This is a genomic window from Enterobacter sp. K16B, assembly GCF_020216105.1.
GTDB classification, from domain to species: domain Bacteria; phylum Pseudomonadota; class Gammaproteobacteria; order Enterobacterales; family Enterobacteriaceae; genus Enterobacter; species Enterobacter sichuanensis.
On the sequence record NZ_JAIWJZ010000006.1, the window covers coordinates 1 to 57,671 of the forward strand.

At 56.1% G+C, this 57,671-nt stretch carries 52 protein-coding genes (1 of these 52 running past the window's edge); 20 read left to right on the top strand and 32 right to left on the bottom strand.

Going from position 1 to position 57,671, the window contains the following annotated elements; genetic code table 11:
- Positions 1-99 precede the first annotated feature (99 nt).
- Both LDK53_RS01440 and manA read right to left on the bottom strand, forming a co-directional pair.
- Positions 100-1,632 carry a YdgA family protein gene (locus LDK53_RS01440; RefSeq protein ID WP_094917635.1) on the bottom strand — a complete coding sequence of 511 codons (1,533 nt, stop codon included), beginning with the start codon at positions 1,630-1,632 and terminating at the stop codon, positions 100-102.
- Positions 1,633-1,731: 99 nt separating this feature from the next.
- On the bottom strand, positions 1,732-2,907 hold the full coding sequence (gene manA, locus LDK53_RS01445; RefSeq protein ID WP_104557708.1) for a mannose-6-phosphate isomerase: 1,176 nt from the start codon (positions 2,905-2,907) through the stop codon (positions 1,732-1,734).
- A gap of 197 nt (positions 2,908-3,104) precedes the next feature.
- Between manA and fumA the strand changes: the two genes are divergently transcribed.
- Both fumA and fumC read left to right on the top strand, forming a co-directional pair.
- Positions 3,105-4,751, top strand: coding sequence for a class I fumarate hydratase FumA (gene fumA, locus LDK53_RS01450; RefSeq protein ID WP_025758374.1), 1,647 nt, complete (start codon positions 3,105-3,107; stop codon positions 4,749-4,751).
- Positions 4,752-4,933: 182 nt separating this feature from the next.
- Positions 4,934-6,328 (top strand): class II fumarate hydratase, encoded by a 1,395-nt coding sequence (gene fumC / locus LDK53_RS01455; RefSeq protein ID WP_225283605.1) that lies wholly within the window; start codon positions 4,934-4,936, stop codon positions 6,326-6,328.
- On the opposite strand, the gene tus is transcribed toward fumC, so the two are convergent.
- From tus to ydgH, 7 genes are all read right to left on the bottom strand, one after another.
- On the bottom strand, positions 6,329-7,258 hold the full coding sequence (gene tus / locus LDK53_RS01460; RefSeq protein WP_225283607.1) for a DNA replication terminus site-binding protein: 930 nt from the start codon (positions 7,256-7,258) through the stop codon (positions 6,329-6,331).
- A gap of 72 nt (positions 7,259-7,330) precedes the next feature.
- Positions 7,331-8,629 carry a two-component system sensor histidine kinase RstB gene (rstB, locus tag LDK53_RS01465; RefSeq protein ID WP_225283609.1) on the bottom strand — a complete coding sequence of 433 codons (1,299 nt, stop codon included), beginning with the start codon at positions 8,627-8,629 and terminating at the stop codon, positions 7,331-7,333.
- 75 nt (positions 8,630-8,704) lie between these two features.
- A complete protein-coding gene (locus LDK53_RS01470; RefSeq protein WP_045284909.1) occupies positions 8,705-8,965 on the bottom strand; it encodes a hypothetical protein in 261 nt (86 codons plus the stop codon).
- Positions 8,966-9,217: 252 nt separating this feature from the next.
- A complete protein-coding gene (gene rstA, locus LDK53_RS01475; protein WP_025758561.1) occupies positions 9,218-9,934 on the bottom strand; it encodes a two-component system response regulator RstA in 717 nt (238 codons plus the stop codon).
- A 94-nt stretch (positions 9,935-10,028) separates the two neighbouring features.
- Complete coding sequence (gene folM, locus LDK53_RS01480) at positions 10,029-10,751, bottom strand: dihydromonapterin reductase (RefSeq protein WP_225283620.1); 723 nt, start codon at positions 10,749-10,751, stop codon at positions 10,029-10,031.
- 39 nt (positions 10,752-10,790) lie between these two features.
- The gene (locus LDK53_RS01485) at positions 10,791-12,173 is read right to left on the bottom strand and encodes an amino acid permease (RefSeq protein ID WP_025758565.1); all 1,383 of its coding nucleotides are present in this window, start codon (positions 12,171-12,173) and stop codon (positions 10,791-10,793) included.
- A gap of 184 nt (positions 12,174-12,357) precedes the next feature.
- A complete protein-coding gene (gene ydgH, locus LDK53_RS01490; protein ID WP_025758566.1) occupies positions 12,358-13,302 on the bottom strand; it encodes a DUF1471 family protein YdgH in 945 nt (314 codons plus the stop codon).
- A 535-nt stretch (positions 13,303-13,837) separates the two neighbouring features.
- On the opposite strand from ydgH, the gene pntA reads away from it, so the two are divergent.
- Both pntA and pntB read left to right on the top strand, forming a co-directional pair.
- Positions 13,838-15,367, top strand: coding sequence for a Re/Si-specific NAD(P)(+) transhydrogenase subunit alpha (gene pntA / locus LDK53_RS01495; RefSeq protein WP_225283630.1), 1,530 nt, complete (start codon positions 13,838-13,840; stop codon positions 15,365-15,367).
- 10 nt (positions 15,368-15,377) lie between these two features.
- Positions 15,378-16,766, top strand: coding sequence for a Re/Si-specific NAD(P)(+) transhydrogenase subunit beta (gene pntB / locus LDK53_RS01500; RefSeq protein ID WP_025758569.1), 1,389 nt, complete (start codon positions 15,378-15,380; stop codon positions 16,764-16,766).
- 82 nt (positions 16,767-16,848) lie between these two features.
- Here pntB and uspE read toward each other — a convergent pair whose 3' ends face one another.
- From uspE to LDK53_RS01535, 7 genes are all read right to left on the bottom strand, one after another.
- Positions 16,849-17,799 carry a universal stress protein UspE gene (gene uspE, locus LDK53_RS01505; RefSeq protein WP_025758570.1) on the bottom strand — a complete coding sequence of 317 codons (951 nt, stop codon included), beginning with the start codon at positions 17,797-17,799 and terminating at the stop codon, positions 16,849-16,851.
- A gap of 109 nt (positions 17,800-17,908) precedes the next feature.
- A complete protein-coding gene (locus LDK53_RS01510; protein ID WP_224752873.1) occupies positions 17,909-18,091 on the bottom strand; it encodes a hypothetical protein in 183 nt (60 codons plus the stop codon).
- Positions 18,092-18,242: 151 nt separating this feature from the next.
- Complete coding sequence (fnr, locus tag LDK53_RS01515; RefSeq protein ID WP_006174991.1) at positions 18,243-18,995, bottom strand: fumarate/nitrate reduction transcriptional regulator Fnr; 753 nt, start codon at positions 18,993-18,995, stop codon at positions 18,243-18,245.
- A 183-nt stretch (positions 18,996-19,178) separates the two neighbouring features.
- Positions 19,179-19,694 carry a methylated-DNA--[protein]-cysteine S-methyltransferase gene (ogt, locus tag LDK53_RS01520; protein ID WP_025758573.1) on the bottom strand — a complete coding sequence of 172 codons (516 nt, stop codon included), beginning with the start codon at positions 19,692-19,694 and terminating at the stop codon, positions 19,179-19,181.
- Positions 19,695-19,704: 10 nt separating this feature from the next.
- Positions 19,705-21,231 (bottom strand): p-aminobenzoyl-glutamate transporter, encoded by a 1,527-nt coding sequence (gene abgT, locus LDK53_RS01525; RefSeq protein ID WP_045284904.1) that lies wholly within the window; start codon positions 21,229-21,231, stop codon positions 19,705-19,707.
- A gap of 46 nt (positions 21,232-21,277) precedes the next feature.
- Positions 21,278-22,723, bottom strand: coding sequence for a M20 family metallopeptidase (locus tag LDK53_RS01530; protein WP_225283631.1), 1,446 nt, complete (start codon positions 22,721-22,723; stop codon positions 21,278-21,280).
- Positions 22,723-24,033 (bottom strand): M20 family metallo-hydrolase, encoded by a 1,311-nt coding sequence (locus tag LDK53_RS01535; RefSeq protein ID WP_225283633.1) that lies wholly within the window; start codon positions 24,031-24,033, stop codon positions 22,723-22,725. Before LDK53_RS01535 ends, LDK53_RS01530 begins: the two co-directional genes overlap by 1 nt.
- A gap of 175 nt (positions 24,034-24,208) precedes the next feature.
- Between LDK53_RS01535 and LDK53_RS01540 the strand changes: the two genes are divergently transcribed.
- Together LDK53_RS01540 and smrA are read left to right on the top strand one after the other, a co-directional pair.
- Complete coding sequence (locus LDK53_RS01540) at positions 24,209-25,120, top strand: LysR family transcriptional regulator (RefSeq protein WP_025758577.1); 912 nt, start codon at positions 24,209-24,211, stop codon at positions 25,118-25,120.
- Positions 25,121-25,476: 356 nt separating this feature from the next.
- Positions 25,477-26,040 carry a DNA endonuclease SmrA gene (smrA, locus tag LDK53_RS01545; RefSeq protein ID WP_225283635.1) on the top strand — a complete coding sequence of 188 codons (564 nt, stop codon included), beginning with the start codon at positions 25,477-25,479 and terminating at the stop codon, positions 26,038-26,040.
- A 33-nt stretch (positions 26,041-26,073) separates the two neighbouring features.
- On the opposite strand, the gene tcp is transcribed toward smrA, so the two are convergent.
- Positions 26,074-27,735: a methyl-accepting chemotaxis citrate transducer gene (gene tcp / locus LDK53_RS01550; RefSeq protein WP_225283637.1), complete on the bottom strand. Its 1,662-nt coding sequence runs from the start codon at positions 27,733-27,735 to the stop codon at positions 26,074-26,076.
- Between the two features lie 145 nt (positions 27,736-27,880).
- On the opposite strand from tcp, the gene LDK53_RS01555 reads away from it, so the two are divergent.
- From LDK53_RS01555 to umuC, 3 genes are all read left to right on the top strand, one after another.
- On the top strand, positions 27,881-28,747 hold the full coding sequence (locus LDK53_RS01555; RefSeq protein WP_225283639.1) for an aldo/keto reductase family oxidoreductase: 867 nt from the start codon (positions 27,881-27,883) through the stop codon (positions 28,745-28,747).
- 159 nt (positions 28,748-28,906) lie between these two features.
- Complete coding sequence (gene umuD, locus LDK53_RS01560) at positions 28,907-29,341, top strand: translesion error-prone DNA polymerase V autoproteolytic subunit (protein WP_225283640.1); 435 nt, start codon at positions 28,907-28,909, stop codon at positions 29,339-29,341.
- On the top strand, positions 29,325-30,587 hold the full coding sequence (umuC, locus tag LDK53_RS01565) for a translesion error-prone DNA polymerase V subunit UmuC (protein ID WP_225283652.1): 1,263 nt from the start codon (positions 29,325-29,327) through the stop codon (positions 30,585-30,587). The genes umuD and umuC overlap by 17 nt, the downstream gene beginning before the upstream one ends.
- Positions 30,588-30,595: 8 nt before the next feature.
- Here umuC and LDK53_RS01570 read toward each other — a convergent pair whose 3' ends face one another.
- Positions 30,596-30,865 (bottom strand): hypothetical protein, encoded by a 270-nt coding sequence (locus tag LDK53_RS01570; protein WP_225283654.1) that lies wholly within the window; start codon positions 30,863-30,865, stop codon positions 30,596-30,598.
- Positions 30,866-30,948: 83 nt separating this feature from the next.
- Positions 30,949-31,836: a LysR family transcriptional regulator gene (locus LDK53_RS01575; RefSeq protein ID WP_225283656.1), complete on the bottom strand. Its 888-nt coding sequence runs from the start codon at positions 31,834-31,836 to the stop codon at positions 30,949-30,951.
- A 97-nt stretch (positions 31,837-31,933) separates the two neighbouring features.
- Here LDK53_RS01575 and LDK53_RS01580 point away from each other — a divergent pair, with 97 nt between their 5' ends.
- Positions 31,934-32,989, top strand: coding sequence for an SDR family oxidoreductase (locus LDK53_RS01580; protein ID WP_225283658.1), 1,056 nt, complete (start codon positions 31,934-31,936; stop codon positions 32,987-32,989).
- 75 nt (positions 32,990-33,064) lie between these two features.
- Positions 33,065-33,511, top strand: a complete 447-nt coding sequence (locus tag LDK53_RS01585; RefSeq protein ID WP_225283659.1) for a hypothetical protein — start codon at positions 33,065-33,067, stop codon at positions 33,509-33,511.
- Positions 33,512-33,577: 66 nt separating this feature from the next.
- Here LDK53_RS01585 and LDK53_RS01590 read toward each other — a convergent pair whose 3' ends face one another.
- Complete coding sequence (locus LDK53_RS01590; protein ID WP_025758593.1) at positions 33,578-34,558, bottom strand: NAD(P)H-dependent flavin oxidoreductase; 981 nt, start codon at positions 34,556-34,558, stop codon at positions 33,578-33,580.
- Between the two features lie 135 nt (positions 34,559-34,693).
- Here LDK53_RS01590 and LDK53_RS01595 point away from each other — a divergent pair, with 135 nt between their 5' ends.
- On the top strand, positions 34,694-35,578 hold the full coding sequence (locus tag LDK53_RS01595) for a LysR family transcriptional regulator (RefSeq protein WP_225283670.1): 885 nt from the start codon (positions 34,694-34,696) through the stop codon (positions 35,576-35,578).
- Here LDK53_RS01595 and LDK53_RS01600 read toward each other — a convergent pair.
- Entirely contained in the window at positions 35,550-36,995 is a 1,446-nt protein-coding gene (locus tag LDK53_RS01600; protein ID WP_225283673.1) for a PLP-dependent aminotransferase family protein, read from the bottom strand. The genes LDK53_RS01595 and LDK53_RS01600 overlap by 29 nt on opposite strands.
- Before the next feature lie 96 nt (positions 36,996-37,091).
- Here LDK53_RS01600 and LDK53_RS01605 point away from each other — a divergent pair, with 96 nt between their 5' ends.
- The gene (locus LDK53_RS01605; protein WP_225283675.1) at positions 37,092-37,859 is read left to right on the top strand and encodes an arylamine N-acetyltransferase family protein; all 768 of its coding nucleotides are present in this window, start codon (positions 37,092-37,094) and stop codon (positions 37,857-37,859) included.
- Positions 37,860-38,242: 383 nt separating this feature from the next.
- On the opposite strand, the gene yajD is transcribed toward LDK53_RS01605, so the two are convergent.
- Positions 38,243-38,590 carry an HNH nuclease YajD gene (yajD, locus tag LDK53_RS01610; protein WP_003857471.1) on the bottom strand — a complete coding sequence of 116 codons (348 nt, stop codon included), beginning with the start codon at positions 38,588-38,590 and terminating at the stop codon, positions 38,243-38,245.
- Between the two features lie 178 nt (positions 38,591-38,768).
- Here yajD and LDK53_RS01615 point away from each other — a divergent pair, with 178 nt between their 5' ends.
- The gene (locus LDK53_RS01615) at positions 38,769-39,794 is read left to right on the top strand and encodes an LLM class flavin-dependent oxidoreductase (protein WP_225283684.1); all 1,026 of its coding nucleotides are present in this window, start codon (positions 38,769-38,771) and stop codon (positions 39,792-39,794) included.
- A gap of 28 nt (positions 39,795-39,822) precedes the next feature.
- Entirely contained in the window at positions 39,823-40,770 is a 948-nt protein-coding gene (locus LDK53_RS01620; protein ID WP_225283686.1) for a zinc-dependent alcohol dehydrogenase family protein, read from the top strand.
- Between the two features lie 3 nt (positions 40,771-40,773).
- On the opposite strand, the gene LDK53_RS01625 is transcribed toward LDK53_RS01620, so the two are convergent.
- Positions 40,774-41,808, bottom strand: a complete 1,035-nt coding sequence (locus LDK53_RS01625) for an AI-2E family transporter (RefSeq protein ID WP_047958429.1) — start codon at positions 41,806-41,808, stop codon at positions 40,774-40,776.
- A 421-nt stretch (positions 41,809-42,229) separates the two neighbouring features.
- Here LDK53_RS01625 and mdtJ point away from each other — a divergent pair, with 421 nt between their 5' ends.
- The 3 genes from mdtJ (at position 42,230) to LDK53_RS01640 (ending at position 45,155) form a co-directional block, all read left to right on the top strand.
- Positions 42,230-42,592: a multidrug/spermidine efflux SMR transporter subunit MdtJ gene (mdtJ, locus tag LDK53_RS01630; RefSeq protein ID WP_025758605.1), complete on the top strand. Its 363-nt coding sequence runs from the start codon at positions 42,230-42,232 to the stop codon at positions 42,590-42,592.
- A complete protein-coding gene (gene mdtI / locus LDK53_RS01635; RefSeq protein WP_025758607.1) occupies positions 42,579-42,908 on the top strand; it encodes a multidrug/spermidine efflux SMR transporter subunit MdtI in 330 nt (109 codons plus the stop codon). The genes mdtJ and mdtI overlap by 14 nt, the downstream gene beginning before the upstream one ends.
- Before the next feature lie 84 nt (positions 42,909-42,992).
- Positions 42,993-45,155, top strand: a complete 2,163-nt coding sequence (locus LDK53_RS01640) for a bifunctional diguanylate cyclase/phosphodiesterase (RefSeq protein ID WP_225283689.1) — start codon at positions 42,993-42,995, stop codon at positions 45,153-45,155.
- Between the two features lies 1 nt (position 45,156).
- Here LDK53_RS01640 and LDK53_RS01645 read toward each other — a convergent pair whose 3' ends face one another.
- From LDK53_RS01645 to puuD, 9 genes are all read right to left on the bottom strand, one after another.
- Complete coding sequence (locus LDK53_RS01645; RefSeq protein ID WP_045284891.1) at positions 45,157-45,978, bottom strand: trypsin-like serine peptidase; 822 nt, start codon at positions 45,976-45,978, stop codon at positions 45,157-45,159.
- A 278-nt stretch (positions 45,979-46,256) separates the two neighbouring features.
- Complete coding sequence (gene asr, locus LDK53_RS01650; protein WP_045284890.1) at positions 46,257-46,649, bottom strand: acid resistance repetitive basic protein Asr; 393 nt, start codon at positions 46,647-46,649, stop codon at positions 46,257-46,259.
- Positions 46,650-46,815: 166 nt separating this feature from the next.
- The gene (locus tag LDK53_RS01655) at positions 46,816-47,355 is read right to left on the bottom strand and encodes a thioredoxin fold domain-containing protein (RefSeq protein ID WP_412174819.1); all 540 of its coding nucleotides are present in this window, start codon (positions 47,353-47,355) and stop codon (positions 46,816-46,818) included.
- A gap of 163 nt (positions 47,356-47,518) precedes the next feature.
- Positions 47,519-49,006, bottom strand: coding sequence for a carboxypeptidase M32 (locus LDK53_RS01660; RefSeq protein ID WP_225283699.1), 1,488 nt, complete (start codon positions 49,004-49,006; stop codon positions 47,519-47,521).
- A gap of 149 nt (positions 49,007-49,155) precedes the next feature.
- Positions 49,156-50,427 (bottom strand): 4-aminobutyrate transaminase, encoded by a 1,272-nt coding sequence (gene puuE / locus LDK53_RS01665; RefSeq protein WP_045284887.1) that lies wholly within the window; start codon positions 50,425-50,427, stop codon positions 49,156-49,158.
- Positions 50,428-50,451: 24 nt separating this feature from the next.
- On the bottom strand, positions 50,452-51,732 hold the full coding sequence (locus LDK53_RS01670) for an NAD(P)/FAD-dependent oxidoreductase (RefSeq protein ID WP_094917587.1): 1,281 nt from the start codon (positions 51,730-51,732) through the stop codon (positions 50,452-50,454).
- Positions 51,729-53,222, bottom strand: coding sequence for an aldehyde dehydrogenase PuuC (gene puuC / locus LDK53_RS01675; RefSeq protein WP_225283710.1), 1,494 nt, complete (start codon positions 53,220-53,222; stop codon positions 51,729-51,731). Before puuC ends, LDK53_RS01670 begins: the two co-directional genes overlap by 4 nt.
- Before the next feature lie 157 nt (positions 53,223-53,379).
- Complete coding sequence (gene puuR / locus LDK53_RS01680; protein ID WP_008502454.1) at positions 53,380-53,937, bottom strand: HTH-type transcriptional regulator PuuR; 558 nt, start codon at positions 53,935-53,937, stop codon at positions 53,380-53,382.
- A gap of 25 nt (positions 53,938-53,962) precedes the next feature.
- Positions 53,963-54,727, bottom strand: a complete 765-nt coding sequence (gene puuD / locus LDK53_RS01685) for a gamma-glutamyl-gamma-aminobutyrate hydrolase (RefSeq protein WP_225283712.1) — start codon at positions 54,725-54,727, stop codon at positions 53,963-53,965.
- Between the two features lie 214 nt (positions 54,728-54,941).
- Here puuD and LDK53_RS01690 point away from each other — a divergent pair, with 214 nt between their 5' ends.
- The gene (locus tag LDK53_RS01690; RefSeq protein WP_225283720.1) at positions 54,942-56,360 is read left to right on the top strand and encodes a glutamine synthetase family protein; all 1,419 of its coding nucleotides are present in this window, start codon (positions 54,942-54,944) and stop codon (positions 56,358-56,360) included.
- A gap of 356 nt (positions 56,361-56,716) precedes the next feature.
- On the top strand, positions 56,717-57,671 hold the 5' portion of the coding sequence (locus LDK53_RS01695) for an APC family permease (RefSeq protein WP_225283722.1). It continues 437 nt past the right edge of the window; only the first 955 of its 1,392 coding nucleotides appear in the window; it begins with the start codon at positions 56,717-56,719; its stop codon lies beyond the right edge, outside the window.

Here is a 57,671-nt window from a genome sequence, read left to right on the forward strand (position 1 = left end):
CTGCGCTTGCACGGGCCTACAACGGCCCGGAATCGTAGGCCGGGTAAGCGTCAGCGCCACCCGGCAATAAAAAACCCCTCGCATGAGGGGTTTTGACGTTTACTGTTGTGGCGCTGCTGGTTCGGCTGGCGCTGCGGGTTCAGCCGGTTCCGGCGCGCCCAGAGCAGGCATACCAAACATGCCGACAAAGTCATCCAGCGGCATTTTGTCGCCGTTGAGCGTCACCTGACCGTTGGCATACTGCAGGCTGGTGGAGATGGTGTTGTTGTCCACCTTGGTGATGCGGAACATCTGGCCCATTGCCGCCAGACCTTTCACCTGCTGATTCGCCAGCTTGCCAGCATCTTCATCGCCGTAGCCTTCCAGCTTCGCAATCTGGGTCATAAACTCGGTGGCCATATCCATCGGGATAGTCAGCTTGCTGTCGAGGGACTTCACGCTGCGATCCACTTCCTGTGCCAGCGTCTGAGGTTCGCCCGTGGCGGTTGCCGGATCTTTCAGGAACAGAGAGAGGTTGAAGCTGGTTTCGCCTTTGCTGTTTTTCCAGCTCAGCGGCGCAACGGTGACCACCGGCTCGCCTTTCAGCAGGATTGGCAGGTTGTTGAACAGTACCGCCATAGCCTGCTGCTGGTACACCTCCGGGTTCTGCTGCAGCGCGGCATCGGTCAGCAGCGCCTGGCTCTCTTTGCTGTATTTCTGGCTAAATTCGTGCCACGCCTGGCCGTCGATATTGCCGATTTTCAGCGAAAACTTGCCGGTGCCCAGATCCTGATTCTGGACTTTCAGGCTCTTCAGCGTGTAATCCAGCTGGGTGTTGATGTTTTTGCCGTCTTTAGACACGTCAGATTTGCCGTCGATGTTCATGCCTTCCAGCACAGCCATCTCTTTACCTTCAATGGCAATCGCAATCTTGTCGACAGACAGTTTCTGATCGCCGATGCGCTCTTTAAAGTCGGTCATTCGGCTGTTGCCGTCGGCTTTCAGATTGTTAAAGGTGAGCTGAACTTTTTGGTTATATTCATTTACGGCATCGACCAGGCCACTTTCCGCTTCACCCGTCAGAGATAACACGTTCCCGTCGCGGTCAGTATCAACCTGGAAATTGCCGCCGCTAAAGGCGACTTTCTCATTCTCTTTCTCGTAGTTCAGCGCTTTCAGCGCGATATCAGAACGGGTATCACCGGAGTAGCTAATGCGGGTGTTAATATCGAAAGGTGATTCATTCTTCGCCAGATCAAACAGCGGTTTGGTCAGGTCGTTGTTCACCAGAACAGTATGAACGGACGCCATCGACGGGATCAGGTTAAACGACTTTAACTGCGCCAGCGGGAATGGACCGTGGCTCACCACTTCATTCAGCACCACGCTCTGACCCGGCTTCAGCCAGCCGTTTTCATTACCGGCAACAGGCTTCACCACCAGCTGCATATGGCTGGTGAACACACCGCGCTGATAATTCTGGTAGCTCAGCTCTACGCCCGCTTCCGGTGCGCTGCCCTTAATTTCGCTGTTAGCCTGCGCCACCATCTCAGCCAGACGGCTTTCCAGCTGTTTCCCGGTATACCAGGAGGCACCCGTCCAGACCACGCCTAACGCTACAATCACTCCAACCGCTACGACCGATTTTTTCATTGCGACTATCCCTAAAATGAAACCAGGCGGTTGAAACCGCCCGGAGATATAAAACCTGCCACTAGCTTAGCAAGAGTTGTTAAAAAATTCAGTAAGTGCCTATAGCTTATTAAAAACGCGCGCCAGACGACCGGTGCCACTTACGCTTACCGGAGACTCATTCGCCGCAACAAACGCCGATTCACCCGGTTTCAGCACCAGACGCTCGCTATTTTTATGCAGAGTAGCTTCGCCCTCCACGCAGAACAGGATCGCCGCGCTCTCCTGCGCGATGGTCGTTTCTGTCTGGCTCAGGTCATGCAGCGAGAAAGCAAAATCCTCAACCGGGATCGGGAAGTCCAGCTCTGCGCCCTTTTTCACTGGCTGAGTCAGCAGCTCTGCGGCAGGTTTCGCCACGAACTTCACGTTAGCAACCAGTTCAGGGATGTCGATGTATTTCGGCGTCAGGCCCGCGCGTAGCACGTTGTCGGAGTTGGCCATCACTTCCAGCGCCACGCCCTGCAGGTAGGCGTGCGGGGTTTCCGCGAACAGGAACATCGCTTCGCCCGGGTTCAGCTTCACCACGTTCAGCAGCAGAGGAGAGAACAGGCCGCTGTCGTCCGGGTAGAACTCAGAGATCAGGCGAATGGTGTCCCACGGTTCACCTTGCTGCGTGGTCAGGGCTGCTTTCAGCACCGCCAGCGCGTGGGATTTCTCGTCACCCTGCATGTTAAGCAGGCTGGCAAACAGCTGGCTCAGGCCTTCTGCATTGGGGTTTTCGAGGAAGTGGGCGATAGCGTTATTGGCACCAGCGACCGGTTGCAGCAGGGAAATAATCTCTGAAAACTCGCGGAAGGCGTTCATCGCCAGGAACGGGGTCAGCGCGAACACCAGCTCCGGCTTATGGTTTGGATCTTTGTAGTTACGCTCGGCAGCGTCTAACGGAATACCGGCCGCATTCTCTTTCGCAAAGCCCATTTCAGAGGCTTTCTTATTCGGGTGGACCTGGATGGAGAGCGGCTGGTCGGCGCACAGCACTTTAAACAGGAACGGCAGTTCGCCAAAGCGCTGAGCCACCTTGTCGCCCAGCAGCGCGGCTTTATCGGCATCAATGACGTCGCGCAGGCTGTGCACCTGACCGCTGGCGTCTTCAATTTTTGAGCTGCTCTTCGGGTGCGCACCCATCCACAGTTCTGCCATGGGCAGGTTGTTTGGGTTCGCGATACCGTAGAGATCCGTTAACGCAGTTTTACTTCCCCAGGCGTAGTTTTGCACTGAGTTGATGAGTTTTTGCATTATCAAGCCCTGATTCAAATGTGGAATAAACTTCGGGTATTAAAGCAATAAACTACCGGGAAGTAACCTGTGGATGTAAAAAGTCGTACTAGTCTCAGTTTTTGTTAAAAAATTGTGTAGGATAAGCTGACTCGCTTTTAAGCGGGCAGCGGAACATCTGCCCAAATAATCAGACTGAAGCAGTAAGTGAGAGAACAATGTCGAACAAACCCTTCCATTATCAGGATCCTTTCCCGCTGAGTAAGGATCAGACCGAATACTATCTGTTAACCCGCGATCACGTCTCTGTCTCTGAGTTTGAAGGACAAGAGATCCTGAAGGTCGATCCGCAGGCGCTGACGCTGCTGGCGCAGCAGGCTTTTCACGACGCCTCGTTCATGCTCCGTCCTGCACACCAGCAGCAGGTGGCCGATATCCTGAGCGATCCCGAGGCCAGCGAAAACGATAAATACGTTGCCCTGCAGTTCCTGCGTAACTCCGATATCGCGGCAAAAGGCATTCTGCCAACCTGCCAGGACACCGGCACGGCAATCATCGTCGGGAAAAAAGGCCAGCGCGTCTGGACCGGCGGCGGCGATGAAGCGGCGCTGGCGCACGGCGTTTACAACACCTACACCGAAGACAACCTGCGCTATTCGCAGAACGCGCCGCTGGACATGTACAAAGAGGTCAACACCGGCACCAACCTGCCTGCACAGATTGACCTCTACAGCGTGGACGGCGACGAGTACAAATTCCTCTGTATCGCCAAAGGCGGCGGTTCAGCTAACAAGACCTATCTCTACCAGGAAACCAAAGCGCTGCTCACCCCGGGCAAGCTGAAGAACTATCTGGTGGAAAAAATGCGCACCCTCGGTACCGCGGCGTGCCCGCCGTACCATATCGCGTTTGTGATTGGCGGTACGTCGGCGGAAAGCACGCTGAAAACCGTGAAGCTGGCCTCGACCAAATACTATGACGGCCTGCCGACAGAAGGTAACGAGCACGGCCAGGCGTTCCGCGACGTTCAGCTTGAACAGGAGCTATTGGAAGAAGCGCGCAATCTGGGCCTCGGTGCGCAGTTTGGCGGTAAATACTTCGCCCACGACGTGCGCGTGATCCGTCTGCCGCGTCACGGTGCATCCTGTCCGGTCGGGATGGGCGTCTCCTGCTCCGCGGATCGTAACATCAAGGCGAAGATCAACCGTGAAGGTGTGTGGATCGAAAAACTGGAAAACAACCCGGGTAAATACATCCCGGAAGAACTGCGTAAAGCGGGTGAGGGCGAAGCGGTTCGCGTTGATCTGAACCGTCCGATGAAAGAGATCCTGGCGCAGCTTTCACAATATCCGGTTTCGACTCGTCTCTCCCTCAACGGCACCATTATCGTGGGCCGCGACATCGCGCACGCGAAGCTGAAAGAGCGTCTGGACAACGGCGAAGGGCTGCCGCAGTACATTAAAGATCATCCGATCTACTACGCGGGCCCGGCGAAAACGCCTGAGGGCTATGCTTCTGGCTCGTTAGGCCCCACCACGGCCGGGCGTATGGACTCGTACGTTGACCAGCTACAGGCTAACGGCGGCAGCATGATTATGCTGGCAAAAGGCAACCGTAGTCAGCAGGTGACGGACGCGTGCCACAAGCACGGCGGCTTCTACCTCGGCAGCATCGGCGGCCCGGCTGCGGTGCTGGCGCAGGGCAGCATCAAGAGTCTGGAGTGTGTGGAATACCCGGAACTGGGTATGGAAGCTATCTGGAAAATCGAAGTGGAAGACTTCCCGGCGTTTATCCTCGTGGATGACAAAGGCAACGACTTCTTCAAACAGATCCAGTCCTCTCAGTGTTCGGCCTGTGTGAAGTAATTCTGTAAATTTCCGGGTGGCGGCTGTGCCTTACCCGGCCTACATTCTCGTAGGTCGGGTAAGCATCAGCGCCACCCGACACCAAAAAGAGCGCACAAAGCGCCATAACGTTTCTCAGAAGTCATCAATACTTATCCCTTAAGCATGTGAGCAATCCCTCTTTTGTTATCAAGGAGAAAGTAATGACAACGGTACGCCATGAGAAAGATTCTATGGGCGCCATCGAGGTTCCGGCCGATAAGCTCTGGGGCGCGCAAACCCAGCGTTCGCTCGAGCATTTCCGTATTTCGACCGAGAAAATGCCCGTCTCGCTGATTCAGGCGCTGGCCCTCACCAAACGGGCCGCCGCGAAAGTTAACCAGGATTTAGGCCTGCTGGCGGCCGATAAAGCCACCGCCATCATGAATGCCGCCGACGAAGTGCTGGCGGGCAAGCACCCCGACGAATTCCCCCTTGCCATCTGGCAGACCGGTTCCGGCACGCAAAGCAATATGAACATGAACGAAGTGCTGGCAAACCGGGCCAGTGAGCTGCTGGGCGGCGTGCGTGGTATGGAGCGTAAGGTCCATCCAAACGATGACGTCAACAAAAGCCAAAGTTCTAATGACGTCTTCCCCACGGCGATGCACGTGGCGGCGGTGATTGCTCTTCGCGAACAGCTTATCCCGCAGCTCAATGTCCTCAAGGCCACGCTTAACGACAAGGCGCAGGCCTTCCGCGATATCGTTAAAATTGGCCGTACGCACCTGCAGGATGCCACGCCGCTGACGCTCGGCCAGGAGATTTCCGGCTGGGTGGCGATGCTGGAACACAATCTGAAGCATATTGAGAACAGCCTGCCGCATCTGTCGGAGCTGGCGCTCGGCGGCACGGCGGTGGGGACCGGGTTAAATACCCATCCGGAGTATGCGGTGCGCGTGGCGAGGGAGCTTGCTGCCATTACCGGTCAGCCGTTTGTCACGGCGCCCAATAAGTTCGAAGCGCTGGCGACCTGCGATGCGCTGGTTCACACCCACGGTGCGCTGAAAGGGCTGGCGGCCTCGCTGATGAAAATTGCCAACGACGTGCGCTGGCTGGCCTCAGGCCCGCGCTGCGGCATTGGTGAAATCAGCATTCCGGAAAACGAGCCGGGTAGTTCTATCATGCCGGGTAAAGTGAACCCGACCCAGTGCGAAGCCATGACCATGCTCTGCTGTCAGGTGATGGGCAACGACGTGGCCGTCAACATGGGCGGTGCATCCGGCAACTTCGAGCTGAACGTCTATCGCCCGATGGTGATCCACAACGTTCTGCAATCGATTCGTCTGCTGGCGGATGGGATGGAGAGCTTTAACGAGCACTGCGCGGTGGGCATTGAGCCAAACCGCGAGCGCATCAGCCAGCTGTTGAATGAGTCTCTGATGCTGGTGACTGCACTCAATACCCATATCGGCTACGACAAGGCCGCCGAGATCGCCAAAAAAGCGCATAAGGAGGGGCTGACGCTGAAAGCCTCCGCCCTGGCGCTGGGCTATCTGACGGAGGCGGAATTTGACGCCTGGGTACGCCCGGAAGCGATGGTCGGCAGTCTGAAATAATCATTCCGCCACATACAGGTGCAACCGCGGAATAATCAGCTGAAGCGGTTGCGCCTGGGGTCTGTAACGGTGCTGGACATTTTCAGCATCGTAATTCAACAGCTCACCAATGTCCGGCACGATGGCACCCTGATCGGCATCATAAAGCGCAATCAAAGGCGTCGGGCAGGCATACTGCACCTGTTTTTGCTGACCGGAATACCAGACGCGGGCGATAGGCTGAACTTTCACCGGGCGCTTGATCTTGAGGCGCGTCTTTGCCGGTAGCGACGCGATGCTGTGATATTCCTGCTCCAGGCGCTCAATCCACTGCTCGCGCGACCACGGTGCGACGGTGCGTGGCGTCTTCAGACTTTTTTCCAGCTGGGCCAGAATTTCATCCCGGGTGAAATTCTTAATGATGTGCTTATTCGCCCAGCCGAAACGCAGCGTGGCGGGGTGACGCAGTACCGTCAGGGTGCGGTAGGCATTAAGGGTTATCAGGCCCGGAAGCTGGCGGTGCACCCACTCAAACCGGGCGGCAGGGGCCAGGCCCGACTCTTCGGTGATGATTTTTTCAAAGGTCGCTTTCAGGGTGTTGATGTGGGCAATCTGGGTTTCCAGCGCTTCACGCGCTGGGGCATCGGTTTGCAGGCAGATCACACCCGGCAGACGCACGGCCGCCTTACTGCTGCGCTGTTCTGACTGCTGCTGGATAAAGAGATGGCGGTAGTGCTTCATCGCCAGCTCACAGGCGGCGCTACCGAGGTGCTGTTTCACCTCGATGGTATCCAGCGGATCGTGCTCGGCCCCTTTGGCCACATCGGGCAGGGTAAAGACGCGCGCGGCCAGCAGACGGCAGGCCTGCAAACGTTCTGTCAGGGTCAGTAGCTCGTGTTCTATTTCGCGAAAGGTGCTGTTCAGCCTTTCGATGAGATCGTAGGATGCCATAAACACTCTCATTAGTTACAACATACTTATCATATAGCACAACACGCCGGGTCAGGCCAGCGTGCGGTTTGGTCAGGCAGGAACGGGAAGGGCGACGTTATGGTACACGGGCCAGCTAAAGCAGAAGCGCGCGCCGCCGAGTTCGCTCTCCTCACAATGCACGGTGCCGCCCATGGCCTGGGCGATAGAGTAAACAATCGCCAGCCCCAGACCACATCCACCGGTGGCGCGATCGCGGCTGGGGTCTAAACGTACAAACGGTTCAAACACGGTTTCGCGTGCTTCCGGGGCAATTCCCGGGCCGTCATCCTCAACCGTCAGGCTGGCCTGATTGCCCTGCACATCCAGGCCAATCTGGAGCGTACTTTCGCTGTAGCGCAGGGCGTTGTTGATCAGATTGTCCAGCACGCGCTCCATCAGGCGCATATCGAGCGCACCGTAATCACCTTGCGTGACGCGCGTGCGCAGCGTGCGCTGCGGGTTCACGCTCTGGACATCATCAATGTGGGTTTGCAGCCAGTCAGGCAGGTCCGGCGTGCTGAGGTTGAGTTCGTTCTGCGGGCGGTCGAGGCGCGCGTAAGTAAGCAGCTCCTCAATCAGCGCTTCAAGCTGACCAATATCGCGGTTAAGCGCCTGAGACTCTGATTCCGTCAGATTCTCGCTCATCTCCAGACGGTAGCGCAGGCGAACCAGTGGCGTACGCAGCTCGTGCGCAATCCCGTCAATCAGTTGCTTCTTGCTGGCGATAAGGGCATTGATATTATCGGCCATCTGGTTAAAGGCCACGCCCAGTCGTTCAAAGCTGGAACCGCTGTCGAAGTGGATACGCTCGGTAAAATGCCCCTCGCCAAAACGCTGCGCGGCGGATTCGAGTTTCAGCATGTCCTGCCAGTGTGGGCGCATCCAGATAAAGACCGGAAACGCCAGTGAAATGGCAATAAAGGCCATCAGCGCCATGTCCAGCAGACGCATCTGGTGCAGATAATAGAGATAGGGCACCGGCCCGACGGCCAGCACGTAATGGCTGCGAGGGATACGCTGGATAAAGGTATATTTCTCATCCAGCGCGACGATGTCGCCCTCGCGCAGACGCTGCATGGCGGGCGGATCGAGTTCGAAATCTTTCAACGGCTCGATGCGTAAATCGAACGACAGATTCAGATCCAGCTCTTTCAGGGTTTTCGCCCAGTCGTGTGGCGGGATCTCTCTCAGCTCGCTGCGCATCAGATAGAGCGAGCTTTTCATCAGGTCATCCAGCGACTGTCTGCCCGCACGTTCGGCGGTAAACTTATAAACCAGCCCGACCAGCATAGTCATCACGAGGAAGCAGACAAACAGTAAAAGATAAAACTGCACAAACAGCTTTTTCATTGGATCTCACCGCAAAAACGCTATGTGCAGAATATACATGAAAACCCTTCAGGTTTTTCATGTCTGTCTAGCGTGTTAAATGGCTTTCGCGCTGTTTTTTACCTTGGCGATGAGTTTTTCTGTCATGGCCAGGCCTTCCGCAATGTGCATATCAATCACATCCGTCCCGAATTCGTGAATAAGATCCAGGAGTATTTCATATGACTGGATCAGTTCCAGCAGGTCAAAGAGCGCTTTTTGATCGGTGCGTGAGGGGGAGGCGTGGTTAAGAGTAGCCTGATTCACAATCCACTCGAGATTGGTTTTGATGGCTTCTACCTGATTGTAGCTATACATAATTCATGGTCTTAAATCCTCATTTCAAGATTTTATGGGAGAGATGTCGTGAAAGCTTCACGGCGAAAATGAGTAAAACGGTCGCCGGTGCGGGGCGAGCTGAAGAGAAGAGAGATGAGATGTTAATTATGGAATAGTTCGCGGGCTTAGCAAGTTAATTGTTGCGCAAAAGGGGGAATAAACGCGCGAAAGAAAGGCGAACGTCGTGTAATGCCTTCATTTCGCGCAGAAAATCTTGTACGGATAAGACGATCAGGTTTCCCAGGCGTGGGGGGCAAATAGGTAGCCCTTGTTACGCACGGTTTTGATGCGGTAGGGCTCGGTGGCATTATCCTGCAGTTTCTTGCGCAGTCGCGAAATCGCAACGTCCACGCTGCGGTCCATTCCGTCATAGCTTACTCCCCGCAGGTTTTTCAGCAGCGCGTCACGGTCCATGATCTGCCCGGCATGGGTTGCCAGCTCCCACAGCAGGTCAAAGTCTGCGGTAGAGAGGGCTATAAGTTCCCCGGACAGCAACACCTGACGGTTAATCGGATCAATCGACAGCGTACCAAACCGCATGGCTTTATGCGGTGTCAGAGACGGCGCCGGTGCTTCGCGTTCGATGCTGGCGTGCTGGCGTAAATGGAGGCGCAGGCGGGCAAGCAGGACGGCAGGCGGTGTGGTTTTCAGAATGTAGTCATTGGCCCCCATCTCCAGCGACAGAATATGGTTCATATCGCTGTCCAGAGAGGTGAGAAGTACGATAGGGCCGTCCCAGCGGGCGCGCAGGTCACGGCAGAGCGTCATGCCGTCCTTTCCTGGCAACATGATATCCAGCAACACCAGATCGGGGTTTTCACGGACCACCACCTCTTCGGCACAATCGCCGCGAGGCTCAACAATGACGTCCATATCATGTTTACCCAGATAGGCGGCAATCAGTTGCCCGACTTCGGGTTCGTCTTCAACATAAACAATCTTATTCATACAACGTCTGTTTTCGTGAAAAAAGCCAACATACACCGCGGAACCTTAACCTTCCATTAATCTTTCAACATTAACGCCGGTTCCGATATTTTCACTAGCGCAGCGGCCGGCCGCCGTCCACGGCAAAGGTTCTGCCGGTGACATAGCAACTGGTGAGCAGGTAATCCACCAGGTCGATCACCTCTTTTTCGCCCGGCGCAATTTTCATGAGCGACTTATTCAGCGCCTGCTGACGGTACTCCGCATCATCGTTTTCGTTGAACAAAATCATCGCCGGGGCGATGGCGTTGACCTTCACCTCCGGGGCGAGTTTACGGGCAAACGAGCGCGTCATGTTATCCAGTGCGGCTTTACTGGCCGCATAGGCGATGTGCTTGTCGCTTCCACGCTCTACCACATAATCGGTGAAGTGAATGATATCGCCCGCAGCATGTCCATGCCCGCGCAGCAGATCCTGTAGCGCATGGTTAAGCAGATAAGGCGCGTTGACGTGGATCTGCAGCATGGCGGAGAGCGTTTCGCTGAGTGATGTGCCGGACTTTTCGGCCTGCCATGCGCTGGCGTTATGGATCACCGCCCGCAGAGCCGTGGTGGTGGATTTCACCTTTTCCGCAAAGGCCAGAATGCCGTCATCGGTTGAAAAATCAGCCTGCATGCAGACCGCTCCGGCTTTGCGCAGCCCTTCAATTGACGGATATTCGGTACGGTAGCTGACAATGACCGGCTGGCGAAGGTTAAGAAAATGATGGGCGAGGGCGAGGCCGATTCGACGGCCTCCACCGGTGATCAGTATTGGACGAAGCTGTGCATTTCCCATCGTATTCTCCTTTGCAGTTCAACAATGGGAAAGGCGATGCTATCCCATCAACATCCAGGTTGCCGGTACGGCAGCAACCAGTAACAGTCCAATTAATGCCATTTCACGGCGTTTCAGCGCATTCTCCAGCTGATGCGTGTGGCGGGCGTAGATAAACACCAGCAGCCCCGGCGCGTACAACACCACCGACAGCAGCAGATGCATAGGCCCGGAAGCATACAACAACCACAGGCCGTAAATACAGGCTCCGACACCCACGACATAATGCACCGGGCGTGTGGCAATTTTTAACAAATAGGCGCCCACTAAGAAATAGGGTACCAGAATCATTTCCGAGGCGATGGTCAACAGGGTGTTATAGTCTGAACCTGTGAGCCAGATCAGCACAAGGCAGACCTGAACGCTGATGTTGGTCAGCCACAGTGACGCGGCAGGCGCATTGTTTTTGTTCTGACGCGCAAACAGGCGAGGAAATGCTTTGTGCGTAGAGGCCAGGAACGGCACTTCCGCCGCCATGATGGTCCAGCTCAGGTAAGCCCCGCAGACGGAGATAATCAGGCCCGCAGCAATCACCACATCGCCCCAGGGACCGAGCATTTTCACCATCAGTCCGGCCATTGACGGGTTACGCATTTCGGCCAGCTCAGGACGCGCCACCACGCCCAGCGACAGCAGCGTGACCAGCAGATACACTCCCAGCGCCGCCAGCACGGCCAGCAGCGTGGCACGGCCAACGTCACGTTTATTGCGCGCACGGGCTGACACCACGACCGCGCCTTCAACCCCGATAAACACCCACAGGGTGATCAGCATCGTATTTTTCACCTGCTCCCAGACCGGGACGCCAAGCGCCATGCCGCTGAAATCGAGCGTAAACACGTCGAGACGAAACGCGATAAAGGCCAGAACGATAAACAGGCCAAGCGGAACCAGCTTCGCGAGGGTCGCGACCAGGTTAATGCTGGCGGCGGTTTGTACGCCACGCAGCACCAGCCAGTGGACGAACCACAGCAACACCGAGGCGCCGACAATAGACTGCCAGGTATTGCCGTCGCCAAAGAGGCGTAGCGCTGGGGTATCGGTAAAGAAACTGAGCGCCGAAAAGACAATAACCAGATAAGAGACATTGGCGATAACCGCACACAGCCAGTATCCCCACGCGGAACAGAAGCCAATCAGCTCGCCGAAACCTTCACGGGCATAGGTGAAAATCCCGCCGTCCAGATCGGGGCGAATGCGGGTGAGCAGCAGCATGGCGAAGGCCAGCAGCATTATTCCAACGCCCGTAATGCCCCAGCCAATGAGCAGTGCGGCAGGGCTTGCGACGGCCGCCATGTTTTGCGGCAAACTGAATACGCCCGCACCCAGCATCGAGCTTAAAACGAGTGCAGTCAGAGCACTCAGGCCAAGTTTCTTTTCCATTGGCTTCCTGTTATGAAAGGTCCAAATCCAGAATAATTATTTCGCACAGGCGCATAAAAATGGTGGATCACACTAAGGCGCGGGATTTTACGGAGTGTAACGAAAGCATGCAATGACGTGTGGCAGAAATTCAAAAAAAGTAACAAAAAAGGCGGCATTGCGCCGCCTTTCGTAAACGGTTTTGTTACTTGTACAGATCGGCGCTGATGGTCACGTTGTTACCACGTTCCTGCCACTGGCGGGTGATATGGTAGTACTTCGCCCCTTTCTTCGCCGCACGCTTCGCGACCTGATAAGAGACTTCCGTCATGTTGCCGTAGTTGCCGGTAAACTTGATGCTGTCGAACGGCACCATCTGCGCAGCAGTGGCTTTGTTCAGCTCTTCAATTTTGGTGCCGTCTGGCAGCGTCACGGAATAACGGCCACCTTTTGTGGATTGCGTTTCAAAGAAACGGCCCACTTCAGCACTGGGTGCAGCAGAGGTTGCTACGCCAGGGATTTCAACTTTCTTCGCTTCTTCGCCGCCTTTCGCCAGCGCTGCGCGACCCGCTTCTGAATCAGCCGGGATCGCATCCGGGCTTTGCAGAACACGTTTTTTCGCATCTTCTTTATAGATGAATGCGGTAATACGCTGGTTGCCGCCCTGGTTAGCATCGACCTGACGCACGATGTAGAAAGAGTATGCACCTTTCGCTTTCGCGGCTTTGGTGATGGCATCGTTCACTTCAGGCTGGCTGCGATAGAAGCCTTGAACGGTAACCGTGTCGTAAGGTTCCAGCTCAATCGCCTGATCTTTCGGCAACTCAACGACACCGTTGATCACGCGGTTTTTCGGTGCGTCAGCTTTTGGCGCATTGTCTTTGTACAGCGCAATGGTCACACGCTGGTTACCGCTGTTGCCATAGTCAGACTGGTCAACAACGTAAAACGAGGCCGCCCCGTTTTTATCAGCGGCTTTTGATGCAGCGGCGACGGCATCGCCAATAGAATTATAACGACCCACAATGACCGTATGGTCAAAAGGTTTTAACGCTGCCGCTTGCTCCGGCGTTAACTCTGTTGCGGCATTCGCAGACAGGGCGGTCCCACAAAGAAGTGCGGACGCCAGGAGTGTGTTCTTAAGCTTCATAAAAATAATCCTTCGCCTTGCGCAAACCATGTACTGGTATTGTTGTTAATTTGAGACGGTCCCGATTATTGCATTTAAAACCTGTCGCTGTCTGCGCCATTTTTCACAGCCTGTGCTCACTGAATCACCGAATTCGATAACATTTAGTGATATGTTGAAAAAACAGGCGTTTGACAAGTAAAACTGATAAAGCTTATGACTTTTACAAGTTAATTTAATGTTAATAAGTTGTTCTCTTATGGCGCTATATCATGTTTTTACCGCTTCGCTTGCGCGATTTATCGGTTCCGGCGAAGAATTTAAGGTAAATATCACTGTCAGTGACGCCGATCGCTTATTTTTCACAGATAAAGTAAGAAATAGTGTTTTCTGGCGGTAGATCACTGGCGCTATTTTCAGTAGGTTATAGACAGTTTGTTACTGTTTTATTTTCCGGGGTTAATCATCTCGCGCCGCGCGTGCGTTGGCGAAAATTGATACAAACCGCGGGCATTTATCGATAAACCATCATCAAAAACCGATGGAAGGGAAAACTATGCGTATTGGGGTACCAAAAGAACGGTTAGCCAATGAAACCCGCGTAGCGGCAACACCGAAAACGGTGGAGCAACTGCTGAAACTGGGTTTTACCGTCGCGGTTGAAAGCGGCGCAGGCAAACTGGCGAGTTTCGATGACGACGCTTTTATCCAGGCTGGTGCGGAGGTGGTCGACGGTGCTGACGTCTGGCAGTCGCCGGTTATTCTGAAGGTCAACGCACCGGAAGAGAGTGAGATTGCGCTGTTGAATCCAGGGACGACGCTGGTGAGCTTTATCTGGCCTGCGCAAAATCCTGAACTGATGGAGAAGCTGGCGGCCCGTGGCGTGACGGTGATGGCCATGGACTCCGTGCCGCGTATTTCGCGTGCGCAGTCGCTGGATGCCTTAAGTTCCATGGCAAACATTGCCGGTTACCGCGCTATTGTGGAAGCCGCCCACGAATTTGGTCGCTTCTTTACCGGTCAAATCACCGCTGCGGGTAAAGTCCCGCCGGCAAAAGTCATGGTGATTGGCGCGGGCGTGGCGGGTCTTGCCGCCATCGGTGCGGCAAACAGCCTGGGCGCTATCGTACGCGCATTTGACACCCGTCCTGAAGTGAAGGAACAGGTCCAGAGTATGGGCGCCGAATTCCTTGAGCTGGACTTTAAGGAAGAAGCGGGTAGCGGTGATGGTTACGCGAAGGTGATGTCCGAAGCCTTTATCAAAGCCGAAATGGCACTCTTCGCCGCGCAGGCGAAAGATGTCGATATTATTGTCACCACCGCGCTGATTCCGGGTAAACCGGCGCCGAAGCTGATCACCCGTGAAATGGTGGATTCCATGAAGCCGGGCAGCGTCATTGTCGACCTGGCCGCGCAAAACGGCGGTAACTGTGAATATACCGTACCGAATCAGGTGACCACGACCGCTAACGGCGTGAAGGTGATCGGTTATACCGACCTGCCGGGCCGCCTGCCAACCCAGTCTTCTCAGCTCTACGGTACTAACCTCGTCAACCTGCTGAAGCTGCTCTGTAAAGAGAAAGACGGCATCATCGCCATTGATTTTGACGATGTGGTGGTACGCGGCGTCACTGTAGTCCGTGAAGGTGAAATCACCTGGCCTGCGCCACCGATTCAGGTCTCGGCCCAGCCTCAGGCAGCGCCAAAAGCGGCGCCTGAGCCGAAAGAGCCTGCCAAACCGGCGTCACCGTGGCGTAAATACGCGCTCATGGCGCTGGCGATTATTCTGTTCGGCTGGCTGGCTGACGTTGCCCCGAAAGAGTTCCTCGGCCACTTTACCGTCTTCGCGCTCTCCTGTGTCGTAGGGTACTACGTGGTGTGGAACGTCTCCCATGCGCTGCATACGCCGCTGATGTCGGTGACCAACGCCATTTCCGGGATCATCGTGGTGGGGGCACTACTGCAGATTGGTCACGGCGGCTGGATCAGCTTCCTGAGCTTTATCGCAGTGCTGATCGCCAGTATCAATATTTTCGGTGGTTTCACCGTGACTCAGCGCATGCTGAAAATGTTTCGTAAAGGCTAAGGGGTAGCATATGTCTGGAGGATTAGTGACAGCCGCATACATTGTTGCTGCAATCCTGTTTATTTTCAGTCTGGCGGGGCTTTCCAAACACGAAACGTCTCAGCAGGGAAATAACTTTGGTATCGCCGGGATGGCGATTGCGCTGATTGCCACCATCTTCGGGCCGGATACCGGCAACGTGGCGTGGATCCTGGTGGCGATGATCATCGGTGGGGCGATTGGTATTCGTCTGGCGAAACGCGTTGAAATGACCGAGATGCCGGAGCTGGTTGCGATTCTTCACAGCTTCGTGGGCCTGGCTGCGGTGCTGGTAGGCTTCAACAGCTACCTGTACCACACGCCGGGTCTGGAACCGATTCTGGTGAATATCCACCTGACGGAAGTGTTCCTCGGTATCTTCATCGGTGCGGTCACCTTCACCGGCTCCATTGTCGCCTTCGGCAAGCTGCGCGGGAAGATCTCCTCAAAACCGCTGATGCTGCCAAACCGTCATAAGCTGAATCTGGCGGCGCTGGTGGTCTCGTTTGTGCTGCTGGTGGTCTTCGTGCGTACCGAAAGCGTGGGCCTGCAGGTACTGGCGTTACTGGTGATGACGATCATTGCGCTGGCGTTTGGCTGGCACCTGGTGGCCTCCATTGGTGGTGCGGATATGCCAGTGGTGGTCTCCATGCTGAACTCCTACTCCGGTTGGGCAGCGGCGGCAGCGGGCTTCATGCTGAGCAACGATCTGCTGATTGTTACCGGTGCGCTGGTAGGTTCTTCGGGTGCGATTCTGTCTTACATCATGTGTAAGGCGATGAACCGTTCGTTCATCAGCGTTATCGCCGGGGGTTTTGGTTCTGACGGCTCTTCAACCGGCGCTGATGAAGAAGTGGGTGAGCACCGTGAGATCAGCGCGGAAGATACCGCCGAGATGCTGAAAAACTCGCACTCGGTCATCATTACCCCGGGCTACGGCATGGCAGTGGCCCAGGCGCAGTATCCGGTTGCCGAGATCACTGAGAAGCTGCGCGCGCGGGGCATCAAGGTTCGCTTTGGTATTCACCCGGTGGCAGGGCGTCTGCCAGGCCACATGAACGTGCTGCTGGCGGAAGCGAAAGTGCCTTACGATATCGTGCTGGAGATGGACGAGATCAACGATGATTTCTCGGACACCGATACCGTGCTGGTCATTGGCGCTAACGACACCGTTAACCCGGCAGCGCAGGACGATCCGCGTAGCCCAATCGCCGGGATGCCGGTTCTGGAAGTGTGGAAGGCGCAGAACGTTATTGTGTTTAAACGCTCCATGAATACCGGTTATGCCGGGGTGCAGAACCCGCTGTTCTTCAAAGAGAACACCCACATGCTGTTTGGCGATGCCAAAGCCAGCGTGGATGCGATTTTGAAAGCGTTGTAAGTTGCGTTGAAACGAAAAAACCGCCGAATTCGGCGGTTTTTTTATTGCCGGGTAGCGCTGACGCTTACCCGGGCGTTAGGGGTTAATCGTCTTCCGGATCGTCCAGCTCAACCGGCGTCTGGTACTCATCCGGCTTGATCACCAGCAGGTCACAGCGCAGATGATCGATTACCTGTTCAGCGGTATTGCCGAGGAACGCGGCAGAGATCCCGGTTCGTCCAATGGTGCCCAGCACCACAATCCCGGCCTGCAGATGTTCGGCTAAATCCGGGATCACCTCTTCAGGCAAGCCTTTTTCCACGTGGGTCATTTTTTCATCAATGCTGAATTTCTGGCGCAGCGCTTTCATTGCGAGCAGGTGCTGGCCACGGATCGCGTCGTTGTACACGCTCGGGTCAAATTCAGGCAGCTCAATGGCGATATTGATCGGGGTAACCGGGTAGGCTCCCACCAGATGCACTTCGGTGTGGTTAACCTGGTCAGCCAGCTGGATGGTCTCCTTGACCAGCTTTTCGTTCAGCGAATTGTGATAATCCTCTTCGCTGGCGAGATTCACTGCCACAACGGCTTTCCCGCCTTCAGGCCACGGCTGGTCTTTCACCATCCAGACCGGACAAGGGCATTTACGCAGCAGATGCCAGTCGGTTGGTGTGAAGATCACGGATTCCAGCTTGTCATGCTGATGCGTCATCTTCAGCAGCAGGTCGTGTCCACCGGCAACGACTTCCTGGATGATGGCTTCGAAAGGCCGGTTATGCCACACCACTTTAATATCAATGGGCACACCCGCTTCCAGGTAATATTTAGCCTGTTCGCGGATCCACGCGGTACGCTGGCTGATCACGCCCTGACGCATCGCGGTGCGCTCGTCAGGCGACAGAAGGGTGGTCATCTCATACGAGAAGTCATAGATCGGCAAAAACGCTTTGATTTTGCCACCAATCCGTTGATGTAAATACACAGCACGTCGTAATGCCGGCTGATCGTCCTGATTCGGATCGATAGCTACCAGCATGTTTTGATACTTTGCCATACAGGTCTCCTTACTACTGTCACCACAGTCTGTAATTAAAAGAGTAACCTATATATCCTGAATGAAACAGAGGGGAAGTTTTGCCAGATCAATAATTCATGAAAATTTATCAGAGGAAAAGCACCGTCGCGGTGACTGCGATAAACGCAATAAACAGCAGTACCATCACCACTATCGCAAACGTCGTGGAATCCTGAACATAGGTTTTTTCTTCCCCCTTCATTGGGCCGACAAGCATGATCCAGATGAAGATAAAGGTCACTGAGGCGATCACGACTGAAACGAAAAACAAACTTTCTCTCAATTCATAACCTCAACGAGAACCTTCCAGGTTACTGTGTGGCGACGTACTGCGGTGAAACTGTCAGTGAACGGACGTGTTATAGGCCAGAAGACCCATAAATCATAGAAATTTATGGGTCTGGCAGGTTATCTGCGGGGCGTTATGCCACGTTGCGGGCATGCCCGGCAAGAACGGCCAGCGCTTCACCGTTTTCGATGGTGATGTATTTACCTTTAACGGCCAGCATTCCGCTTTTCTGGAAACGGCCCAGCAGACGGCTGATGGTTTCCACGGTCAGGCCCAGGTAGTTACCGATATCGCCACGGGTCATGGTCAGACGGAATTCACGCGGGGAGAAACCACGCTCGGCAAAGCGGCGGGAGAGGTTGTAGATAAACGCCGCCAGGCGCTCTTCTGCATTCTTTTTGGAAAGCAGCAGGATCATGTCCTGATCGCCTTTGATCTCACCGCTCATCAGACGCATCATCTGCTGACGCAGGTTAGGCATCTTGCCGGACAGATCGTCCAGGGTTTCAAACGGGATCTCGCAAACCATTGAGGTTTCAAGGGCCTGAGCAAAGCTCGGATGGTGACCCGTGCCAATGGCATCAAAGCCCACCAGGTCGCCTGCCAGATGGAAGCCGGTGATCTGCTCGTCACCCTGTTCGGTGATGGTGTAGCTCTTGATGGTGCCAGAACGGATAGCATAGAGCGATTTCAGTTCGTCTCCGGCTTTAAACAGCGTCTGCCCTTTCTGAATCGGCTTTTTACGCTCGATGATATTATCAAGCTGATCAAGTTCGTGTTCATTCAGGGTAAACGGGATACAGAGCTGGCTGATGCTGCAATCCTGGCAATGGATAGCACAACCGCCAGACTGAATGCGTCGTATAATTCGCTTTTCCGGGATCATAGGTTTGCTCAAGCCTTAATTGATATTGGTCAATTTTAACATCTTTTTGGTAAGTACGTAAGCCTGACAAACCCTCAATAAGGACAAGAGACGGCATCATGTCGCCATCTTCTTGAAATTCCACAGCTTGATTATGGATTTTTAGTCTAACCGGAAGAAAATTAAGCACAAAAAGCCTGGGAATTACAGCAAGAGATACCCTTCGTGACGCAGTAACCACTCTTTTCGCTGCACCCCGCCGGCATAGCCGGTGAGGGTACCGTTGCGGCCAATCACGCGATGGCAGGGCACCACAATGCTGACCGGGTTAGCGCCATTCGCGGCCCCCACTGCGCGTGCGGCCCCGGCGCGACCGAGTTGCTCCGCGAGTTGCCCATAATGCATGACCTGTCCGCAGGGAATGGCCCGCAGCGCCTGCCACACTTCGCGCTGGAAAGGCGTGCCGGCCGTGGCGGTTGGCAGGCTGTCAATGATGCTGAGATCGCCTTCGAAGTACGCTGTAAGCTTGTCGCTCAGTCCGCCCGGGTTGGTGGCGCGGATACGTTCATACCCCTGTACGCGGTAGTGGATATCGAGCAGTTCTTCCATGCGGTCGCTGTGCTCTTCCCACTCAACCGCGCGCAGACAACCCTGCTCGTCGGCGATCACCCACAGCGGCCCAAGCGGCGTCGCAATCTTATCTTCGAGTAATCTCAGCATCTTCATTCCTTTAGTTCAGCCTCGGGTAGATCCCCGGTCCAATCGGCAGGCCGACAAGATACCACGCCACTAACATCACCAGCCATACCCCTAAAAAGATAAGCGGATAGGGTAAAACCAGCGAATAGTAGGTACCCAGTTTCGCCTCGGGTTTATAGCGCTGCAGGAAGCCTAAAAACAGCGGAACAAACGGCGAAACCGGCGCAAGGGGAATGACTGAGGAATCTGCGATGCGGAACAGGATCTGCGCGAAGGCCGGGTGGAACCCAAGCATCATAAACATCGGTACGAAGATCGGCGCCAGAATCGACCAGATAGCGGAGCCGCTGGCGATAAACATGCACAGCAGCGACGAGAGCAGCGCCAGGCCGACAAACGCCGGTACGCCGCTTAGCCCGGCAGCTTCCAGCGCGTCGGTCAGGCCAACGGCCATAAACTTGCCCATGTTGCTCCAGTTAAACATGGCCACAAACTGCGCCAGCGGGAACACCATCACGATAAAGCCAGCCATCTCTTTCATCGGCTCGATCATCAGCTGCGGCAGATCGCCCTGGCGGCGGATTTTGCCAGTGGCGATACCGTAGGCGAGCGATACGACAAAGAAAAACAGGATAATCAGCGGCACAATGCCCTGGATGAACGGCGAGGGCAGGACGGTATGTTTAACGGGATCGCGCAATATCCCGTTTTCCGGCACCACCATCAACGCCACCAGCGCGATAAAGGCCAGCGAGACAACGCCCGCCACGCGCAGGCCGAAGCGCTGTTCTTTACTCAGCGTCTCCAGTTTTTCATCGCTACGGCCTTCCCATTTCCCCAGACGCGGCTCAATGATTTTATCGGTAATCAGCCCGCCGACAATCGTCAGGACAATGACCGAGCTTGCCATAAAGTACCAGTTGTCGATCACGCTGACGTGCATGGCCGCATCGAGGGTTTTCGCCGCCTCGGTACTGATGCCGGACAGCAGAACATCGGTAGTCACAATCAGCAAATTGGCGGTAAAACCGCATCCGACGCCGGCAATCGCCGACAGCAGTCCCGCCACCGGGTGACGCCCGACGGCGAGGAAGATCAGCGCCCCCATCGGCGGCATGATCACCAGCGCGGCGTCGGAAGAAATATGGCTGAAGAAGGCGATAAACAGCACCATGTAGCTGGCGTAACGCGCGCTGACGTGAGAGGCCATTTTCACCATCAGAGCCGGTAACAGGCCCACGCGCTCCGCGAGCCCGGCCCCCAGCACCAGTGCCAGAATGGCACCCAGCGGAGCGAAGCCGCTGAAGTTTTTAATCACATTGGGTAAAAACCAGTGCAACCCCTCAATGCTCAGCAGATTTTTCACCGCCACCAGGCTGCCGTCGGCCGGGCTGCGCACGCTAACGTCAAAGGCGGAGAGCACGGCGGTGGCAACCATCAATATCACAATCAGATAGATAAAAAGCAGGAAAGGGTGTGGCACTTTATTGCCGATCCTTTCAACCCAGCCATAGAGCTTACCGGATGGGGAATGCGAAGGTATGGATGACATACTCATGGGCGTTCCTCGGGAGTGTTGTGTTGTTGTGTTGTGTTGTGTTTTTTTATTTTAAAGGTGACGGTGTCACGCCCGGTAGGATCGGACACACGTACGGTTTTTCTTGTATGTGTTGTTCAAACTCTTCACGGCATTTTTTCAGCAGCGCCGCATCCTGCAGCAGATTCAGCGCGGTTGCGCCCATCACTTTCCCGGCCAGCAGCATTCCTTTATGAGCAATCGAGGTTCGTCCCTGCGCCACCAGCTGCCAGGTGTGCAGCGGCGTGCCGACGGTAAAGCAGGGGCTGAAGCACTGGGCAACCGGCATTTTCCAGCTGACGTCACCCACGTCGGTTGAACCCGCCAGCACGTTATCGGTGACGGCATAAGGCGCGACTTCATCCACCAGCAGCGTCTCCTGATGACGACGGGCAAAGGCTTTACCCGCTTCGCCACCCGTGGCGGCAATATTTTTCAGGCTGTTTTGCAGATCGTTGGGCGTCAGCGTGGCGCGGATCTGGCGGGCAAACTCTCGCTCTTCGTCGGTCCACTCCGGCGTGCCGTAGTGCTGCAGGGCGCGATACATCGCCGCCTCAAGCGTGCGGTTGGGCAGGTAACTGGAGCAGGCTTTATCAAAGCGGCACTCGACGGTGGTTTCGGTCATCAGCGCCGCGCCCTGGGCGATTTTTTCGATACGTTCGTAGATTTGCTGCGCATCGGCCATCTCCGGGGCGCGGATCAGGTACAGCACTTCGGCCTGCGCCTGCACCACGTTAGGCGAAATCCCGCCGGTATCGGTAATGGCGTAATGGACGCGCGCTTTCTCAATAATGTGTTCGTTGAGGAAGTTGGTGCCGGTAGTCATCAGCGTCACCGCATCCAGCGCGCTGCGCCCCAGATGCGGAGAGTTGGCCGCATGTGCCGCCACCCCCTTAAAACGCCAGGCGGCCTGAATATTGGCCAGCGTGCTGACGTTAAACATCCCGGCAAAGGCCTCCGGGTGCCAGGTCACGGCGGCATCGACGTCGTCAAACAGCCCTTCGCGCACCATAAAGGTTTTCCCGGAGCCGCCTTCCTCACCTGGACAGCCGTAAAAACGCACTGTCCCGCCGCCGCCGTGCTGCTCCAGCCAGCTTTTTACCGCGACCGCCCCGGCAAGGGCTGCGGTGCCCAGCAGATTATGCCCGCAGCCGTGGCCGTTAGCCCCCGGCGTGGCGGATTGTGGGGTCGCACAGTGTGCCTGCTGGCTTAACCCGGCCAGCGCATCGTATTCACCCAGCAGGGCGATAACCGGTTTTCCGCTGCCGAAGCTGGCAATAAAGGCGTTGGGAATGCCGCCCGCCTCGCGCGTGAGGGTGAAACCTTCGGCTTCCAGCGCGCTGGCAAGCCGTTCGGCGGACCAGAACTCTTCAAAGCGGGTTTCAGGATGATCCCAGATCGCATCGGCAATGTCGGTTAACGTGCGACATCGCGTGTCGATCGCATCGGCAATAAAAGCGTAGTTGTCCTGCATTACACACCTCGCGTCCACGGGAAATTGAGCGCCGTCCGCGCCAGCGTTTCGATGGCGACCGTCATGACCTGCTCATCGAAGTCGAATTTTTCATTGTGATGTCCGGCGCTCAACTCCGTGCCAAACACCATATAGGACGCCATGCCGCCGTTTTGCTGCACGCGGGCCATCATCAACGTGGCATCTTCGGAGCCTGCTGGCGCTTTGACCTTGTCGATGGCGTGAACCACCCCCGGAACCTGGCTGGCCTGTTCGCGCAGATAATCAACCCAGGCGGGTGTCGGCGAGCTGGCGGTGGCAGCCCCCATCAGGCGCATCTCTGCCTTAACGCCGTAGAGCGCCGCCGCGCCGGTAATGACCGCCTGCGCCCGTTCAAAGACATACTGGTTAATCGCTTCGTTTTCGCCGCGCGTTTCAACCTTTATCAGGGCATTGGCGGGCACCACGTTGCGCCCGCTGCCTGCCTGCATCACCCCGACGTTTACCCGGGATGCGCCTTCGCTGTGTGGGGCGATGCTGTGTAACGCGATGGCGGCCTGCGCGGCGGCGAGCAGGGCATTACGCCCGTCCTCTGGTTTGCCGCCGGCGTGTGCGGCCACGCCGGTAAAGTTCACGTCAAATTTGGTGGTCGCCATAAAATTATCGCTGCCGCAGATCACCGTCCCGGCAGGCACGCCGGTGCCAATATGGATGGCGGTGAAATAGTCCACGTCATCCAGCACCCCGGCGGCCACCATGGCACGCGCGCCGCGCGTCCCTTCTTCTGCAGGCTGGAAGATCAGCTTGAGGGTGCCGCTGAGCTGCGCGTCATTCTGCTTAAGTACCTGCGCCAGCCCCAGACCAATCGTAGTGTGACCGTCGTGTGCGCAGGCGTGCATCATCCCGGGATTGCAGGAGGCAAACCCGTCGCGGAACGGGCGGTGGCTTTGATCGTGTGCTTCGCTTAAATCCAGGGCATCCATGTCCACGCGAAATGCCAGGGTTGGGCCCGGGCGGCCGGTATTCAGGGTCGCGACAATCCCGGTAAACCCGCCCTCAAACGGCGCCAGCCATTTCTCCGGCGCGCCCTGCGCACGGGCGCGGGCAAATTCTCGCGCCAGGGTGGCCTCATCGGGCAGGCCCATCCGGCTTTCGGCATCCACCACGTCGCGACCCATCGCCAGCTCATAACCCAGCGAGTCCAGGGTTTCTGCGACCTTCGCCGCGGTACGAAACTCCACCCAGCCGGATTCAGCAAACTGGTGAAAATCGCGACGCCATGCGCTCAGCTGCGGGGTTAGGGTCTGGATGTACTGCGTCAGTGTGTCCATATCTGTTCCTGTCATCATTAAAATATGTGAACTGCTTCACGATGTGATAGTTTTTACTTATCACTAACCGAATTTTCACAGTTTTAACCGTTCAGGAATTACCCTCGCACATCCCTTTCCATTAAAGTAGATGACAGTTTCTTTACTCTGATAAACAACGGTTATCGGTCGGGCTATGTCATTTCAGATTAAATTTCATCAAATCCGGGCGTTTGTCGAAGTCGCTCGTCAGGGCAGCATTCGCGGTGCCAGCAGGACGCTGAATCTTTCGCAGCCGGCGCTGACCAAATCCATCAAAGAGCTGGAGGAGGGCATGGCGGCGCAGCTTTTCGTGCGCAGGAGTAAGGGCGTTGCGTTGACCGAATGTGGGGAGGGCTTCTACCAGCGCGCGAAGTTGATTCTGGAAGAGCTGCGCGCGGCGCAGGATGACATCCGTCAGCGGCAGGGGGAGCTGGCCGGGCAGATTAATATCGGGATGGGGGCCAGCGTTTCACGCAGTCTGATGCCCGCGGTGATCTCCCGCTTTCACGCGCAGCATCCGCAGGTCAAGGTGCGGATTATGGAAGGGCAGCTGGTGTCGATGATCAATGAATTACGCCAGGGTGAGCTCGATTTCACCATCAATACCTATTATCAGGGGCCTTATGACCACGAGTTTACGTTTGAAAAACTCTTCGAAAAGTCGTTTGCGGTATTTTGCCGGGAAGGACATCCGGCGACCAAAGCAACCTCAATTAATGAACTGCTGCATTATAACTGGACAATGCCGACGCCGCGGGGAAGTTATTATAAGCAACTGGAAGAGGTATTTAGCCATCGCGCGCAAATACCGCGAATAGGGGTTGTCTGCGAAACATTCTCCTCCTGTATTAGCCTGGTGGCGCAAAGTGATTTTTTAAGCATTCTGCCGCAGGAACTAGGCTGTGACCCGCTGCTGGCGCATCGCCTGGTGATGTTGCCGGTTGTCGAATCGCTTCCAAAAGCGGCATATTATTTAATTCAGCGCCGTGATTCCCGTCAAACACCCCTGGCCGAATCTTTAATTACGCAATTCCGAAGAGAAGCGCGAAAAATAGTCGCGGCGTGAGAAAGAGAACGTAAAAAAACAGGGTCTGTCCGACATCTGACAGACCCTCCAGTACACACAGCAGTGCGTCCTTTCGCCAGTCCTGAGTATTATATCCATGAAGCAGGTATATTTAGGTATAACACCTTTCCCGAAAAAGGGAAGAGGGTTGAGTATTTGATTTTACGAATTTTTAACACAAATCACTTATTTTACGCTCGCTGAAATTTAAGTTAAGTCAGATTAAAGCGTATTTTATAAATACTATATATATTCATCGGGTTAATATTTATGTCGCGCGACGGCGGTTAACGGTGATTGAGGCCTCCCCCCGGCGCAGGTATAGTACCCTCCTCAGTTGTAGCCGGAGGATGTCCATGAACCCTGACGACAAATCTTATTTTCTTGACGCCATGGAGGATGTCCAGCCCCTGAAGCGCGGCCCGGATATTCACTGGCAGCCGAGCCGCACTACGCGGGTGCGCGAGAAGGTAGATAGTGAACAGCTGGATAACTTCCTGACGCTGGGTTTTCTTGAACTGGTGCCCCTTGACGAGCCTCTGGCGTTCCGGCGCGATGGGGTACAGCAGGGCGTTATCGATAAGCTGCGATCGGGTAAATACCCCCGCCAGGCCAGCTTAAATCTCCTGCGCCAGCCCGCCGAACGCTGCCGTCAGATGCTGTTTTCGTTTATTCGCCAGGCCGGGCGCGACGGGTTACGTAACCTGATTATCATTCATGGGAAAGGGCGCGAGCAGAGCTCACATGCGAATGTCGTGCGCAGCTATCTGGCGCGCTGGTTGACCGAGTTCGGGGAAGTACAGGCTTTCTGCGAGGCGCTGCCGCATCACGGTGGCAGCGGGGCATGCTATGTCTCGCTGCGCAAATCCGATGAAGCGAAACAGGAGAACTGGGAGCGGCACGCCAAGCGCAGCCGCTAACGAGAGCGGGCGAGACACTCGCCCGCCGGTGACTCAGAAGGTTTCCCAGTTGCTGTCGGCAGACGCGCTTGTCGTTGCCGGTCGCAACAGCTGTGGCGTTTTCACATTCGCCGGGCGCGGGGCGACTGCTTTCTCTTTTCCGTTCAGACGAAACGCGGCGACGGCCTGACGCAGCTGTTCGGACTGATCTTCCAGCGCCGCCGCCGCCGTGGCGGACTGTTGCACCAGCGCGGCGTTTTGCTGCGTCACGCTGTCCATCTGCGAAACGGCCAGGCTCACCTGCTCAATTCCCCGGCTCTGCTCGTCAGACGCAGAGGAAATCTCACCCATAATATCGGTCACGCGGGTGACGGCGGCGACAATCTCTTTCATGGTGGAGCCAGCCTCGCTGACCTGCTCAGAACCGGTATTTACCCGGCTGACTGAGTTTTCGATAAGCCCTTTGATCTCTTTCGCCGCCTGCGCGCTGCGGCTTGCCAGCGTACGGACTTCACCTGCGACCACCGCAAAACCGCGACCCTGTTCCCCGGCGCGGGCGGCTTCCACCGCTGCGTTAAGTGCCAGAATGTTGGTCTGGAATGCGATGCTGTCAATCACGCCGGTAATATGCGCAATTTGCTGCGAACTGTCGGCAATTTCGGTCATGGTGCGAACCACGTTATCCACCACGTGACCGCCGCGCGCAGCTGTTTCTGAAGCATTCTTCGCCAGCAGGGTCGCCTGACGGGCGTTATCGGAGTTCTGTTTAACCGTCGCCGTCAGCTCTTCCATGCTGGCGGCGGTCTCTTCGAGCGAGGCTGCCTGCTGCTCGGTACGGGCGGAAAGATCGTTACTTCCTGCGGCAATTTCGCCTGCACCGGTGTAGATGGAATCGGTGCTGCCGCGTACGGCGCTGACGGTGGTCACCAGCGACTGCTGCATTTCATGCAGACCGGCGGCCAGCTGGCCCATCTCATTGCGGCCAGAGAGGGTGATTTCCTGCGTCAGGTCGCCCCCGGCAATCGCGCGAATATGGTTCATAATGGTGTTGAGTGGTTTTAACAACAGGTGTTGTAAACCCTGCCAGATGACTACCAGTACCGCGATAACGGCCAGCAAGATAGCCGCCAGCGTCCATTGCATCTGCGTGAAGCTGCTCTGATTCTCTTCGGCGGCGGCTTTCAGCAGGGTGTTGTTTTCGGCGCGCCAGCGGTTATAGACCGCTTCCATATCGTCCTGCGCCTGTTGCGCGTCCAGATCGCCATAGGCCTGGTAGTTGTCGGCACGCAGATACTCAATCGACAAACGCATCACTTCGTGCATCTGGTTCCAGGACTTCTGCATCTCGTCGGTTAATGCCGCGTTCTGGCCGTTAACCTGCGGCAGTTTTTGCCACGCTTTGTTATAGGCTTCGGCTTTTGCCAGCGAGTCACCTGCGGTGCCGAGCAGTTTATTGATCGCCGCAAGGGATGCCGGATCGCGCTGATTTTTCAGGTAGCGGATCGCCACGCGGGTCACGGTGACGCGTGTTTTCACCAGCGTGTTCACGCTGTCGCTCAGGCTTTCCTGCTGAGCGTTGAGCACACCGGAATTCTGGAAGTTATGGCGATCGTTACTGACGGCAGAGTAGAACAACCCTCCCGTGACAACTTGCAACAGACAGAATATGGTGAGGGCAAAGATAATACCGGTAATCACGTGCAGATTTTTCAGCATAGCGGTCGTCCGTTAGAGAAGATGCAGGGTTTCTTCAATACTATCGTCGTAGAGAATTTAAACTTTAATTTAACTCGCGCTTAACTCAGGGGCCCGTGAGGGAACCTGTTGTAAACCCGGATCATTTTTTATGAGGAAGGTCAACATGAGCAGTATTGATAAAAGCGGGACGTACGCGCTCGGAACGCGAACGGTTAAACGACTGGGCTATGGTGCGATGCAGCTGGCCGGGCCGGGCGTCTTTGGGCCGCCGAAGGATAAAAATGCCGCGCTGGAGGTGTTACGTGAAGCCGTGGCGGCGGGGGTAAACCACATTGATACCAGTGATTTTTATGGCCCTCATGTGACTAACCAGCTGATCCGCGAGGCGCTTCATCCGTACCGGGACGATCTGACGATTGTGACCAAAATTGGCGCCCGTCGCGACAGCAAAGGTGCCTGGCTACCTGCCTTTTCCGCACAGGAGCTGACGCAGGCGGTGCATGACAACCTGCGTAATATGCAGCTGGATGTGCTGGACGTGGTGAATCTGCGGATCATGTTTAGCGCGCACGGGCCGGCGGAAGGATCGATTGCTGAACCGCTTTCCACCCTGGCAGAGCTCCAGCAGCAGGGGCTGGTGCGTCACATTGGCCTGAGCAACGTCACGGCCACTCAGGTTGCGGAAGCGCAGAAAATGGTGCCGGTGGTGTGCGTGCAGAACATGTACAACATTGTGAACCGGGGGGACGATGCGCTGGTGGATCTGCTGGCGCAGCAGGGGATTGCGTATGTGCCATTCTTCCCGTTAGGCGGCTTTACGCCACTGCAATCTTCCGGGCTGCAGGCGGTCGCCGACTCGCTGGGCGCAACGCCAATGCAGGTTGCGCTGGCATGGCTGCTGCAACGTTCCCCGAATATCCTGCTGATCCCGGGCACCTCTTCCGTGGCGCATCTGCGGCAAAACCTCGCGGCGGGCGACCTGCAGCTGCCGCCTGACGCACTGGAAACATTGAATACGCTTATGGACTGATCGTCACAGGCGCGAAGCCCGACATGTGCTTTTGGGCTTTGCGCGTTTTAAATCTTCTGACACTTCAACGCGTTTGGGTTCGCTTCCGGAAATGACCTTGATCCTTTGCCATAATCCGTAATACTGTATTTATATACAGTATCTGGCGAGAAAGGCATTATGGACACTCTCTTTTCTTATCATCCAAACCAATACATTGAATTACCTTTATTTTTAGAGCGTGTAGCCTGTGGTTTCCCCAGTCCGGCGCAGGATTATGTGGAGGATCGTCTCGATCTTAACCGGCTGGCAGTGAGACACCCCAGTGCGACCTATTTTATCAAGGTGAGTGGAGACTCCATGATTGGCGCAGGGATTGGCGACGGCGATCTGCTGGTTGTCGACCGTGCGTTAACTGCCGGGCATGGGGATATCGTTGTGGCCTCGGTCGCCGGAGAGTTTACGGTGAAGGAGTTACAGACTCGTCCGGTTCTGCGGCTGCTGCCACATAACGTTCGCTATCAGCCCATTACCTTTCAGTCCGAAGAGGAGCTGCAGATCTTCGGCGTCGTCACCCACACCCTCAAAACGCATAAACATGTTCGCGCTGGTTGATGTAAATAGCTTTTATGCCTCCTGCGAGAAGGTGTTCCGCCCCGATCTGGAGGGGAAGCCCATCGTGGTGGTTTCCAATAACGACGGCTGCATTATTTCACTGTCGCGGGAGGCAAAGCAGTTCGGCATAAAAATGGGTGAGCCGTATTTTAAATTCAAAGAGAAGCGTTTTCCGTCACGGGTTTACGTGTTTAGTTCAAACTATGCGCTGTATGCCGATCTCAGCAGTCGGGTGATGCAGACGCTGACCGATCTCGCCCCGGCAATAGAGATTTACTCCATTGATGAGGCGTTCGTGAACGTTTCAGGGGTCAGTAACTGCCTGGCGCTGGAAGCATTCGGTCACCAGATGCGCACGCAGGTCTTTAAAAATACGGGCTTAACCGTTGGCGTCGGTATTGCCCCGACGAAAACGCTGGCAAAGCTGGCCAACTATGCAGCGAAGCGGTGGTCCGGCACTGGCGGCGTGGTCGATCTGTCGGATCGCGAGCGGCAGCGGAAACTGCTGGCAAAGGTTCCGGTTGAGGAGGTGTGGGGCGTAGGGCGGCGCATCACGAAAAAGCTTAACGCGATGGGAATAACCACGGCGCTGGAGCTGGCGGAAGCATCCTCCTGGGTCATTCGCAAACATTTTAACGTGGTGCTGGAACGTACGGCGCGCGAGCTTCGCGGGGAGCCCTGTCTTGATCTGGAGGAGTACACCCCCACGAAGCAGCAAATTATCTGTAGCCGTTCGTTTGGCCACCGTATAACCCAATACGAAGAGATGCACCAGGCGATTTGCGCCTATGCGGAACGTGCCGCAGAGAAACTGCGCGGCGAGCATCAGTATTGTCGTTTTATCAGCGTGTTTGTGCGGACCAGTCCGCATGCGGACAACGAAATTTATTATGGCAATCAGGCCTCTGTCACCCTGATGACGCCCACCAATGACTCGCGGGATATTATCCGTGCCGCCACGGAGGCGCTGGGGCGAATCTGGCTCGACGGGTATCGCTATATGAAAGCCGGGGTGATGCTGGCGGACTTTTTCAGCAGCGGCGTCGCGCAGCTTAATTTGTTTGACGATAACCGTCTGCGCGCCAACAGCGCGGCGCTGATGGAGATGATCGACAGCGTAAATCACTCCGGCAAAGGGAAGATCTGGTTTGCGGGGCAGGGTATGGAGAAAGCCTGGGCAATGAAGCGCGAGATGCTGTCACCGGCTTATACAACGCGGTACGCGGATTTGCCGGTGGCGAAGTAATAGTGGCGCTATTTCTTTTGCGTCAGCCAGGTTGCCGCGGCCGTCAGCACGCCGATCCACGGCATTTCACCCGCACCTGCCAGGAAATTATGGCGATCGATGTCATTATTTTTACGAATATCAGCAAGGCGGGTAAGCGCCGTTTTCTCATTCGCGGCGCCGATCTCCTCAAACTGTTTTTCAAACCCCTGAGCGATGAGTTGCGCGGCCGCGTCGATATTTTCGCTCTCGATCGCAATCAGGTTCGTGCCTTTTTGGAAAAAACGGTAATCCTGCATACGTGCTCCAGTAAGAGGAGGTTAGGATGAAAATACACTATGCCTTGCGGTTAAAAAAAGCACGCGATTTGCGCAAGCAACGTTTAGCTTTTCTTTACGATTTCAGGCAGTAATTGCTCAATCACGCCCACGACGCTGCGGACGCGTTGTGGAATAAAGCGCGCGTCGGGATAGACGGCATAGAGAACGCGGTCGGGTAACCGCCAGCCGGGCAATACCGGCACCAGCGTGCCGGCCTGCAGTGCGCGGGCCGCAAGCGGGCGCTGCATGCCGCCGATCCCGATGCCTGCCTCCAGCGCCTGTAACAGCGCGTCGCTGGTATTGGCCCGGAAAACGGTATTCACCTTCACCTCGAGGGTTTCCTCAGCAGCAATCAGCCTCAACGGAACATCCGGCGGGATGCCGCTAAACCGTACGTGCGGCAGCGTCGCGAGTTCGCTGACGTCGTCCACCGCCTGAAAACCGGGGGCGGCAAACAGAGCCGTTTCAATACGCGCCAGCACGCGAGCCGCATGCGCCTGCGGGGGCTCGCTGCTCAGCCGTATCGCCACATCCACACCCTCCGTCACCAGATCGGCAATCCGGTCATCAAGAGAAATCATCAGATGCAGTTCGGGATGCAGGCGTTGCAGTGTCAGTAAATGGGGCAACACAATCTGCCCCAGGCCGCTTGGCAGCTGGACGTGCACGCTGCCCTGAAACTGGTGGTCGACGGGATTGAGCCGCCTCTCCGCTTCCCGCATGGCGTCCAGCAGCAGCTGCATGTCCCGACGATAACGCTCCCCCTGCTCGGTCAGCTTCATGGTGCGCGTTGTTCGGTGCAGTAACACCACGCCGAGCTCCTGCTCAAGGGCGGCGATCTGCTGGCTAACGGCAGATTGTTTCATTCCGCTCTGGCGGGCGGCTGCAGAAAAGGATCCTGCCTGCGCGACACAGAGAAAAGTGGAAATGGCGTTGAGCTTGTTATTCATTTAATGGTTTTTCTGATAGGTGTCATCGGAATGAGGGGGTATCCGCTAAAAAAATAATATATGACACTGCATCTGTCACTCATTCTGGAGAAACACCATGAATAAAAGAGAGCAACAAAACGTCGCGTTGGTCGCGGGGGCCAGCGGCATTGTCGGCAGACAGCTTGTCAGGACGCTCCTGCATCACAAGTGGGAGGTGATCGGCCTCAGTCGCCACGACGTCACCCATCCGGATGGCATTCCGATGGTGAACGTCGATTTACTGGATGCGCAGGACAGCGCCCGGGCGCTGCGCGTCCTGGAGGGCATCACTCATCTCTTTTACAGCGCCTGGGCGAACGCGGCGAACTGGACGGACATGGTCGAGCCGAACGTTACAATGCTGCGTAATCTGGTCAGCACGCTTGAAAAAACGGCGCCTTTGCAGACGGTAAGCCTGATGCAGGGATACAAAGTCTACGGTGCACATCTGGGGCCGTTTAAAACCCCGGCGCGCGAAAGCGATCCCGGCGTGCCGGGGGCGGAATTTAACGCCGCGCAACTCACCTGGCTCAGCCAGTTTCAGCGCGGGAAACGCTGGCACTGGAACGCCATCAGGCCGGGCGTGGTGGGAAGTTCAGTGCCGGGCAATACCATGAACCTTGCGCTGAGCATCGCCCTGTACGCTTCGCTGTGCAAGGCTCAGGGGTTACCGCTGCGTTTTCCCGGTTCGGAACAGACCTGGCACAGTATTGTTGACCATACCGACGCCGGGCTGCTGGCCGAAGCCACCCTATGGGCCGCCACGTCACCTGCGGCACAGAATCAGGCATTCAACGTGAATAATGGCGATATCTGGCGCTGGAGTGAGCTGTGGCCGCGCATCGCTCGCTGGTTTGAGCTGGACACTGCGCCGCCGGTGAGGTTGTCATTTCGCCAGCTGTTTACGGATTATCGCGACGTCTGGCGCGAGCTTGCCGGGGAACGGCTGGTGGAAGCGGATATTCTGAAACTGAGCGACGGGCAGTTTGCCGATTTCGTCTTTAGCTGGCATTACGACATGTTCGGTGACGGGAGCAAACTCCGGCGGTCGGGCTTCACGCGAATGCAGGCGACCGATGAGATGTTTTTCAGCCTGTTCGCGCAGCTGAGAGCCTCGCGGATTATTCCCTGACGCTAAGGGTTGTTGTCATCAACGATCGGCGCGTTATACTCACGTCTTGAGAATCATGTAGGGTGGGGCAGGGATATGCACGAGAGCCTAAAAATAATATCAGTCGCGCTGCCCCTCATTGCGCTTTTCATATTGTCCGGATTTTTTGTCATACGTATTCGTCAGGCAAAACGCATCATTACAGACCGCAACGGGATGAAAAAAATATCCGCTAACCCGTCAATATTTGGCGGGAATGCAGGTAAAACCTGGTTTTATGATGACCAGTTTTTATATGAAATTAAAAATAACGCCACCCGTAAAATTGCGCTGGCGAATATCATTAAGATCGGGCCGGGGAATACCGAGATAAATAGCAGACGGGTCTGGATTGTTATTTACCGTGACGGTGCTAATGAAAAGCAGGTGCAGTTTTATAACAATCTTACCCTCTGGAATCATAACTTCACGGCTTTTCTGGCAGCGGTAAAAAGAGCCAATCCTGACGCTGTCGTGAAAGAACGCTCATTGCTCAATTTATGAAAAACAACCGCAGACGGTTTGCGGACGCCGCCCGTGGGCAGCGTCCGGAGCATCAGGGTTAAGGGCTTACTCAACCGTTAACGCATTAACCACCTCGGCCACGCTTTTCACGCTGTGAATATTTCCAATTCCCGTGCCGAGCGCGATATAGCCCTCATCGGTGTTATTTTCCAGCATGCCCAGGCGCAGGCCCCGTAAACCTCCCATCGCCTTGCCCAGCGCTTCGTTGCTTGCGCCAGCTTTATCCATCGCTGCCAGTTTTTCCGCCAGCCTGCCGGGAAGAGAGCGGTAGTAATGGGGGACGGTGCGGAAAAGCAGTAAATCGAGACCGTTGGCGGCAACAATTTTATCTTTGACCCCCTGCGGCACGCGGCTTTCTTCCGTACTGATAAACACCGAGCCGGCAAATACGCCTTCAGCGCCTAAGGTGTGCGCCGCTCTGGCGGTGCGATTATCGGTAATGCCGCCCGCCGCCATCACCGGAATATGCTTCACGGCATCGGCAATCAGCGGCACGATGGAAAAGGTGCCAAGCGCCGTGGCGGGTAACGTTCCGCCCTCATCAAAACCGGTGGCAACGATAATGTCTGCCCCCGCGTCTTCTGCGAGGCGGGTGTTTTCCGGGGTGGGGTTGATGTCGCGGTAGATAATGGCGATACCCGCCTCTTTTAGCTCGCTGAACAGCGCCGGAATAATGCTGCCTTCCCCATAGCCCGTATACACAACGGCCCTGACGCCTTCCTCTTTCACCACCTGAAGGATAGGGCCTGTCCAGACGTCGTTAACGGCCGTGGGGATCAGGTTCACGCCAAAGGGCTTTTCGGTCAGCCGCTTCGTTTTACGAATCTCTTCCCGCATTTTTTCGGCGGTCTCTTCCGGCGTGGAGACCGCGGTGTCGGCGGTTAAGCCGGCGTTGGGGCCCAGCACGCCAAGCCCGCCGGCATTGCTGACTGCAGCGACTAAGCGGGCGTCAGTGAGCCAGGATAGCGGTCCCTGAATAACAGGTTTTTCGATGCCCAGGATCTGACAGATACGGTTATTTTTCACAGCAGACTCTCCCTTACGTTTGAATGGAAGAGAGTGTAGGGCGCAAGATTGTTAGGAAAAATAGCCAAAAATATTCATCACTGTTATAAAATTAATAACAATAATCTTATCCTGCTTACGGCAAAAGCATCCCTTATGCAAATAAACCTCTTTGAATCCATAAGAATTTTTATTGAGATTGTCGAATCAGGGAGCCTTACCCAGGCGGCGGAGAATCTGCGGGTCCATCGCCCGGCCGTCACCAAAGCGTTGCAGCTACTGGAGCAGCACAGCGGCCCGCGGCTACTGCAACGCACCACGCGTCGGATTAGCCTGACCCCGGATGGAGAAGCATTTTATCGCCGGAGTAAACCCCTGCTGGCGCAGGCGGACGAATTACTGGAATCGTTTGGCGCCGATCGGCCGATACACGGCCAGCTGCGAATCGATATGCCCATCTCGTTTGCGGCGTTGCGGGTGATACCCAACCTGCCTGATTTTTATCGCCAGCATCCCGAGATTGACATCATTCTGAGCAGCTCGGACCGCCGTCGGGATATGCTGCGGGATGGGCTGGACTGTGTGCTGCGGGTGGGCGAGCTGGACGACGGCGATTATATCGCGCGTAAAATCGGGAACATTAAAATTACGACCTGTGCCAGTCCGGCCTGGCTGGCACAACACGGTACGCCAGAAACGCTGGATGATTTGCGAAAGCATCAGGCCATCAACTGGATTAATAACAGCAGCAGACACATTCAGCCGTGGACGTTTACCACGCCAGAAGGCGTCGCGGAGATCGCGCTACCCGGTAAGCTCGTGGTGGATAACTCCGAGGCCTACATCGCGGCAGGCCTGGCCGGGCTGGGATTAATGCAGGGGATGAACCTCTTTCTCCAGCCTTACCTTGACCGCGGTCTTCTGGTTGAAGTCCTGCCAGACTATCGCTCCCCGGATCGCAAGCTGTCACTGCTCTACCCACACCGCCATCTCTCCCGCAAGGTGCGGGTCTTTACCGAGTGGCTGGAGAGTCTGGTGTGAAAACAGCCAGCGTGTGACACAGCGCGCCAATTTGTTCGACGGCGTTCAGCAGGCGGGGTGTCGGTTCGTTTGCGCAGTTCAGCCGCAGAAAATGCGTTAATTCTGCCCCCGGGGAAAACAGGGGGCCAGGGCTGACGCCGATGCCCAGCGCCAGCGCGCGGCGATGCACCTCCAGCGCGTTGACCTGCTGAGGGAGTTCTACCCACAGCAGAAAACCGGCTGCGGGTACGTTAAGGCGCGTACCAGGTGGAAAACTGGCTTCGACTCGCGCCACGACGGCGCGTATTCCCGCTGCGATCCGGCGCTTTAGCCGGCGCAGGTGACGATCGTAGTCGCCGCTTGCCAGCACCTCACTCGTCGCGGCTTCCAGCAGCGGCGTGCCTGCCCAGTCTCCTGCCATGCGGGTCTGTAAGACCTGAGTGTGGTAGCGTCCGGCGGCAATCCAGCCGATTCGCCAGCCCGGGGCAAGCGTTTTAGACAGGGAACTGCAGTAAATCACATTTCCGCTCTGGTCGAACGCCTTACAGGCAGGCGGACGCTGCCCTTCGCCGACCAGGTCTCCGTAGACATCGTCCTCAATCAAAGGAATCCCTGCGCCTTCAAGCAGGGCAACCAGTTCCTGCTTGCGCGCGACGGGCATACTGGCGCCCAGCGGATTTTGCACGGTGGGTGAGGCCAGTACGGCTGCGGGACGGTGGCAGCGTATGGCGTCTGCCAGCGGTTCCAGTAACAGACCTTCAACAGGATCGGTAGGGATTTCTAAGGCCTTCAGGCCTAAATCTTCCAGCAGCAGGAGCGTGCCAAAGTAGGCTGGCTGTTCAATCGCCACGACATCCCCAGGCTGACACACTGCCCGCAGGGCCAGGCGTAGCGCCTGCGTCGCGCCCGCGGTGATAATAAGATCGTCCGCGCCGAACCGGGCTCCCCACTGCGCAGCCCGCGCGGCAATCTTACTTCGCAAATCTCCCCTTCCCGGAGGCAGGCTATAGCTCTGCCCGTGCGCGTCCAGACGACGCCCCGCGGAGTGCAACGCCCGTTGCAGCGCATCACCCGGCAGCCACGCAGGATCGGGCAGGGCGGCGCCCAGCGGGATCAGACGAGCCTCTGCACTGCTGAACAGCGATCGGGCCACGGCGGACATAGTGACAGGGACCGGGCCTGACGGGGAACGGGAGGGTTCCACGCGCGGAGGGAGGCGGGTCTGATGGACGTAATAACCTGAACGTGGCCGCGCAACAATCAGCCCTTCCGCCTCGAGACAGCGAAGGGCTTCCAGCGCCGTCGGGAGACTAACGCACTCGCGTTCGGCCAGTTTACGTGCGGAGATCATGCGGTCACCGACTTGCAATGCGCCAGAAGAGAGCGTGAGGCGCAACATCTCAGCAATACGGCGATAGTGTGGGGACGGGGCAGACATGGGTATCTGTTCAGGCTAATTTTCGATAAAACTGACTATACAGCCAATGATGTGCGCCATCTATAGTGTCCGACATGTTCATGACAAGGAGGCATTATGCACAGCGAAAATTTCGACATTTCTTCCTATTTCAAACGCATAAACTACAGCGGACCGGCGGCTGCCGATACGGCTACCCTGCATGCCCTTATGCGTCATCAGCTCTTTTCAGTCCCGTTTGAAAATCTGGACGTGCAGGCGGGCAAAATTGTCTCTCTGGCGCCAGACGACATTGCCGATAAAGTGTTAAAGAAAGGGCGCGGAGGCTACTGCTATGAGGTGAACGGGCTTTTTGCCATGGCGCTGGCGGCGTTAGGTATCCCTTACCGTTTCGTGGCGGCGCGCCCGATGTTCTACCCCGTGCGGAGGCCGAAAACCCATATGGCGTTAATCGCCGAAGTGGAGAACCGACAGTGGCTTTGCGATCTTGGCTTTGGCAGCTACGGCATCCGCGCCCCGATGGCGCTGGACACGCTTGATGTGGATATCACGCAGGATTTCGACACGTTTCGACTCAGCCGTAGCGCGGAGGGCGAATATCTTCTTCAGGCGAAGGTTGAGGGTGAGTGGGCCCGTCAGTACGGCTTCGATCTTACCCCTCAGGAGTGGATTGATTTCGTCCCGGCCAACTACCTTAACTCCACGCATCCTGACGCTATTTTTGTGCAGAAACTGGTGGTGGTGCAGCATTGCCCGGAAGGGCGCCAGATTTTACTGGGCGATATGCTGAAAACCATCACGGCGAACGGCACTGAAACGCAGCGGCTGGCGGAGGAGGACATACGCCATGTCCTGAAAGACCGTTTTGCACTGACCGCCGCGTAATCTGTAGGGGCAACCGCCGCAATCACCTGGACATTTTACCCAGGGAAAGGGTCAGGCAAAGAGTCCCTTAATAAGCATCCAGAAAAGAGAGAGCAGGCAGAGGATTTGTACCGTCCGCAATGACCACAGTTGAAAACGCCATTGATACCGCTCCCGGGCATCGGCTTCTGCGATCGGGCCTGTGGCGTCGGCGGCGTCCGCGGCGTTTTTCCTTATGCGGCGCAGAAAATCATGACACAGCCAGACCAGAAGTATGAGGCTAATTATTCTCGTGAAAAGTAAACCGTAGGCGGTATAAAACGTATCCCAGTAGCAGTGGAGGGTATCCAAGGCTAATATCCTTTTCCTGAGCCGCCCATACGGCAGGTATGGGCGGTGAATGATTACTTCTTCTTATCCATCATCGCCTTTAAATCAGCAAACGGGTTAAACGTGGCGACGCCCACGTCTTTTTGCGCGTCTTCCCCGGCAACCACGGTAGTACCGTACTGATCCGCTTCGGTGTATTTCGAATGTTCGTGATCGTGGCAAAACAGGCACAGCAGCTCCCAGTTGCTGCCATCTTCCGGGTTGTTGGTATGGTCGTGATCGATATGGTGAACCGTGAGTTCACGCAGATTGGAATAGACAAACTCCCGCGAGCAGCGTCCACACACCCAGGGATAGATTTTTAATGCTTTTTCGCGATAGCCGCTTTCCAGCCGCGCGTAGTTTTTGGGGATCAAAGCCATTGCCGGTTTTACCTGCCATAAAAAGAGTGGGGAATAGTATATCCCATAACGTTGCGTCGTGACGAACCCGTCAGTTATGTCAATTTATTTGAACCATTCCGTTAAATAAACGGCATTTATTCTTAGCGGGTAATGCGTAAAGTGGACAGCACGCAACGCATTCTCAGGACACATCGTAATGAAAAAGATCGGGTTTTTATCGTTTGGTCACTGGACACCTTCTCCGCAGTCCGGCACGCGCTCAGCGGCAGATACGCTGCTGCAGTCCATCGATTTAGCCGTGGCGGCTGAAGAGCTGGGGGCTGACGGCGCCTATTTCCGCGTACACCACTTCGCCCGACAGCTTAGCTCGCCGTTTCCTCTGCTGGCCGCCATTGGCGCAAAAACGAAAACCATCGAAATCGGTACGGGCGTGATTGATATGCGTTACGAAAATCCGCTGTATATGGCCGAGGATGCGGGCGCGGCGGACCTCATTTCCGGTGGACGTTTGCAGCTTGGCATTAGCCGCGGCTCTCCGGAACAGGTTATTGATGGCTGGCGTCATTTCGGCTATGTCCCGCAGGAAGGGGAAAGCGAATCGGATATGGCGCGCCGCCATACCGAAGTGCTGCTTGATGTGCTGCGCGGTGAAGGGTTTGCCAAACCAAATCCGCAGCCGATGTTTCCGAATCCGCCGGGGCTGCTGCGCCTGGAGCCCTATTCCGAAGGGCTGCGCGAGCGTATCTGGTGGGGCGCCGGTTCAAATGCGACGGCAGTGTGGGCGGCAAAGCTGGGCATGAATCTGCAAAGTTCAACCCTGAAAGACGATGAAACCGGTGAGCCGTTCCATATTCAGCAGGCAAAACAGATCCGCGCCTACCGTCAGGCCTGGAAAGAGGCCGGACATACGCGCGAGCCGAGGGTGTCGGTGAGCCGCAGCATTTTTGCATTAATGGACGACCGCGACCGGATGTACTTCGGCACCAGCCGCAACGACAGCGACAGCGTGGGTTACCTGGATGAGAAAACGCGCGCCATCTTCGGGCGCAGCTATGCCGCGGAGCCGGATACGCTCATTGAACAGCTGAAAAAGGACGAGGCGATTGCCGAGGCCGATACGCTCTTACTGACCGTGCCGAACCAGCTCGGTGTGGATTATAATGCGCACGTGATTGAGTCCATTCTCAAACATGTCGCACCGGCAATGGGCTGGCGCGAGTAGTTGTTACGCTAGCAGCCGTGAGATCGTTATGGAAAACCTGGCCCTCTGGTATCGCCGTTTTGGCGAGCCAGAATCTGTTCTGCAACCTGAAACCGCGTCATTGGGGGCGCTAGCACCGGGTCATCTCCGTGTCCGGATGCTGTTTTCGCCAGTCAATGCGTCCGATCTCATTCCCATCACGGGCGCCTATCGGCACAGAACTCCGTTACCGGCGGTAGCGGGGTATGAAGGCGTCGGTGTCGTTACTCAGGCTCCCGCGTCGTTTGGTCATCTGCTGGGTAAACGTGTTCTGCCGCTGCGTGGGCAAGGCACCTGGCAGCGCTATGTTGATTGCCCGGCCGAGTATGCGATCCCCGTACCGGACACCATTGACGTGCATCTGGCCGCGCGGGCCTATATCAATCCGCTGGCGGCGCAGATGATGCTCACCCGCTACCCCGCTCAGGGAAAACGGGTGTTGCTTACGGCTGCAGGATCGGATTGCGGCATTCTGCTGGGGCAGTGGGCGCGTCAGGCGGGGGCGGAAGCGGTGTACGGTATTCACCGCTCTGCGGTTCATGCGCAACGGCTGGAGGCGATGGGGATCATTCCTGTTGCGCAGCATGACGCGCACAGAATCGGCACCGTCGCCGCACGCAGCGATATTGTCTACGATGCCACCGGCGGGCCGCTTGCGGAAGCGATCCTCAGCGTGATGCCCGGGCAGGGGATGTTTGTCTGCTACGGACTGCTCTCCGGCCAGACTTTCCGACAGCGAGGGCCCGAGCCACGCGTGGCGTGGTTCCATATCCGTAACGGTCTGGATGCGCTCAGCGCGGAGGCGTGGCGCGCGGAATTTGACCGCATCTGGCTTCGCCTGCCCGCCAGCCGGTACAGCGATGTCGCGGTATACCCCCTGGCAGAATGGCAGAGGGCGCTCAGCGCTTATCGCGAAGGTGGAAGGACCTGCAAGCCTCTCCTGTCAATGATGGACTGACCGCTACTGATGGCTCATATCGCTCAGCAGCACGGCGATACTTTGCCCGCCAGCCGTCTGTTCCAGGGCAATTTTGACGATGATGGTCAGCGGGACGGAGAGCAGCATCCCTACGGGCCCGAGCAGCCAGCCCCAGAATATCAGGGATAAAAAGACCACCAGCGTGGAGAGCCCCAGCCCTCGCCCCATCATGCGAGGCTCAAGAATATTGCCGAACACCAGATTGATCGCCAGATATCCGGCCAGCAGAACCAGCGCGTCATAGAACCCACTGAACACCAGCACCTGAAGGATAGGGGGGATCGCCGCCAGCACCGACCCGATGTTGGGAATATAGTTGAGCGCAAACGCCAGTAATCCCCAGACAAACGCAAAGCGGACGTCCAGCGCCAGCAGCATCAACCAGACGACAACGCCCGTCACCAGGCTAATAGCCGTTTTCAGCACCAGATAGCGGGAAACGCTGTCCAGCGCGCGTTGAATGGCCCCCATTCCCTCAACCGGCCGGACCATGATCTGCTGCAGCTTCGCCGGCAGCTGGGGCACCTCCAGCAGCATAAACACCACCGTTAAGAACAGCAGGAAAATGGAGGTCATGGCATTGGAAAGCTGCGTCAGCAGGCTGGTGACAACTGTCATGGCCGCATTGGGATCGATATATTTAAGGAGCTCTTCGACCGAGACTTCGATCCCTGCGCGCTGCAGCCAGGGTTCAATCTGCAGCAGCGGTATTGCCAGCGAAGAGCGGTATTTCGGTAGCGTTCGGGCCAGCTCATTCAGCGAAGTGCCGAGATAAGCCACCAGCAAGACCATGGCAATAATAATAATGCTGATAAGCAGCGTGATCGCCAGCACGCGCGGGATGCGTAGCCGCGTCATGCGCTGCACCAGCGGGTTAAGGATCACCGCAATAAACAGCGCCAGAATAAACGGCACAATGATGTCGGCGGCAACGCGAACGCCTGTCAGTATAATCACCAGCATGCCCAGCATGATGACAGTTTTTAACCCGTTCAGGGTAATGATGGGTTTGGCCATGGTGACTCCGCAATGTTCTTTTTATTTATAATAAAGGTGAAGGGCGATGCAATAAACTAACCAAAATCAAACGGGATGAGTAAAGAATTGCAAAGACTTTGAGTTAAATCCTGGCTTATGGTACAAATTTGGCGTGTTCAACTACCGAGGACAATTTTGATCCGCAAAGACGAGAAGCAACACCGCGGATAATTGTAATTTTATGGACAATATGTTCAGGACGTACTCTTCAAACCACACTGCTGTATTTTCCACCTCTTTTTACCTGCTTTCTGGTGAGCAACACTGGCGCACCGCACTATAGTCATATCTTCTGCCTGAGCTGGCGCTAAGCGCTTAGCTATCTGATTTCAATTCGTATTTTTTGGTTTGCTGCGTACAGCGAGCCACGATGGATTATATTCTCAAGCAGGAGAAGAACATGTTTTACTGGATCCTTTTAGCTCTGGCAATTATCGCGGAAATTACCGGCACGCTGTCGATGAAATGGGCAAGCGTCAGCGAGGGTAATACCGGATTTATTTTAATGCTGGTGATGATTTCCCTTTCTTATATTTTTCTCTCGTTTGCGGTGAAGAAGATTGCGCTGGGTGTCGCATATGCCCTGTGGGAAGGGATCGGCATTTTATTAATTACGCTGTTCAGCGTGCTTATATTTGACGAAACATTAACAACCATGAAGATCGCTGGCTTAACAACGCTGGTCGCGGGTATTGTGCTGATTAAATCGGGTACCCGTAAACCGACTAAACAGCTGAAGGAGCAGAACCATGCAACAGTTTGAGTGGGTTCATGCGGCCTGGCTGGGGCTTGCCATCGTGCTGGAAATTCTGGCGAACGTTCTGCTGAAATTCTCCGACGGTTTCCGTCGTAAAGTTTATGGCCTGCTGTCGATTGCCGCGGTGCTGGGGGCATTCAGCGCCCTGTCCCAGGCGGTCAAAGGGATCGACCTTTCGGTGGCCTATGCGCTGTGGGGCGGTTTTGGTATCGCCGCCACGCTGGCCGCAGGCTGGGTACTCTTCGGGCAGCGTTTAAATAACAAAGGCTGGATCGGGCTTATACTGCTGCTTGCCGGCATGATCATGATAAAACTCGCCTGACAGACTTCACGCCATGATTTACAGGCAGCGAAATTCGCTGCCTGTATTACGCTTAGAAAAGCAAAACCGTGAAGAGGATGGCTGATGTATCGCACATTAAGCTGGCGCAATATTCCCAATGCGAGAACGTTGTTTGCCATGGTCTTCATGGCGGGGATCGGCTTAATTATCTCCATCGTCGCACTTCTCTATCTTTCCCTGCACCTAATCAGTACCAAAACCAATGAAATTGATGAACACCGCACGGCGCTTTCCGTGCAGGGCGCCATTCAGACATCGGTGAATCGCGTCTCCTCGCTGGTGCTTGATAACGCCGTCTGGGACGATGCGGTGCGGGAGGCTTACCGCTCCACGCTGGATACCGACTGGTTGTACAACACCTGGGGCGCCGGATTTAAAATCAACAACCTCTATGACGGCACCTTCGTGCTGGATGAACATTTCAATGTCATCTGGGGATCGTTTAAAAGTCAGCCTTTTCAGGAGACGACGCTCGATTTTTTCGGCAAAGGCCTGAAAGCCCTCATTGACCAGCATGCGCGCGCCTTAGCGAGCGAGAAAAATATCTATGCCGGGATCAGCAAAACGCGAAGCGGCGTCGCCTTTGTGGGGATTGGGCTGATACGCCCAATGGTTGGACGATTGCGGGTGACCGATGGAACGCGCCGCTATCTGGTGATTACCCGTCACCTGAACGCCCGAATATTGTCTGACCTGGGGGCGACCTTTCAGATTGAGAACCTCAACTTTACGCCGGAAAAAATCAACGCGCTGAGTATGCCGCTGCGCAGCGCGGCAGGGGAGTTGGTAGGCTATTTGAACTGGCAGGCGCGGCTTCCGGGCGCGCAGGCCGCCCGGGCGGCCTCTTCTGACATCAGACAGATTGTGGTGCTGGCCTCGGCTCTGATCCTGCTGTTTATTCTGGTGAGCAGCGTGGGGCTGTACAAGCTTGCTCGCGGAGAGAGTCTGGCGCGTCTGGTCGCCAGAACGGACTGGCTAAGCCGTCTGCCGAACCGGCGTGCGCTCATTGAAGCGCTGGACCGGGTGAGTTTACGGGGGGATATCGACGTCAAAAGCGTGGTGTTCATCGATCTGGATGGCTTTAAAGACGTCAATGATATCTACGGTCACAGCGTGGGTGACGATCTCATTGTGGCGATTGCGAAAACACTGAATGAACGCGTGCCGCCCGGCGGAATGCTGGCGCGAATGGGCGGGGATGAATTTGCCATGACCATTGGCGGAGATAACGCGGAGGCCCGGGCCGCCGCGTTTGCCGTTTCGGTGCTGGACGCGTTCGCCACCCCGATTCAGCTGGGGGAACGCACAATCCATATGGGAGCCAGCATCGGTATCGCCAGCGGAACCCTGATTGAATGCACCAGCTCCGAGCTGTTTCGTCGCGCCGATATTGCCATGTATCATTCCAAAATGAGCGGGAAAGGGCGGATTACCCACTACGACGCCGAACTGAACAGCGCCCGTGAACGCAAGCTGGCGATTGAGAATCAGATCCGTAACGGTCTGGAGCGTGATGAGTTCGAGGTCTGGTATCAGCCGATTATTGACGCCCACAGCCAGAAAATGAGCAGCGTCGAGGCGCTGGTCCGTTGGCCACGACGTCCGGAAGGGCCCCTGGGCCCGGATACCTTTATCACCATCGCGGAGACCAGTGGCCTGATTTACAAACTGGGGCAGTTTGTATTGCAGCGGGCCTGTCAGGATCTGCAGCCGTACAGTGACTTAACGCTCTCGGTTAATATCTCCCCCGCACAATTTCGCGATCCTGCCTTCGAAGAAAAAGTCGCCAGCGTGCTGGAGAGCACCGATTTTCCGGCCAACCGACTGCAGCTTGAGGTCACCGAGTCCTATGTGCTGGAAAACCCGGAGCGTGCCCGTATGGCAATAGCCAACCTGAAAGCGTTGGGTATCGCGGTAGCGCTGGATGACTTTGGCACCGGTTATTCAAGCATTGGCTATTTAAGGCGTTTCAACTTTGACACCATCAAGATCGATAAGTCGCTGGCGGGGCTGGTAGACAATGATGAACAGGCGGCCGCGCTGGTGAGCGGCACGGTGCGGATCGCCAATGCGCTGGGCATGGCGGTGGTTGCAGAAGGGGTCGAAACCGAAAAGCAAATGAAACTCCTGCGGCTGGCTGGCTGCGATCAGCTGCAGGGTTTTTGGTTCAGCCAGCCCATTCCGATAGAGTCAATCAAGGCGTTACATCAGGTCAGACGGTGCTGATTTACTGCTGCGCCAGCGCTTCCAGCTGGTCGCGAAAACCGGTGACGGACAGGGCCCGGTTATCGGCACGCCAGCGGTCTTTCGCCGCCGGGGCGGAGCTCTGAACACCGATCAACTGCCAGCCGTTTTCCGTTTTCAACATCAGCGGTGAGCCGCTATCGCCTGGTAACGTATCGCACTGGTGAGAGAGTACGCTGGTTTGTGCCCAGCCGGTCACAATGCAGTCGGTGTGCGTGTAAAGCGTATCCAGATGATCGACAGGATAGCCTGATTGCGTCACCTTGCGGTCGGCGGCTTTCAGCGCGGCGGTAAGGGCGGCTTTATCACCGTCAAATAACGGCAGTGGCGTAATACCTGAAGGCGGGTAGCGTAAAACGATCAGGCCAAAGTCCCATGAGGCGGCGCCGGGTGGCACAATCCAGCCGTCACCATCCGGTTTCAGGCGTTTGCCGAGAGAGGGATCCACCCGGCCTTCAATGCCGTGGATTTCATAGCGCCAGGTGCCTTTTTGCGACACAAAGCGCAAGGCAACTGCTTTATCCGGCTTGCCGTTTGGCGGCGTTAACAGACAGTGGCCTGCCGTCAGGGCAAGCTGCGGGGTAATCAACGTGGCGGTACATAAGTTACCGCTGGCGGTTTCCAGCTGACCTATAGCATCCCAGGGAGCCTGGGTGGGATCGGCGACGCGCGTGCGGTCGTCATGACCGAAAAAAAGCGTCTTTAGCTCTTTCGCGCTAATGGTGTCATCACCGCCATCATCCGCATGTGAGAATCCAGAAAAAAGACCAAACGTTCCCAGTAACAACACAACAGATTTACGCATATCACACTCTGGTGGGGGTAATTATGATTATTAAAAGTGAACCCTATGAAAATACTATAGACGGGACAGCGCTAAAGTGGGAGTAAAATCAGCGTGCTACATTCAGGAAAGATAAAAATGGCTGGCGATGAGCGCGCATAAAATAAGCAGGATCAGAATCAGCTCAAACCGATAGCGTCGCAGCATACGCCCTCCGGATAAAAAAACGGCGCGGAACCTTTTCCGGTTCAGCGCCGGTTTACCAACGTGCCCCGAAGGGCACGGTTAAGCTTGTACTCTTACGCAGCTGGCTGTGCAGCTGGTTTAGCAGCTTCGTGTTTTACTGCTTTTTTGTGGTGCTTTTTAGCAGCCTGCGCTTTCTGTTCTACAGCCGGTTTGGTCGCTTTTTTGTGGTGCTTTTTAGCGGCCTGCGCTTTCTGCTCTACAGCTGGCTTAGTCGCGTCTTGTTTTACGGCTTTTTTGTGGTGCTTTTTAGCCGCTTGCGCTTTTTGCTCAGCAGCTGGTTTAGCGGCTTTATGATGTTTCTTGTGGTGTACCGCTTTTGCAGGCGCAGCGGTGGTGGTTGCAGCTGGCGCAGCGGCAGCTGGAGCAGTTGCAGTAGTCTCAGCAGCGAACGCAGCAGAAGACAGACCCATAGCAGCGGCAACAACCAGAGCTAATACTTTATTCATGTTCATACCCTCGAATTTGGTTTTTCATTTAACCCCACTGCGGGGCCGTTGAGATAACTATATCCCTGTAATTTCGGGGTTTCCGTGAGTGATTGGTATCGGCGTGTAACGGAATGTACAAAGGGGGAGAAGCGTGTACGAACAGGCCCGTTCGTACACGTGAGGGCTATTTCTTTAACGCAGCCAGAATTGCAGCCGGTGGCTGGCTACCAGCAATCGAGCGTGATTCAGGCTCAATGACCACCATGAACGGTGTGATGTTGATGCCCAGCCTTTCAGCCAGCGCAGACTGGCGAGCGATCCGGTCGGAACAGGCCTGCGTTGTGTCGTTATCCGGTAAAAAACCCGTCATCGCTTTTTGCAGGCTTTTGACCCTGTCGGTTGAACACCAGACGCGCCCCATATCCTCAATGACCGAGTCGCGAATAGCGTCGGGGGCAACGGTCAAAAACGACATGGTCAAACCGGCATCCGTATACTGCCTGACGTTTTTCACCACGTTGCTGCAGTAGATGCACTGGTTATCAATAAACACCAGTAGCTTGTATTTTTCTGCGGGAGCCTGAAATGTGATGGGCTGGAGGTCAGCGAGAGAGTGGGTGATATCGTTATATGCTTCTTGCGGAGTGTTATCCACGGCCGCGAAGGTGCTTAAACTCGTCGCACACAGTACGGCTAACGCCATCGTTTTCATTATGCCTTTCATTAATCATCCCTTTATTTATTGTTAACCCTGGCCTGATTGCGGTGTATTTATATGGCCAGGATTTAACTACATACCTTAAGTGCGCTCGGAAAGAAATGTGCAAAATCATCTTATTATGCAGAAGGGCAAGGAAAGTGCCGGAGCGCGCTCCGGCAGAAGGGAATTACAAATAACGTGAAGTGAGATGTTCGCGGAAGTAACGGATATTGAGATCTTCTCCCGTCGCCAGGGTAATCAACTGCGAGGTGGTAAAGCGGCTGCCATGCTGCCAGATGTTCTGGCGCAACCAGTCAAACAGCGCCGAAAAATCACCTTCAGCGATTGAGGACTGCAGATCCGGAAGCGCCGTTTTCGCCGCATGGAACAGCTGTGCGGCATACATGGCCCCCAGCGTATACGACGGGAAGTAACCAAATCCACCGTCGGTCCAGTGAATATCCTGCATACAGCCGTTGCGGTAGTTGTCTTTGGTGGATAACCCAAGCCAGGCCTGCATTTTTTCGTCCCACAGGGCGGGAATGTCGTCCACCTCGATCTCGCCGTTGATCAGCGCGCGCTCAATCTCATAGCGCAGCACCACGTGCGCCGGGTAGCTCACCTCATCGGCATCCACGCGGATATAGCCCGGCTTCACGCGCTGGTTCCAGGCGATAAAGTTCTCTTCGCTGAACGCCGCCTGGCTGCCAAAGCGGGCGTGCACCGCAGGGAGAAGATGTTTAAGGAAGGCCTCGCTACGGCCAAGCTGCATTTCAAAGAACAGGCTTTGGGATTCGTGGATCGCGGTTGAGCGGGCGAGGGCAATCGGCTGTCCTGCCCAGGCGCGCGGCAGGTTTTGTTCGTAGCGCGCGTGTCCGGTTTCGTGGATCACGCCAAACAGCGCGCTGAGCAGTTCATCTTCGTCATAGCGCGTGGTGATGCGCACGTCCTCCGGTACGCCGCCGCAGAACGGGTGCGCACTCACGTCCAGGCGACCGCCGTTAAAATCGAAGCCGAGCATCTTCATCGCTTCCAGCCCCAGCTCGCGCTGTGTTGCCGTTGGGAAGGGGCCCTGCGGGGGAACAAACGACCGTTGAGCCTGTTTTTCCACCACGCTTGCCAGCAGGTCCGGCAGCCAGGATTTCATATCACCGAACAGAACGTCCAGACGGGCGCTGGTCATGTCGGGCTCAAAAATATCCAGCAGTGCGTCGTACGGTGTGCACCCTTTGTCTTCGGCCCGCAGGCGAGCCTCTTCGCGGCTGAGTTTGACCACCTCTTTCAGGTTGGTGGAAAATCCCTGCCAGTCATTAGCGGGACGCTGGGTGCGCCAGGCGTGTTCACACTTGCTCCCCGCCAGGGATTTGGCCTCCACCAGCGATTCCGGCAGCAGCGAGGCCTGCTGATATTGACGCGTCATTTCCCGCAGGTTGGCGCGTTCGACGTCATTCAGATCTTCACCTGCTGCCGCAGCCAGCAGATCGCCCACTTTCTTATCGGTCAGGATCTGGTGTTGCAGGACGCTCATTTCTGCCAGCGCTTCGCCGCGCGCGGCGCTGCCGCCAGGCGGCATCATGGTGAACATGTCCCAGCTGGCGATGGAGGAGAGGTGCGAGAAACGGGAGAGGCGCTGGAAGGTTTTCACAAGTGACTGATAGGCGGATATTTTTTGCAATTGTTTTTCCTCTTGCCAGGGATGTGTTTCAGGGAGCATACAATGAAACAGACCAAATTCCCCAACATTTCCCACACGGAGGAGATCTCTGCAGATCTCCTTCGCTGAAACCGTCGCCGGCATCCCGGCAGACGGTTTTCGCTGGGCACTTAGGCCTTATCACGCATAACCTGTTGCAGGATCGCCAGCGCCTGGGTGAACTGGGCATCCGGAATGGTCAGCGGATAAAGGAAACGGATCACGTTGCCATACTGGCCGCAGATCAATAACAGAAGGCCCTGAGCGAGAGCTTTTTGCTGGATCGCCTGCGCGATGGCGGCCGAAGGTTCACGGCTTTCGGGATCAAAAAACTCCGCCGCAATCATCGATCCTCTTCCCCTTATCGCCACGAGCGCGGGAAAGGTACCCTGGATCTCCTCCAGCGTGGCTTTCAGTCGATCGCCCAGATGACGGGCGCGCTCGCACAGCGACTCGTTGTCGATAATATTCAGCACCGCGTGCGCGGCGGCCACCGCAAGCGGGTTGCCTGCATAGGTCCCCCCCAGACCGCCGGGAGCTGGCGCGTCCATGATTTCGGCGCGACCCACCACGCCAGACAGCGGCATTCCGCCTGCCAGGCTTTTAGCCATCGTCATCAGGTCGGGCTTGTCGGCGTAGTGTTCCATGGCAAACAGTTTACCCGTACGGGCGAAGCCGCTCTGCACTTCGTCGGCAATCATCACGATCCCGTGCTCATCACAGATTCGGCGGATGGCGGCCACCAGCTCTGGCGGGGCGACGTTGAATCCGCCTTCCCCCTGGATGGGTTCAAAAATAATCGCCGCCACCTGTTTCGCCTCAATGTCCGCTTTGAACAGGCGTTCTATCGCCGTAATGGCATCCTGTGTCGTGATGCCGTGCAGCTCAGAGGGATACGGCACGTGATAAACCGACCCCGGGAAGGGGCCAAATCCCAGCTTATAAGGCGCGACCTTGCCGGTTAAGGCCATGGTCATATAGGTTCGGCCGTGAAAGCCTCCCCCGAAGGCAATCACACCCGGTCTGCCGGTGTGGGCCCGGGCGATTTTAATGGCGTTTTCCACCGCTTCTGCGCCCGTGGTGAAGAACGCCGTTTTAGCCGGGCTCTGGACCGGGGCCAGCTCGTTAAGTTTCTCGGCTAATGAAACATAGCTTTCATACGGCACAATCTGGTAGGCCGTGTGGGTGAACTGGTGAAGCTGTTTTTCCACTGCGGCCACCAGTTCAGGATGACGATGGCCGGTATTCAGCACCGCGATCCCGGCGGCGAAATCAATATAGTCGTTGCCTTCCACGTCGGTAAGGGTGGCATTCTCCGCCGTGCGGGCAAAGAAATTACACATTACGCCTACGCCGCGCGGGGTGGCAGAAAGTCTGCGCTGATGAAATTCCTGGTTACTCATGTCAGATACCCTTTTTCAAAACGATCATACGCCAAGACGATCGCGCAGGCTGTAATACGCCGCGCCCATCGCCGTAAATGGAATCCGCAGGCTGCGGCCGCCCGGGAAGGGGTAATGCGGGAGGTTGGCAAACGCATCAAAGCGCTCAGCGTCACCGCGCAACAGTTCCGAGATCAGCCGTCCGGCCAGGTGGGTGCAGGTCACGCCGTGGCCGCTGTAGCCCTGCATGTAATAGATGTTTTTATCCAGACGACCAAACTGCGGCATACGCGACAGGGTCAGCAGGAAGTTGCCTGTCCAGCGGTAGTCGATTTTGACGCCGGCCAGCTGAGGGAAGGTTTTCAGCAGCTTTGGCATCACCAGTCGCTCGACATCGTCCGGATCGCGTGCGCCATAGACTACGCCACCGCCGTACAGCAGGCGGTTGTCGGCGGTGAGACGATAGTAATCCAGCAGGTAGTTACAATCTTCCACGCAGTAGTTATTGGGGATCAGCGTGCGGGCTACCTCTTCCGGCAGCGGGGCGGTGGTCACCACCTGAGTGCCGCAGGGCATGCTGCGTTTTGCCAGTTCCGGTTCTATCTTATCGCCCAGATAGGCATTCCCGGCGACGATCACGTAGCGGGCCGTCACCTGACCATGCTGTGTGCTCACCACGGCGGGGCTGGTGTGCTGAATGGCGGTGACCGGGGACTGCTCATACACCCGCCCGCCGTTCAGGCGAATGGCGTCCGCTTCGCCGATCGCCAGGTTCAGCGGATGAATGTGTCCCCCGCTGCGGTCCAGCAGCGCGCCGGTATAGCGTTCGCTGTCGACTTCCCGACGGATGGCGTTGGCGTCCAGCAGCTCCAGCTGCGTGTTGCCGTAGCGTTCCCAGTTGGCTTTTTGCTCCTCCAGCGTTTCCAGCTGCTTATGGTTTAACGCCACAAACAACCCGCCGGGACGATAGTCGCACTGAATCTGATAGCGCTGGATACGCTCCCGGATGATCTCTCCGCCTTCAAACATCATGCTCCCGAGGACTCTGGCGGCATCGGGTCCGTAGTTTTTCTCAATCACGTCGATATCGCGGCTGTAGGAGTTAACCAACTGGCCGCCGTTGCGTCCGCTGGCGCCGAAGCCAATGCGCGCCCCTTCAAGGAGCACCACGTCGTAGCCCATTTCGGCGAGATGCAGCGCGGAGGAGAGGCCGGTATAGCCGCCGCCCACCACGCACACGTCACAGCTGATCGACTCGTTAAGCGTCGGGAAAGGTTCGTAAGCGTTCGCGCTGGCCGCGTAGTAGCTGGTGGTATGTTCGGTCATGATTGAGACTCCAGAGCAATCCAGATGGTTTTCAGTTCAGTAAATTTTTCGAGCGCGTGCAGGGACTTATCGCGACCGTTGCCGCTCTGCTTATAGCCGCCAAAGGGGACGGTCATATCACCGTCGTTATAGTTATTGACGAAGACCGAGCCTGCTTTCAGGCGGCGGCTCATGCGATGCGCGCGGGAGAGATCGCGGGTCCATAGCGCCGCGCCAAGCCCATATTCACTGTCGTTGGCCAGCGTTAAGGCTTCCTCTTCGGTTTTAAAACGGGTGACGACCAGCACTGGCCCGAAAATCTCGTCCCGGCACAGCGGGGAGTCAGGGTCGATGTCGACAAAAATGGTTGGACCGACTGCACAAGGCCACGATTGTTCCCGCCCGTCCAGCAGCAGCGTACCTTTCCGGGATCCCTCGCGAATAAATGTGTGGACGGTATCGGCGTGCCCGGCGTCGATGAGCATCCCCATCGTGTTGTCAGGGTCGAGCGGATCGCCCGGCTGCCAGTGACTGGCCTGCGCTTTCAGCCTTGCCAGAAAGTCATCGGCGATGCTGTCTTCAAGCAGCAGGCGGGTACCGGCGATACAGACTTGCCCCTGGTTGTAAAATATCCCGGCGGCGGTCGCGCTCACGGCCTTGTCCAGGTCCGGGCAGTCGGCAAAGATAATGTTGGCGCTCTTGCCGCCGGCCTCCAGCCAGACGCGCTTCATGTTGCTTTCTCCCGCGTCCTTTAACAGCTGCTTGCCGGTACGGGTTGAGCCGGTAAACGTCAGCACCTCAACCTCCGGATGCAGTGCCAGCGCCTGGCCCGCTTCGTGGCCGTAACCGCTTATCACATTCAGCACGCCGTCCGGCAGACCCGCCTCTTTCGCCAGCCCGGCCAGCCGCAGGGCGGTGAGCGGTGATTTCTCCGACGGTTTCAATACCACGCTATTGCCCGCGATCAGCGCCGGGCCCAGCTTCCAGCAGGCCAGCAGCAGCGGGAAGTTCCAGGGGACGATGGCCGCGACAACCCCGATCGGCTCGCGCACGATCATCGCCAGCTCGCCCGGACCCGTAGGCGCCACTTCGCCGTAGACTTTATCCGCCGCTTCGGCGTACCAGCGAATGGCGCGAGCCGCACCGGGAATATCGTCGCGCAGGCTGTGGCGGATGGGTTTACCGGTGTCCAGTGTTTCCAGCAAGGCCAGCTCTTCGCCGTGTCGTTCCATCAGATCGGCGAGCTTATTTAGCACGGCCTTGCGCTGCGCCGGCGACGCCTGCGACCAGTCACCGCGCTCAAATACCTCACGCGCGGCCTGAACCGCGCGGTCCACGTCCGCCTGCATGCCCCGGGCCACGTTCGCCAGCGTCTGTTGGGTAGCAGGATTGACGGTTGCAAACGTGGCATTATCGGCGGCGTCACAATAAACACCGTTAATAAATAACCGGGTCTCAATGGCGCTGTTTTTTGCTTTATCCTGCCAGTAAGTCAGGTGCTGAAAATGCATATTCACTCCTTTCTTTCGCAATCAGATAAATAAAGGCATGGCCGTTTCAGGCAATACGAAGCCGTGAGGCATCCCGGGAATTAACCCGTTGAATGCCGACATTGATCGTTTTTATTTGTCCCGGCGTAAGCGTGCTTACGCCGGGACTGAGTGGTTATTAGAACGTGGTGGGGGTGTGGGCACTGATAATGCGGCAGATGCCTGCCGAGGTGTTGCTGAAGCTGTGCGGTATGCCGGTATTGATGGCATAGCTCTGCCCCGCAACCAGGTGATATTGCTGGCCATTAATGGTCAATAATATTTCACCTTCCAGTATCGTACCGATCTCCTCACCCTGGTGTTTGATCCTCTCTCCGGTCGTGGTTCCAGGCTGGTAAGTTTCAAAAATCATCGCCAGCGTACGGTTCGGATTTCCGTTATGAACCAGCTTCATCGAAACCCCCTGACTGCCTATTTCGATAAGGTCTTCCTGATTAATAACCACCTGTGGTTCATCAGGTTTTTCCGGTTCCGAAAAGAATTCCGAGAGCGACAGCCCATAGACTTTCAGCAGCTTTTGTAGCGTACTGATGGCAGGACTGACTTTGTCCTGCTCAATGGTGCTGATGGCACTGTGTGTTAACCCAGACAGTTCGGCGGCACGCCGCTGCGAGAGACCCAGCTGCTGGCGGATCTCAGACAGACGTTTCCCTGGCGCCAGTCCGTCATCGCTCATAGTTGCATTTCCTTTACGGTAGTGGTCAAAGCCGTTGCTTCTCGGCAATGTGGCTTTGACAGGCGGTGATAAAACCTTCAAACAACATACGGGACAGGGCGTACTCGCTGCTGTTCCATTCGGGGTGCCATTGCACACCGAGGGCAAAAGGGTGGTCATGAACGCTAACCGCTTCGACCAGCCCGTCCGTCGAGCGGGCCTCCACGCGGAGCCGTGGTCCTAACGTTCGAGCACCTTGCCCGTGTAACGAGTTTACCCAAAATGTGTTACAGCCTGGTATTAATTGAGACAGCAGTCCTCCCTCCTGAACCTGAACTTCATGAGACGGGGCGTATTGTAGCTCAACCGGCAGTTCAGGATCTTCCCGGTGCTCAAGCAGGTCGTTCTGCTCGAACAGGCGGCGATACAGCGTCCCTCCCGTCGCAACAACCAGTTCCTGCAGCCCCCGGCAGATGGCGAAAATGGGGATGCGCCTTTCGAGCGCGGCGGCAATCAACGCCATACTCAGAAGATCTCGCCCGGGATCGGCGTTAGGCTCATCGCCGTTTTCACCATACAGGTGCGGCTGCACGTTACTGGGGCTGCCCGGAAGGTAAATCCCGTCCAGGGTGGGCAGCAGAGCGGTAATGAACTCTGGCTCCGCCAGCGCATGCGGTAAGGCAATAGGTAAGCCTCCCGCGTTAATAATGGCATTCAGGTACTTTTCTTGCAGGGTCTGGGTCTCATGACCCTTAAGCCTGTTTCTACACATCACCACGCCAATGACTGGCTTGTTCATTATATTTTCCATGATCGCCCTCACAAAGTGGACTAAATTTAGGCCATTATCGCCTGTTAAACGGCCTTTTCGTTCAATATTTTCTCAATCTAGCAACGGGATCTGCCTTTTGCAAACTTAATTTAACATTTGACAAACAAATTATTTGCATACAGATTCGATAGGGTGGACATTATATTTGACAGTCCAGAGCAGCGAACGCAAATCCCAAAAACGGTGGTAAATCATGGAAACCAATATCGTAGAAGTTGAGAACTTTGTGCAGCACACGGATGAGAGGCGGGGCAGCCCCTTCACACAGGAAGTGAAGCGCTATTTAGAAAAGTATCCTGACACCCAGTTTATTGATGTCCTCCTGACCGACCTGAACGGCTGTTTTCGCGGCAAACGCATCCCGGTTGCCGGGCTGAGCAAACTTGAAAAAGGCTGCTATTTCCCGGCATCGGTTTTCGCTATGGACATTTTAGGTAACGTAGTGGAAGAGGCGGGCCTGGGGCAGGAGCTCGGCGAGCCGGACTGTATCTGTGTGCCGGTGCCGGGCACCCTGACACCGTCCGCCGCCGACCCGGAATACATTGGTCAGGTGCAGCTCACCATGGTCGATGAAGATGGCGCTCCCTTTGACGTTGAGCCGCGGAACGTACTCAACCGACTCTGGCAGCAGCTGCGCCAGCGCGGTCTGTTCCCCGTGGTAGCGGTAGAGCTGGAGTTCTATTTACTTGACCGTAAACGCGATGCCGATGGCTATCTGCAGCCCCCCTGCGCGCCGGGCACCGACGTGCGTAACACTCAGAGTCAGGTCTACTCGGTTGATAATCTGAACCACTTTGCTGACGTGCTGAATGACATCGACGAACTGGCGCAGCTGCAGTTGATCCCCGCCGACGGGGCAGTGGCTGAGGCCTCCCCGGGCCAGTTTGAGATTAACCTGCACCATACGGAAAACGTGCTCGATGCCTGCGATGATGCGCTGGCGCTAAAACGTCTCGTCAGGCAGATGGCGGAAAAACATAAGATGCACGCCACGTTTATGGCAAAGCCGTATGAAGAGCATGCGGGCAGTGGGATGCATATCCACATCAGCATGCAAAACAACAGAGGTGAGAACGTGTTCGCAGACGCCAGCGGCGAGGATTCCGCGCTGCTGAAACGCGCGCTGGCCGGGATGATCGATCTGATGCCAGCGTCCATGGCGCTGCTGGCACCGAACGTCAACTCCTACCGCCGTTTCCAGCCGGGAATGTACGTGCCGACGCAGGCGTCATGGGGACACAATAATCGCACCGTTGCCCTGCGTATCCCCTGCGGCGATCGCCATAACCATCGGGTCGAATACCGGGTGGCGGGGGCAGACGCGAATCCGTATCTGGTGATGGCGGCGATTTTTGCCGGGATTTTACATGGTCTGGATAACGATTTACCCCTGCAGGAAGAAGTTGAAGGTAATGGTCTGGAGCAGGACGGACTGCCGTTCCCGATTCGTCAGAGCGATGCGCTGTGGGAATTTATGCAAAACGATCACCTTCGCGAGCGCCTGGGCGAACGTTTCTGCCACGTCTATCACGCCTGCAAAAATGATGAATTACTGCAGTTTGAACGCCTGATTACCGAAACGGAAATCGAGTGGATGCTGAAAAACGCCTGATGACGTGCCCCGGTAAGGGGCCGCTTTGTTTCATCGCGCACGTATCACCAAACGGCCTGCGCGGAGCCTGGCCGAACTGTTCGCTGGCACGCCAGCTATCTCCCGGGAGTCGCGTTATGGAGCGCAGGCGGCACAGGGATTTTCTTAACGACACTGTGTGACGAGGTAGGAAATGATGCAGATGTTCAACTATCCGCAGGGCGAAGGGGGTCGGTCAGGCTCCTGCTGTGAGTGCGAGCCAGAGACGGTGTGCTGGTCCGATCGCGTGTGTTCTTTACAACTTCCCCCTTTGCTAAGCAGGTTTGCGTTAAGGACAACGCGATTGCAAACCACAGTAAGCATGGGGGGGACGGTTTATGGCGACTAACACGTCTCTTGACTCGCCGGGCATGGCCGGAAGAACCCGGCTGCGCAGCTCCCTCAAGCTCTGGCAGGTGGTCATGATGGGGCTGGCTTACCTCACCCCCATGACCGTGTTTGATACCTTCGGCATTGTGTCCGGTATCAGCAATGGCCACGTGCCCGCCTCGTATCTCCTGGCGCTGGCTGGCGTCATGTTTACCGCCATCAGCTACGGCAAGCTGGTACGACAGTTCCCGGAAGCGGGCTCTGCGTACACCTACACGCAGAAATCGATCGGACCCCACCTGGGTTTTATGGTCGGCTGGTCATCGCTGCTGGACTATCTCTTCCTGCCGATGATCAACGTGCTGCTGGCGAAGATCTACCTTTCCGCGTTGTTCCCTGAAGTCCCGCCGTGGGTCTGGGTGGTGGGGTTTGTGACGATCCTGACACTGGCGAACCTGAAGAGCGTTAATTTGGTCGCCAACTTTAATACCCTGTTTGTGCTGGTACAGATCGCCATCATGGTGGTATTTGTCATACTCGTGGTGCATGGCCTGCACAAGGGGGAGGGCGTCGGCACCGTCTGGTCGCTCCAGCCGTTTATCAGCGAGAACGCACACCTGATCCCGATTATTACCGGCGCGACTATCGTCTGCTTCTCTTTCCTCGGCTTTGACGCGGTCACCACGCTCTCGGAGGAGACGCCAAACGCGGCGCGGGTGATCCCCAAAGCCATTTTCCTGACCGCACTGTATGGCGGGCTGATATTTATTGTTGCCTCGTTTTTCATGCAGCTCTTTTTCCCGACGATCGCGCGCTTCAAGAACCCGGACGCCGCGCTGCCGGAAATCGCGCTGTACGTGGGCGGCAAGCTCTTCCAGTCGGTGTTTCTGTGTACCACGTTTGTGAATACGCTCGCTTCAGGCCTGGCCTCGCACGCCAGCGTCTCACGCTTGTTGTATGTGA

Bases quoted from the DNA above. Each gene is read 5' to 3' on its own strand.
- LDK53_RS01440 (WP_094917635.1), bottom strand. From the start codon at position 1,632: ATGAAAAAATCGGTCGTAGCGGTTGGAGTGATTGTAGCGTTAGGCGTG.
- manA (WP_104557708.1), bottom strand. From the start codon at position 2,907: ATGCAAAAACTCATCAACTCAGTGCAAAACTACGCCTGGGGAAGTAAA.
- fumA (WP_025758374.1), top strand. From the start codon at position 3,105: ATGTCGAACAAACCCTTCCATTATCAGGATCCTTTCCCGCTGAGTAAG.
- fumC (WP_225283605.1), top strand. From the start codon at position 4,934: ATGACAACGGTACGCCATGAGAAAGATTCTATGGGCGCCATCGAGGTT.
- tus (WP_225283607.1), bottom strand. From the start codon at position 7,258: ATGGCATCCTACGATCTCATCGAAAGGCTGAACAGCACCTTTCGCGAA.
- rstB (WP_225283609.1), bottom strand. From the start codon at position 8,629: ATGAAAAAGCTGTTTGTGCAGTTTTATCTTTTACTGTTTGTCTGCTTC.
- LDK53_RS01470 (WP_045284909.1), bottom strand. From the start codon at position 8,965: ATGTATAGCTACAATCAGGTAGAAGCCATCAAAACCAATCTCGAGTGG.
- rstA (WP_025758561.1), bottom strand. From the start codon at position 9,934: ATGAATAAGATTGTTTATGTTGAAGACGAACCCGAAGTCGGGCAACTG.
- folM (WP_225283620.1), bottom strand. From the start codon at position 10,751: ATGGGAAATGCACAGCTTCGTCCAATACTGATCACCGGTGGAGGCCGT.
- LDK53_RS01485 (WP_025758565.1), bottom strand. From the start codon at position 12,173: ATGGAAAAGAAACTTGGCCTGAGTGCTCTGACTGCACTCGTTTTAAGC.
- ydgH (WP_025758566.1), bottom strand. From the start codon at position 13,302: ATGAAGCTTAAGAACACACTCCTGGCGTCCGCACTTCTTTGTGGGACC.
- pntA (WP_225283630.1), top strand. From the start codon at position 13,838: ATGCGTATTGGGGTACCAAAAGAACGGTTAGCCAATGAAACCCGCGTA.
- pntB (WP_025758569.1), top strand. From the start codon at position 15,378: ATGTCTGGAGGATTAGTGACAGCCGCATACATTGTTGCTGCAATCCTG.
- uspE (WP_025758570.1), bottom strand. From the start codon at position 17,799: ATGGCAAAGTATCAAAACATGCTGGTAGCTATCGATCCGAATCAGGAC.
- fnr (WP_006174991.1), bottom strand. From the start codon at position 18,995: ATGATCCCGGAAAAGCGAATTATACGACGCATTCAGTCTGGCGGTTGT.
- ogt (WP_025758573.1), bottom strand. From the start codon at position 19,694: ATGCTGAGATTACTCGAAGATAAGATTGCGACGCCGCTTGGGCCGCTG.
- abgT (WP_045284904.1), bottom strand. From the start codon at position 21,231: ATGAGTATGTCATCCATACCTTCGCATTCCCCATCCGGTAAGCTCTAT.
- LDK53_RS01530 (WP_225283631.1), bottom strand. From the start codon at position 22,723: ATGCAGGACAACTACGCTTTTATTGCCGATGCGATCGACACGCGATGT.
- LDK53_RS01535 (WP_225283633.1), bottom strand. From the start codon at position 24,033: ATGGACACACTGACGCAGTACATCCAGACCCTAACCCCGCAGCTGAGC.
- LDK53_RS01540 (WP_025758577.1), top strand. From the start codon at position 24,209: ATGTCATTTCAGATTAAATTTCATCAAATCCGGGCGTTTGTCGAAGTC.
- smrA (WP_225283635.1), top strand. From the start codon at position 25,477: ATGAACCCTGACGACAAATCTTATTTTCTTGACGCCATGGAGGATGTC.
- tcp (WP_225283637.1), bottom strand. From the start codon at position 27,735: ATGCTGAAAAATCTGCACGTGATTACCGGTATTATCTTTGCCCTCACC.
- LDK53_RS01555 (WP_225283639.1), top strand. From the start codon at position 27,881: ATGAGCAGTATTGATAAAAGCGGGACGTACGCGCTCGGAACGCGAACG.
- umuD (WP_225283640.1), top strand. From the start codon at position 28,907: ATGGACACTCTCTTTTCTTATCATCCAAACCAATACATTGAATTACCT.
- umuC (WP_225283652.1), top strand. From the start codon at position 29,325: ATGTTCGCGCTGGTTGATGTAAATAGCTTTTATGCCTCCTGCGAGAAG.
- LDK53_RS01570 (WP_225283654.1), bottom strand. From the start codon at position 30,865: ATGCAGGATTACCGTTTTTTCCAAAAAGGCACGAACCTGATTGCGATC.
- LDK53_RS01575 (WP_225283656.1), bottom strand. From the start codon at position 31,836: ATGAATAACAAGCTCAACGCCATTTCCACTTTTCTCTGTGTCGCGCAG.
- LDK53_RS01580 (WP_225283658.1), top strand. From the start codon at position 31,934: ATGAATAAAAGAGAGCAACAAAACGTCGCGTTGGTCGCGGGGGCCAGC.
- LDK53_RS01585 (WP_225283659.1), top strand. From the start codon at position 33,065: ATGCACGAGAGCCTAAAAATAATATCAGTCGCGCTGCCCCTCATTGCG.
- LDK53_RS01595 (WP_225283670.1), top strand. From the start codon at position 34,694: ATGCAAATAAACCTCTTTGAATCCATAAGAATTTTTATTGAGATTGTC.
- LDK53_RS01600 (WP_225283673.1), bottom strand. From the start codon at position 36,995: ATGTCTGCCCCGTCCCCACACTATCGCCGTATTGCTGAGATGTTGCGC.
- LDK53_RS01605 (WP_225283675.1), top strand. From the start codon at position 37,092: ATGCACAGCGAAAATTTCGACATTTCTTCCTATTTCAAACGCATAAAC.
- yajD (WP_003857471.1), bottom strand. From the start codon at position 38,590: ATGGCTTTGATCCCCAAAAACTACGCGCGGCTGGAAAGCGGCTATCGC.
- LDK53_RS01615 (WP_225283684.1), top strand. From the start codon at position 38,769: ATGAAAAAGATCGGGTTTTTATCGTTTGGTCACTGGACACCTTCTCCG.
- LDK53_RS01620 (WP_225283686.1), top strand. From the start codon at position 39,823: ATGGAAAACCTGGCCCTCTGGTATCGCCGTTTTGGCGAGCCAGAATCT.
- LDK53_RS01625 (WP_047958429.1), bottom strand. From the start codon at position 41,808: ATGGCCAAACCCATCATTACCCTGAACGGGTTAAAAACTGTCATCATG.
- mdtJ (WP_025758605.1), top strand. From the start codon at position 42,230: ATGTTTTACTGGATCCTTTTAGCTCTGGCAATTATCGCGGAAATTACC.
- mdtI (WP_025758607.1), top strand. From the start codon at position 42,579: ATGCAACAGTTTGAGTGGGTTCATGCGGCCTGGCTGGGGCTTGCCATC.
- LDK53_RS01640 (WP_225283689.1), top strand. From the start codon at position 42,993: ATGTATCGCACATTAAGCTGGCGCAATATTCCCAATGCGAGAACGTTG.
- LDK53_RS01645 (WP_045284891.1), bottom strand. From the start codon at position 45,978: ATGCGTAAATCTGTTGTGTTGTTACTGGGAACGTTTGGTCTTTTTTCT.
- asr (WP_045284890.1), bottom strand. From the start codon at position 46,649: ATGAATAAAGTATTAGCTCTGGTTGTTGCCGCTGCTATGGGTCTGTCT.
- LDK53_RS01655 (WP_412174819.1), bottom strand. From the start codon at position 47,355: ATGAAAGGCATAATGAAAACGATGGCGTTAGCCGTACTGTGTGCGACG.
- puuE (WP_045284887.1), bottom strand. From the start codon at position 50,427: ATGAGTAACCAGGAATTTCATCAGCGCAGACTTTCTGCCACCCCGCGC.
- LDK53_RS01670 (WP_094917587.1), bottom strand. From the start codon at position 51,732: ATGACCGAACATACCACCAGCTACTACGCGGCCAGCGCGAACGCTTAC.
- puuC (WP_225283710.1), bottom strand. From the start codon at position 53,222: ATGCATTTTCAGCACCTGACTTACTGGCAGGATAAAGCAAAAAACAGC.
- puuR (WP_008502454.1), bottom strand. From the start codon at position 53,937: ATGAGCGATGACGGACTGGCGCCAGGGAAACGTCTGTCTGAGATCCGC.
- puuD (WP_225283712.1), bottom strand. From the start codon at position 54,727: ATGGAAAATATAATGAACAAGCCAGTCATTGGCGTGGTGATGTGTAGA.
- LDK53_RS01690 (WP_225283720.1), top strand. From the start codon at position 54,942: ATGGAAACCAATATCGTAGAAGTTGAGAACTTTGTGCAGCACACGGAT.